The sequence below is a fragment of the Geodermatophilus sp. SYSU D01105 genome, from assembly GCF_054050095.1.
In genome coordinates this window covers 1-50,033 of sequence record NZ_JBJGYR010000030.1, presented here as the reverse complement: position 1 = coordinate 50,033, position 50,033 = coordinate 1, and the positions used below count along the sequence as shown (strand labels likewise).

Sequence of the window (50,033 nt, the reverse complement as noted above, 5' to 3'; positions counted from 1 at the left end):
CCCCCGCCCCCCCCCCCCCCCCCCCCCCCCCCCCCCCCCCCCCCCCCCCCCCCCCCCCCCCCCCCCCCCCCCCCCCCCCCCCCCCCCCCCCCCCCCCCCCCCCCCCCCCCCCCCCCCCCCGCGACCGGATCGGGTGGGGGTCGTCGCCCCCGGCGGGGGAGGACCCCGAGGTCACGCCTTGTCCTCCAGCTGGGTGCGCACCGACTCGGTGAGCTCGTCCCAGGAGTCGACGAACTTCTGCACGCCCTCCTCCTCGAGGACCCGGAAGACGTCGTCGAGGTCGACCCCGGCGTCGGCGATCGCCGCCATGGTCGCGGCGGCGTCGTCGTAGGTCTTCTGCACCGGGGTGCCGGGGCTGCCGTGGTCGGCGTAGGCCTTGAGGGTCTTCTCCGGCATCGTGTTCACGGTCCCGGGGGCGATCAGCTCGCTGACGTAGAGCGTGTCCGGGTAGTCGGGGTTCTTCACGCCGGTCGAGGCCCACAGCGGCCGCTGCGGGCGGGCACCCTTGGCCTCCAGCGCCTTCCAGCGGTCGGAGGAGAACACCTCCTCGTAGGCCTGGTAGGCCAGCTGGGCGTTGGCCAGGGCCGCCTTGCCCTTGAGCGAGGCGTCGGCCCCCGCCGCGTCCAGCCGCTTGTCGATCTCGCTGTCCACGCGGGACACGAAGAACGACGCCACGGACGCGATGCCGTCGAGCGATCCGCCGTCGGCCGCCCGCTGCTCCAGGCCGGACAGGTAGGCGTCCATGACCGCCCGGTAGCGCTCGAGGCTGAAGATCAGCGTGACGTTGACGCTGATGCCGCGGGCGATGGACGTCGTGATCGCCGGCAGGCCGGCCTGGGTCGCCGGGATCTTGATGTACAGGTTGGGCCGGTCGACCAGCCACCACAGGTGCGCCGCCTCGGCCGCGGTGGCGTCGGTGTCGTGGGCCAGGCCGGGCGCCACCTCGAGGGAGACCCGGCCGTCGCCGGGCCGGCTCGCCGCCACCGGGGCGAGGAGGTCACAGGCGTCCCGGACGTCGGCGGCGGTGATGGTCCGCAGCCCCTCCTCGACGCTCACCCGGCGGACGGCGAGGGCGTGCAGCTGGTCGTCGTAGGACTCCGACCCGCTGATCGCCGCGGCGAAGATCGTCGGGTTGGTGGTGACGCCGACGACGGAGTACTCGTCGACCAGCGACTGCAGGTTCCCGCTGCGGATCCGGTCGCGGGACAGGTCGTCGAGCCAGACGGCGACCCCGGCCGACGACAGCTCGGCCAGCTTCTCGTTCTGTGCCATGTCAGGCCCCTTTCGGGCTGGTGTGGTGGTGGCCCCGTCCCGGGTCCCGCCCCGAGCGTGCCGAGGTGGGTGGGACGGGGTCCTTCATCGGTCGCCGGTGGGGTGCGGCAGCCCGCCGGTGGCCGGCACCGGGCCGGCCGGGACGGCGGCGCCCGACCGCGCCGCCTCGATGCTCTCCCGGGCCGCGGTCACGACGGCCTCGTCGGTGAGGCCGAACTCCTCGTAGAGGACGCTGTAGGCGGCGCTGGCCCCGTAGTGGGTCAGGCCGACGATCCGGCCGGCGTCACCCACGAACTCCCGCCAGCCCATCGGCACGCCCGCCTCGACGCTCACGCGGGCGCGGACCGACGGCGGGAGCACCGCGTCCTTGTAGGCCTGGTCCTGGTCGGCGAACCACTCGACGCAGGGCACCGAGACCACGCGGGTCGGGACCCCGTCGGCCTCCAGGCGCTCCCGGGCGGCCACCGCGATCTGCACCTCGGAGCCGGTGCCCAGCAGGATCACCTCGGGGGTGCCGTTCGACGCCTCGGCCAGGACGTAGGCCCCGCGGGCCACGCCGTCCGCGGCGCCGAACTCCGTCCGGTCGAACACGGGCAGGTTCTGCCGGGACAGCAGCAGGCCGGCCGGGCGGTCGTTGTGCTCGAGGATCGTCCGCCAGGCGACGGCGACCTCGTTGGCGTCCGCGGGCCGGACGACGTCGAGCCCCGGCATGGCCCGCAGCGCCGCGAAGTGCTCGATCGGCTGGTGCGTCGGGCCGTCCTCACCCAGGCCGATCGAGTCGTGGGTCCAGACGTAGATGACGGGCAGCTGCATGAGCGCGGCCAGTCGCACCGCCCCGCGCATGTAGTCGGAGAAGGTGAGGAAGGTGCCGCCGTAGACGCGGGTCCCGCCGTGCAGGGCGATGCCGTTCATGATCGCGCCCATCGCGTGCTCCCGGACGCCGAAGTGCAGCGAGCGGCCGTAGGGACCACCCGACCACATCTTCGTCTGCCGGTCGGCGGGCAGGAACGAGGGCTCACCCTTGACCGCGGTGTTGTTGCTCTCCGCCAGGTCGGCCGACCCGCCCCACAGCTCCGGCAGCGCCGGGTAGAGCTTCGCGAGCACCTCGCCGGAGGCCTTGCGGGTGGCCACGCCCTTCGGGTCGGCGTCCCAGCTCGGCAGCTCCGCGGCGAAGCCCTCCGGCAGGCTCCGGGTGGTCATCCGCTCCAGCAGGGCGGCCCGCTCCGGGTCCTGCTGCGCCCAGGCGTCGAAGCGCTCCTGCCAGGTGGCGTGCTCCTCGCGGCCCCGGTCGACGACCGAGCGGGCGTGCGCGAGCACCTCGTCGTCCACCTGGAAGGTCCGCTCGGGGTCGAAGCCGAGGATCTCCTTGGTGGCCCGCACCTCGTCCTCGCCGAGGGCGGAGCCGTGCGCGGCGCCGGTGTTCTGCTTGTTCGGCGCGGGCCAGGCGATGATCGTCCGCAGCACGATGATCGACGGCCGGCTCGTCTCGGCCTTGGCGGCGGCGAAGGCGGCGTCGACGGCGGCGAGGTCCTCACCGTCGTCGACGTGCTGCACGTGCCAGCCGTAGGCCTCGTACCGCTTGCCGACGTCCTCGGTGAAGGCGACGTTCGTGTCGTCCTCGATGGAGATCCGGTTGTCGTCGTAGACCAGGACGAGGTTGCCCAGCCGCTGCGTCCCGGCCAGCGACGACGCCTCGCCGCTGACACCCTCCTCCAGATCGCCGTCGGAGGCGAAGCACCAGATGGTGTGGTCGAAGAGGCTCTGGCCCTCGGGGGCGTCGGGGTCGAGCATGCCGCGCTCGCGCCGGGCGGCCATCGCCATGCCCACCGCGTTGCCGACACCCTGGCCCAGCGGCCCGGTGGTGGTCTCCACGCCCGGGGTGTGGTTGACCTCGGGGTGGCCCGGGGTCTTCGAGCCCCAGGTGCGCAGCGCCTCGAGGTCGGCGAGCTCCAGGCCGTAGCCGGAGAGGTAGAGCTGGATGTACAGCGTCAGGCTCGAGTGGCCCATCGACAGGATGAAGCGGTCGCGGGCCACCCAGTTCGGGTCGCTGGGGTCGTGCCGCAGCCACTTGTGGAACAGCAGGTAGGCGGTCGGGGCCATGCTCATCGCCGTCCCGGGGTGGCCGTTGCCGACCTTCTGGACGGCGTCCATCGCCAGGACGCGCACGGTGTCGATCGCGCGGCGGTCGAGGTCGCCGAAGCCCTCGGGCAGCGTCGGGTGCGGCTGGCGCGGATCGCCGGTCGGGGCGTCGGTCGCGGCCTCGGCCGGAGCCTCGGACTCAGTGCTTCGGGTTCCCATGTCTCGCGTGCTCCTCGGGGGTCGACCGGTTGCGGGACCGCCCGGGACGGTGTGGACCGACCGACCGCGGGCGGACGACGGTGCGCGGCTCCAGCGACCGGCCTCCCGCGCACCGGACCCGGGGCGCCGGACCTGGACGCACCGTCGTCGTCGACGTCGGCCCTACCCGCTGCGTGCGCAGCACCAACGTGGTCGACCCTAGTCCGCTCGCGGGGAACGAGACGCTGGTCATGCCCACCGGCCCGCGTCCGGGGCGGGGGATACAGTGAACGCGTTCTGCTGTCCCCGCTCGGAAGGGACCCCGTGCTGTCCTGGTGCCCGGTGGTGCCCTGCCCACGTTCCCGCGCGACCGGAGCCTCGCGGTGACGGCGCTGTCCGAGCGGCCGGCCGTCCAGGCCCGCCGCCTCTCCGGCACGGTCAAGGCCTACGTGGCGCTGACCAAGCCGCGGATCATCGAGTTGCTGCTCGTGACGACGGTCCCGGCCATGATGCTCGCCGCGCGCGGCTGGCCCTCCTGGCGGCTGCTGCTGGCCACGATGGTCGGCGGCACGCTCGCCGCGGGCGCGGCCAACGTCTTCAACTGCTGGTACGACCGCGACATCGACCGGCTGATGCACCGCACCGAGCGCCGGCCGCTGCCGATGGGCGAGGTGAGCCCGCGGGGTGCGCTGCTGTTCGGGCTGGTGCTGACCGTGCTGTCGGTCGCCCTGCTGGCGGCCACCACCACGACGCTGGCCGCGGTCCTGGCGCTGGGCGCGATCGTCTACTACGCGGTCCTCTACACGATGGTGCTCAAGCGGCACACCCGGCACTCGACCCTGTTCGGCGGCGTGCCCGGGGCGGCGCCGGTGCTCATCGGCTGGGCCGCGGTGACCGGGTCGCTGGCGTGGCCGGCGGTGGTCTTCTTCGGCGTCGTCTTCTGCTGGCAGCTGCCGCACTTCTGGGCGCTGGCGATGCGCTTCCGGTCCGACTACGCCCGCGCCGAGGTCCCGATGCTGCCGGTGGTTGCCGCCCCGCTGTCGGTGGGCCGGCAGACCGTCGTCTGGACCTGGCTGACCGTCGCGGTCTCGCTGCTGCTGTGGCCGGTCGGTGCCGCGGTCGGCATCGGCTGGATCTACACCGTGGCCGCGGCGGGCCTGGGCCTGTGGTTCGCGATCGAGGCGCACCGGCTGCTCGACCGGATCCGCTCGGGCGCCGAGACCCGCCCCATGAAGCTGTTCCACATCTCGATCTCGTACATGGCGCTGCTGTCGGTCGCGATCATCGTGGACGTCCTGGTCTGAGCCGGTCCCGCGGGGACGTCGTGCTCTCCCGCGGTGGGCGGCACCCTCCCGCCCGCCGGACGCGGCTCGTGGTCGCCGACGTCGCGGTGTACGGCGTGGTCGGCGACGACGCGGTGGGTCCGGCGACGACACGGTGGGTCCGGCGGCGACACGGTGGGTCCGGCGGTGTACGGCGTGGTCGGCGACGACACGGTGGTCCGGCGACGACACGGTGGGCCCGGCCGGCGACCACGGGTGGCGCCTGCCGGCCGAGCCGGCCCCGCGCCTCAGCGGGTGGCGGGCGCGGGGACGGAGGAGGCCGCCAGCGGCAGCTCGGACGCCGGGCCGCGGACCGACCAGGCCAGCCGGGCGGTGAACGCCGTGACCAGCACCGCGCCGAGCATGTGCAGGAGCACCAGGACCACGGGCAGGTGCGTGAAGTACTGCACGTAACCGACGACGCCCTGCAGTACCTGCACCACCAGCAGGTCCCGGGCGGCCTGCTTCACGCGGCCGGGGGAGTCGGTGGCGTGGAGGGCGACCAGCAGCGCCACGGTCAGGCCCAGGAGCAGGAAGACGACGTCGGCGTGCAGCTGGCTGACCAGCTCGGGGTCGAAGCCGGTGCGGCCGGCCTCGGGGTCGCCGCTGTGCGGACCGCTGCCGGTCACCACCGTCCCGAGCACCAGGACGGCGGCCGTGGCCACGCCGATGCCGTTGACCAGCAGCGCGAACGGGCGGCGCACCAGCAGCTGGCCGACCCCCGGCTCGCGGGAGCGCAGCCACAGCACCGTCGTCAGGGCCACCAGGACCGACGAGAGCAGGAAGTGCGCCGCCACCGTCCACGGGTTCAGCCCGGTCAGCACGGTGACGCCGCCGAGCAGCGCCTGGGCGGGGATGCCGAGGAACGAGACGACGGCGAGGCCGCGCAGGTCCCGCCGCGTCGAGCGGAACACCGCGACCACGGTGGCGATCGCCACGGCGGCCAGGACGAAGGTCAGCAGCCGGTTGCCGAACTCGATGGCGCCGTGCCCGGCCAGCTCGGGGGTGGCCATGAAGCTCTCGTCGGTGCACCGCGGCCAGGTGGGGCAGCCCAGCCCGGACCCGGTCAGCCGGACGGCCCCGCCGGTGAGGACGATCGCGCCGTTGGCGACGGCGTTGGCGAGGGCGAGGCGCGAGAGGACGGCAGGGGAGACCGGCACGTCCCGATGCTAGGCGGTCGGCCGCCTCGCTCCGGCGGTGCCCGATGGTGATCCGGGACCATCACGGGTAGGGGAGCGGCGACCGTGCAGCGCGCGAGGAGACGCGTGCGGTGCACACCCCCGACACGGACGGACGTCATGACGAGCGGTTTCTTCCCCGGCCCCTACGGCAGCCCCTTCGACGACTTCTTCGCCCGCTACCTCGGCGGGGGTCAGCCTCCGCAGCGGCAGCGCGTCGACATCACCCAGTTCCTCAGCCAGCAGGCCCGGGAGTTGGTGAACGCCGCCGCGCGGCAGGCGGCCGCCGCGGGCAGCGCCGACCTGGACACCGAGCACCTGCTGTGGGCCATGGCCGGGGAGGAGACCACCCGTCAGTTCCTCGCCCGGGCCGGCGCCGACCCCGACCAGCTGCGCGCCCAGCTCGACGGTCAGCTGCGGCGGGGCGAGCCCCGCCAGGAGCCGCCGTCGCTCACCCCGGCCGCCAAGCGCGCGCTGCTCGACGCGCACCGCATCTCCCGGGCGCTGGGCTCCACCTACATCGGGCCCGAGCACCTGCTGTTCGCCCTCGCCGTCAACCCCGACTCCCCGGGCGGCCGGGTGCTGCGGGACCGCGGCGTCACCCCCGAGGCGCTCCAGCAGGCCGCCATGGGCGGGGTCCAGCCCGGGGCCGGGCGTCCCGGCGGCGGGGGGCAGCCGCCGTCGAACACCCCGACGCTGGACGAGTACGGCCGCGACCTCACCGAGATGGCCCGCAACGGCCAGATCGACCCGGTGATCGGCCGGGAGCCGGAGATCGAGCAGACCGTCGAGGTGCTCTCCCGGCGGCGGAAGAACAACCCCGTGCTCATCGGTGAGGCCGGCGTGGGCAAGACGGCGATCGTCGAGGGCATCGCCGCGCAGATCGTCGACGGCGACGTCCCCGAGACCCTGCGCGGACGGCGGCTGGTGGAGCTCGACCTCACCGGGCTGGTGGCCGGCACCCGCTACCGCGGTGACTTCGAGGAACGGATCAAGAAGATCATCGACGAGATCCGCGAGCACAGCGACGAGGTCATCGTCTTCATCGACGAGCTGCACACCGTCGTCGGCGCCGGGGCCTCGGAGGGCTCCGGTGGTGCGGGGAACATGCTCAAGCCGGCGCTGGCCCGCGGCGAGCTGCACATCATCGGCGCCACCACGCTCGACGAGTACCGCCGCAACATCGAGAAGGACGCGGCCCTGGAGCGCCGCTTCCAGCCGATCCTGGTGCCCGAGCCGAGCGTCGAGGACACCGTGCAGATCCTCTGCGGCCTGCGCGACCGCTACGAGGCCCACCACGAGGTCCGGTTCACCGACGACGCCATCCGTGCCGCGGTGGAGCTCTCCGACCGGTACATCACCGACCGGCACCTGCCGGACAAGGCGATCGACCTCATCGACCAGGCCGGGGCGCGGGTGCGCCGGCGGGTCCGGATGCCACCGACCGACCTGCGCGGGCTCGAGCAGGAGGTGGAACAGCTGCAGCGCGAGAAGGACCAGGCGGTCGCCGCGGAACAGTACGAGCGCGCCTCGGAGCTGCGCGACCAGCTGGCCGAGGCGCAGTCGCGGCTGGAGCAGGCCCGCGGTGGCGGGACCCGTCCCGCCGGCATCCCCGAGGTCGGCGTGGAGGACATCGCCGAGGTCGTCTCCCGGGCCACCGGCATCCCGGTCAACCAGCTGACCCAGGAGGAGGTGCAACGCCTGCTGCGGCTGGAGGAGCACCTGCACGAGCGCGTCGTCGGCCAGGAGGACGCGGTGCGCGTGGTGGCCGAGGCCGTGCGCCGCTCCCGCGTCGGTCTCGGGGACCCGGACCGGCCGATCGGCAGCTTCCTGTTCCTCGGTCCGACCGGCGTCGGCAAGACCGAGCTGGCCCGGGCGCTGGCCGAGGCGCTGTTCGGCGACGAGGACCGGATGATCCGCCTGGACATGAGCGAGTTCCAGGAGCGGCACACGGTGAGCCGGCTGGTCGGCTCACCGCCCGGGTACGTGGGCTACGAGGACGCCGGGCAGCTCACCGAGGCGGTGCGGCGCCGGCCCTACTCGGTGGTGCTGCTCGACGAGATCGAGAAGGCCCACCCCGACGTCTTCAACACCCTGCTGCAGGTCCTGGACGACGGCCGGCTGACCGACTCGCAGGGCCGGACGGTGGACTTCAAGAACACCGTGCTGATCATGACGAGCAACCTGGGGTCGGAGCTCATCCAGGGCCGCAACGCCCCGCTGGGCTTCGGGGCCGGCGACGGCGCGTCGTCGGACGCGGGGCTCCGCGACCGGCTCATGCGGCGGCTGCGCGAGTCGTTCCGGCCGGAGTTCCTCAACCGGATCGACGAGATCGTCGTCTTCTCCCAGCTGGAGGAGGCCCAGCTGGCGCAGATCACCCGGCTGCTGCTCGAGGAGACCCGCCGCCGGCTGTCGGCCCAGGACATCGAGGTGACCTTCAGCGACGAGGCGGTGGCCTGGATCGCCCAGCACGGCTTCGAGCCGCAGTTCGGCGCCCGGCCGCTGCGCCGCACCATCCAGCGGGAGGTCGACAACCCGCTCGCCCGGCTGCTGCTCGACGGGCGGCTGGCGTCGGGCGGCCGGGTGACGGTCGGCGTCCGGGACGGCGCCCTCGACTTCGCCGTGGGCGCGCCCGCCGGGGCCGCGTCGGCCCCGGCCGGGTGAGGTCCTCGTCACAGGTCGGCCGCGGGTCGCCGCGGCCGGCCATCGCCGCAGGTCCCGGGTGCACCGGGACTTAGGTCATCCTTGCTTGCGGAGCCCCGGAAATAGGCAACACTTGTGTTGTGGAAAGCGACGGGGTGCAGGGGGGCGGCGCGCCCCGGTCGTCGGCGACCGCCGACGACCGGCGCACGCGCCACCGCGTGACCGCGCTCCTGCTCGAGCACGGGCCGCAGACCGCGACCGAGCTCGCCGGCCGGCTCGGCGTCTCGCCGACCGCCGTCCGGCGGCACCTCGACGCCCTGGTGGCCACCGGCCGCGTCGAGGAGCGGCAGGCGCCGGGCGCTCCGCGCGGCCGCGGCCGGCCCGCCCGGCTGTTCCACCTGACCGACGCCGGCCGGTCGGCCTTCCCGCACGCCTACGACGACCTCGCGCTCACCGCGCTGCGCTTCGTCGCCGCCCAGGGCGGGCCCGACGCGGTCCGGGCGGTGGCCGAGCAGCAGCTGTCGGGCCTGGAGCAGCGCTGCTCGTCCCCGGTCGCGCTGGCCGCCGGCTCCGGTGCCCCCGTCGACCGGGCCCAGGTGCTCGCCGCGGCGCTGACGGCCGAGGGCTACGCTGCCTCGGCCTCGGCGATCTCCAGCGGCGGGCAGCTCTGCCAGCACCACTGCCCGGTGGCGCACGTGGCGGCGGAGTTCCCGCAGCTGTGCGAGGCCGAGACGGCGGTGATCGGCCGGCTGGTGGGTACGCACGTACAGCGCCTGGCCACGATCGCCCACGGCGACGGCGTCTGCACCACCCACATCCCCGGCCCGCTGAGGATGGGGGCGAGCGGCCGGGACCACACCCGCGCGGGGAACAGATCGGCCCCCGCGCGCCCTGTACCAGGTGAGCGGGGAGCGCGGCCGGCACCGGCCACCCAGCGCACCGCACCGTCCACCAGCTCCACTCACACGTTCGACCGGGAGAGGACGCCCGCATGACCAGCACCCAGCAGCCGGTGACCAGCACGCCGCTGACGCAGGACGAGCAGATCGAGCAGCTCGGCCGCTACCAGTACGGCTGGGCTGACGCCGACGTCGCCGGGGCCTCCGCCCGCCGTGGCCTGGACGAGGAGGTCGTCCGGGACATCTCGCGCCGCAAGAACGAGCCGGAGTGGATGCTCGAGCGGCGGCTCAAGGCCCTCAAGCTGTTCGACCGGAAGCCGATGCCCGACTGGGGCTCGGACCTGTCCGGGATCGACTTCCAGAACATCAAGTACTTCGTCCGCTCCACCGAGCAGCAGGCGACCTCGTGGGACGAGCTGCCCGAGGACATCAAGAACACCTACGACCGGCTGGGCATCCCGGAGGCCGAGAAGCAGCGGCTGATCGCCGGTGTCGCCGCCCAGTACGAGTCCGAGGTCGTCTACCACAAGATCCGCGAGGACCTCGAGGAGCAGGGCGTCGTCTTCCTCGACACCGACACGGCGCTCAAGGAGCACGAGGACCTCTTCAAGGAGTACTTCGGCTCGGTCATCCCCTCCGGGGACAACAAGTTCGCTGCGCTGAACACCGCGGTGTGGTCGGGTGGCTCGTTCATCTACGTGCCGAAGGGCGTGCACGTGGAGATCCCGCTGCAGGCCTACTTCCGGATCAACACCGAGAACATGGGCCAGTTCGAGCGGACGCTGATCATCGTCGACGAGGGCGCCTACGTGCACTACGTCGAGGGCTGCACCGCGCCGATCTACAAGTCGGACTCGCTGCACTCGGCGGTCGTCGAGATCATCGTCAAGAAGAACGCCCGCTGCCGGTACACGACCATCCAGAACTGGTCGAACAACGTCTACAACCTGGTCACCAAGCGGGCGATCGCCCACGAGGGCGCGACCATGGAGTGGGTCGACGGCAACCTGGGCTCCAAGGTCACCATGAAGTACCCGGCGGTCTGGATGACCGGCGAGCACGCCAAGGGCGAGGTGCTCTCCATCGCCTTCGCCGGCGAGGGCCAGCACCAGGATGCCGGCGCCAAGATGGTGCACGCGGCGCCCAACACCTCCTCGACGATCGTGTCGAAGTCGGTGGCCCGCGGCGGCGGCCGGACCTCCTACCGCGGTCTGGTCCAGATCGACGAGGGCGCCCACGGCTCGAGGTCCACGGTCAAGTGCGACGCCCTGCTCGTCGACACGATCAGCCGGTCGGACACCTACCCCTACGTCGACGTCCGCGAGGACGACGTCGCGATGGGCCACGAGGCGACGGTCTCCCGGGTCAGCGACGACCAGCTGTTCTACCTGATGAGCCGGGGCCTGTCCGAGGACGAGGCGATGGCGATGGTGGTGCGCGGGTTCGTGGAGCCGATCGCCCGCGAGCTGCCCATGGAGTACGCCCTCGAGCTGAACCGCCTGATCGAGCTGCAGATGGAAGGTGCCGTCGGCTGATGTCAGCCCCCGAGACCCCCAGCACCACCGAGGACGTCGCGGTCGCGCCCGCCACCCTCGCCGGCGAGCTGTTCGCCCCCGGCGTGGGTGCGCAGGCCGGTCCGCCGACCACCCCGGCCTCGGAGACGGCCACGGCCGGCCGGGCCACCCCGGGCGCGCACTCGCACGGTGGCCCCGTGCCCACCGGCTCCCCGGCCGAGCGGTTCACCTCCACCGACCCGGACGCCTTCGGCGAGCCGACCGGCCGCGAGGAGGAGTGGCGCTTCACCCCGATGCGCCGGATCCGGCCGCTGCTGCAGGGGGCGCCGTCCGACGCGCACCTGCAGTGGGACACCGACCTGCCCGAGGGCGTCGAGCTGAGCAGCGTCGAGGCCGACGACCCGCTGATCAAGGGGCTGCCCGAGCCGGTCGACCGGCTGGCCGCCCTCACCCGGCAGCGCAGCGGCGGCGCCGCCGTCGTCCGCGTGCCGGCCGAGGCCCAGCTCGACCGCCCGGTCACGCTGCGGCTGTCGGGCACCGGCTCCGACGACGTCGTGTGGGGCCAACTGGTGGTCGAGGTCGGCGCCTTCGCCAAGGCCACGGTCGTCCTCGACCACGCCGGACTGGCGCGGTACTCCGGGGGCGTCGCCGTCCTCGTCGGGGACGGCGCGCAGGTGACCGTCGTCTCCGTGCAGGACTGGGCGCCGGGCACGGTCCACGGCGGCCAGTTCGACGCCGTCGTCGGCCGCGACGCCACGCTCACGCAGGTCGTGGTCACCCTCGGCGGCGACCTCGTCCGACTGGTCAGCAACGTCCAGTACGCCGGCCCCGGCGGGACGGCGGAGCTCTACGGCGTCTACTTCGCCGACGAGACCCAGCACCAGGAGCACCGGCTGTGGGTCGACCACGCCGTGCCCAACTGCACCAGCAACGTCCTCTACAAGGGCGCGCTGCAGGGCGAGAAGGCGCGCACGGTGTGGATCGGCGACGTCCGGATCCGCCCGGCGGCCACCGGCACCGACACCTACGAGCTCAACCGCAACCTGGTGCTCACCGACGGCGCCCGCGCCGACTCGGTGCCGAACCTGGAGATCGAGACCGGCGAGATCGTCGGCGCCGGCCACGCCAGCGCCACCGGCCGGTTCGACGACGAGCAGCTGTTCTACCTCTGCTCGCGGGGCATCGACGCCGAGACCGCGCGTCGCCTGGTCGTCCGGGGCTTCTTCGCCGACGTCGTCCAGCGCATCGGCCTGCCCGAGCTGCAGGACCGCCTGATGGGCTCCATCGAGGCCCGCCTCGGCGCCCTCCCCGGGCTGGAGGACCAGCCGGTGGAGGTCCAGGCGTGAGCTTCGAGCGGGTGTGCGCGCTGTCCGAGGTGCCCGAGAACGGCTCGCTGCGGGTCGAGCTCGCCGACGTGGACGTCGCCGTCGTCCGCTTCGAGGGCGAGGTCTACGCGATCGAGGACCTCTGCTCGCACGCCGAGGTCCCGCTGACCGACGGCGACGTCGAGGAGTTCGACGGCGCCCCCACCATCGAGTGCTACCTGCACGGGTCGTGCTTCGACCTGCGCACCGGCGAGCCCACCAACCTGCCGGCCACCGAGCCGGTGCCCGTCTACCCGGTCCGGGTCGAGGGAGAGGACGTCTACGTCGATGTGACCGCCGACGTCGTCGATCTTCCCTCTACCGCGGCCCGCAACTGAGGAGCGAGAAGAAGAGTGTCCGTGCTGGAGATCCGCGATCTGCACGTCACCGTGGGCGAGGGCGACGACGCCAAGGAGATCCTCCGCGGCGTCGACCTGACCGTCCGCTCCGGTGAGACGCACGCGATCATGGGGCCGAACGGGTCGGGCAAGTCGACCCTGGCCTACTCGATCGCCGGTCACCCCAAGTACACGATCACCGGTGGCACGGTGACCCTCGACGGCGAGGACGTCCTCGCCATGAGCGTCGACGAGCGCGCCCGGGCCGGCCTGTTCCTGGCCATGCAGTACCCGGTCGAGGTCCCCGGCGTCTCGGTGTCGAACTTCCTGCGCACCGCCGCCACCGCGATCAAGGGCGAGGCGCCCAAGCTGCGCACCTGGGTCAAGGACGTCAAGACCGAGATGGCGGCCCTGGAGATGGACCCGGCGTTCGCCGAGCGCAACGTCAACGAGGGCTTCTCCGGCGGTGAGAAGAAGCGCCACGAGATCCTGCAGATGCGCCTGCTCAAGCCGGCGATCGCGATCCTCGACGAGACCGACTCCGGCCTCGACGTCGACGCGCTGCGGATCGTCTCCGAGGGCGTCAACCGCACCCGCGAGGAGGGCGACGTCGGCGTCCTGCTGATCACGCACTACACGCGGATCCTGCGCTACATCAAGCCCGACTTCGTGCACGTCTTCGTGAACGGCCGGGTCGTCGAGGAGGGCGGCCCCGAGCTGGCGGAGAAGCTGGAGAACGAGGGCTACGCGGCCTACGTGAAGGGCTCGACGGAGGTGGCATCGGCGTGACCCAGACCGTCTCGCGTCCCGGTACAGGGGCGCAGAAGGCGCCCCTGCCTCTGGACGTCGAGGCGATCCGGGCGGACTTCCCGATCCTGTCGCGCACCGTCCGCGACGGGAAGCGGCTGGTCTACCTCGACTCCGGGGCCACCTCGCAGAAGCCGTACCGCGTCCTGGACGCCGAGCGGGACTTCTACGAGACCTGCAACGCGGCCCCCCACCGCGGCGCGCACCAGCTGGCGGAGGAGGCGACCGGCCGCTACGAGGCGGCGCGGGCCACGATCGGCGCGTTCATCGGCGCGCCGGCCGAGGAGGTCGTCTTCACGCGCAACAGCACCGAGGGGATCAACCTCGTCGCCTACGCGCTGTCCAACGCGGCCACGGCCCGGGACGAGCGGTTCCGCCGGTACGCCGTCGGCCAGGGCGACGAGATCGTCGTGACCGAGATGGAGCACCACGCCAACCTGGTGCCCTGGCAGCAGCTGTGCGAGCGCACCGGCGCCACCCTGCGCTGGCTCGGCCTGACCGACGACGGCCGGCTGGACCTCGCCGACCTGGGCACCGTGGTCAACGAGCGGACCAAGCTGGTCGCGGTCACCCAGCAGTCGAACATCCTGGGCACGATCAACCCACTGGAGGAGATCGTCGCCCGGGCGCGCGAGGTCGGTGCCCTGGTGCTGGTCGACGGCGCGCAGTCGGTGCCGCACCAGCCGGTCGACGTGACCGCCTTGGGCGCGGACTTCCTCGTGTTCTCCGGCCACAAGATGCTCGGGCCCACCGGCGTCGGCGTCCTGTGGGGCCGGTACGAGGTGCTCGACGCGCTGCCGCCGTTCCTCACCGGCGGTTCGATGATCGAGGTCGTGCGCATGGAGGGCAGCACCTTCATGCCGCCGCCGCAGCGGTTCGAGGCCGGCGTGCCGATGACCGCGCAGGTGATCGGGCTGGCCGCCGCGGTCGAGTACCTCCAGGGCCTGGGCATGGCGAACGTGCAGGCGCACGAGGAGGCGCTCACCGCCTACGCGCTGGCGAAGCTGGCCGAGATCCCCGGCGTGACCGTGGTCGGCCCGCCCGACACGGTGGCCCGGGGCGGGGCCATCTCCTTCACCGTCGAGGGCATCCACCCGCACGACGTCGGGCAGGTCCTCGACGACCTCGGCGTCGAGGTGCGGGTCGGGCACCACTGCGCCTGGCCGGTCGTGCGGCGCTACGGCGTCCCGGCGACGACCCGCGCGACGTTCTACGTGCACACCGGGTACGACGACATCGACGCGCTCGCGGAGGGCATCCGGAAGGCGCAGGAGTTCTTCGGCGTTCCCCCGGTGGAGGTTGGTGCCTGATGCAGTTGGAGTCGATGTACCAGGAGATCATCCTGGACCACTACCGGAACCCGCACGGCCGCGGACTGCGTGAGCCGTTCGAGGCCGAGGTGCACCACGTCAACCCCACCTGCGGCGACGAGGTCACCCTGCGGGTGCACCTGGACGGCGACCGCCTCGCCGACATCTCCTACGAGGGGATGGGCTGCTCGATCAGCCAGGCGTCGGTGTCGGCCATGTACGACCTGGTCATCGGCAAGTCGGTGCCGGAGGCGCTGGAGACCGGTGAGCACTTCATGACGCTGATGCAGAGCAAGGGCGACCCCGCGGTCGCCGAGAAGCTCGAGGACGAGCTGGAGGACGCCGTGGCGTTCGCCGGGGTGTCCAAGTACCCCGCGCGCATCAAGTGCGCGCTGATGAGCTGGATGGCCCTCAAGGACGCATCCGCGCGGGCCCTGGCCGTCGCCGATCCCACGGGAGGCAAGTCATGAGCGAGACCACCGAGAACGCCACCCCGGCGACCGACGGAGCGCCCGGGGACCTGCCGGCCTACAAGTCGGCGCTGCTGGAGGACGTCGAGGAGGCCATGCGCGACGTCGTCGACCCCGAGCTCGGCGTCAACGTCGTCGACCTCGGCCTGGTCTACGGCATCGACGTGGTGGACGACGTCGCGGTCATCGACATGACGCTGACCTCGGCGGCCTGCCCGCTGACCGACGTCATCGAGGACCAGGCGCGGCAGGCGCTCACCGGCGGCCCCGGGCCCGGCCTGGTCGACGACATCCGCATCAACTGGGTCTGGATGCCGCCGTGGGGTCCCGACAAGATCACCGACGACGGCCGCGAGCAGCTGCGCGCCCTCGGCTTCCGCGTCTGAGAGGCCCCCGCAGCAGGGCCGCTCCAGCACGTCACCTCGGCCCGCGTCCCTCCCGGGGACGCGGGCCGTCGTCGTCCGCGGACCGATCAGCGCATGTCGGCCAGCCGGCGGGTCCACCAGCCGGCCGGGAGCCGCTCGCGCCAGGCGCCGAGCGCGGCCAGTGCGGACCCCACGACGAGGGCGGTGCTCACCGGCCAGGGCAGGGCGATGAGCCCGAGCCCGCCGGCCATCGCCAGCTCGGTGCCGGCCCCGGCCACCAGCGGAGCCCGGGCTCCGGTGTGGACGCCGTAGAGCATGGCCAGGGCGGCGACGACGACCACGAGCACCGGTCGCGGGCTGTCGGGCACCACGACCGACCACACCACCGACGGGACGGCGGCCACGAGCAGCGCCGGACCCCACGCCGGCCAGGAGGGCCCGGCGGTGAGTCGCGGCCCGGCGGCGAGCAGGAGGCCCGCGGCCAGGGGCAGGGTGTAGCTCTCGAGCACCGACCACTCGGCCAGCCCCACGGCCGTCCACGCCGCGACCACGAGCTGGGCGGCCCCGGCCCGCCAGGCGGGGGCGGAGACCGGTGGGTCCGGCCGCGGCGTCGTCGTCCGCCAGGCGTGCCACGCCCACGCGCAGGTGAGCACCCCCTGCACGGTCAGCAGGACCGCCAGCGGCCCCCGCTCCCGCGTCCCCACCAGCAGCACGACCGCACCCGCCGCACACACCGCGCCGGCGACCAGCGTCGCCCGCCGCGAGTCCGCGTCGAGGACGTACCCGATCACCAGCGAGGCGGCGTAGAGCCCGCTGAGCACCACCGCCGCGGCCACCGGGGTCAGCGCCCCGGCGGCGATCGCGAAGACCGCGGCTCCGGCCAGGCAGCCGACCGTCGTGGGCGCCGCCGCCGGCCGCTCGTCCCGCCGCCGTGTCGCGACCAGCGCGCTGGGCACCGCGGTGAGGAGCAGCAGGAGCGACAGCTCCAGCCACCGGGCACCGGCGACGAGTTGCACCACGCTGACCAGGACCAGCGTGCCGCCGGCCGCGACCGCCAGCGGCAGCAGCATGCCCCGCGGCCAGCCGGTCAGGAGCGCCGCGGCCACCGAGGCCACGACCACGCCGGTGTACCCCGCGAGCATCACCCCGCCAGGGCCGGGGAAGGCCAGCGGGCCGCCGACGGCGGCGCCCACCGCCACCCCGGCCAGCACCGGGACGGCGACCGGCGGGCCGAGCAGCGGTTCGAGGTCCGGCTCCAGCCGGGCGACGAGCAGGACCGCCGCCGCGACGGCCGTCAGCACCGCGGAGGCCCACCGATCGGCGGCGTCGCCGCTCCAGGCGGTGACGACGGCGCCGACGACACCGGCGACCCACCACGGAGCGGTGCTGACCAGCGCCACCCGGGCCGCCAGCCGGCGCCCGCCCAGGGCCACGAGGAGGCCCACGACGGCGACCCCGAGCACCCACGCCGTCCGCGCCACCCCCGCCTCCATGCCCTGCAGCCCGCGGAGCACGGCGAGCTGCCCGGCCGCCCAGGCAGCCAGGGGCCACGTCGCCGGGCGCCGCAACAGCAGCGCGAGCGCGAGGAAGACCCCGGTCAGGACGGCGAGCGGGACGACGGAGCCGCTGAACACCGGCGCGCCGGCAGCCCCGGCCCCCAGGACGGCGAGCACGACCGCGGCGACGGCGGCCGTCTCCTCGGTGCCCCGCAGCCGGTGGGCCGAGCCCCAGGCCGACCCGGCCGCCGCCATCCCGGCCAGCCCGAGCAGCAGCACCCTCGCGGGGCCGGCGCCGAAGACCGCGGCCGCCGTGCCGCCACCGCTGACGAGCAGTGCCGCCCCGACGACGAGGAAGACCAGCGGCGTCCGTGCGCGGTAGGGGAGCGGTGGCGTGGTGCCCATGGCCGTCCCCTCCCGTGCACCCGGCGACGGGTTCCACGGTAGGGCCGGGGGAGCGGACCCACCCGCCGGCGGTCAGCCGCGAGCGCTCAGACGCTGTGGAGCAGTGACCCCGCCAGGGCGAGGCCGACGACCACGGCAGCGCCGCCCGCGAGGACCGAGCCGGACGGGAGCCGTGCCGCCAGCCTCGGACACCGCGGCAGGAGGACGGCCACCGCGCCGGCCGCGGCGAGCAGGCCCGTGGTCGTCCACGAGCCGACCGGCATCGCCACCCAGGCCAGGAACGGGCCGAGGAACACCCCCGACGCCACACCCAGCCGCACCAGGACCTCCGCCACGTCGACGAGGGGTCCACGGGACCGCGCGAGCACGAGCACGTCGAGCAGCACGGTCGCCAGCAGCCCGAGCACGAAGCCGGCGACGGTCGGGACCAACGGTGGGACCAGCAGCACCGGCACCGGCTGCGCTGCGAGCAGGGCCATTCCCGGCCAGGCCCGGGTGCTGCCGGTCAGCCGGCCCGCGACGATCGCGACCGCCGTCACGACCAGGCCCGCGACGCCCGTCCGCACCTCCAGCGGCACCCGGCCCGCGGACCCGGGACCGTCCAGCGCCACGGTGACGAGCGCGGTCGCCCCGATGACCACCCCCAGGGCGCCGACGGCCAACAGCGCGTCCCGCAGAGCCGCCCACGGGGACGCAGGCGGGGCCGGTGGGCCGGAGTGGGGGCCGCCGGACGTGGGGGAGCCGCCGCGCCGCGCGGCATCCCGCGGACCGGGCAGGGCCGTCCCCACCGGTCGCCGTTCCCCGAGGTCATGCCGGGGATGCTGGCCCCCCGGCGGGCCGGGTGGGGCGGGGGCGCCGTACCTGTGGACGGACGTCACCCCGGAATGCGGTCGGAAGCCGGCCGCCGAGCGCCTACCCTGGGATCAGTGATCACGACGACCGGTCTCGAGTTGCGCGCCGGCGCCCGCATCCTCATCAGCGAGGCCACCCTCCGCGTGCAGCCCGGCGACCGCATCGGGCTGGTCGGCCGCAACGGTGCCGGCAAGACCACCACCCTCACCACGCTGGCCGGGGAACGGCTGCCGCACGCGGGCAAGGTGGAGGTCACCGGGGAGATCGGCTACCTGCCGCAGGACCCGCGCAGCGGCGACCTGGACACCACCGCCAGCGACCGGGTGCTCTCCGGCCGCGGGCTGGACGTGTTGCGCGCGCAGATGACCAAGGCCCAGATCGCGATGGCCGAGCCCGCCGACGACGCCGAGCGCGACCGCGCGGTGCGCCGCTACGGCCGGCTCGAGGACCAGTTCGCCGCCCTGGGCGGGTACGCCGCCGAGAGCGAGGCGGCGCGCATCTGCACCGCCCTGGGCCTGCCCGACCGCGTCCTCGCCCAGCCGCTGCGCACCCTCTCCGGCGGTCAGCGCCGCCGCGTCGAGCTCGCCCGCATCCTCTTCTCCGACGCCGAGACGCTGCTGCTCGACGAGCCGACCAACCACCTCGACGCCGACTCGATCACCTGGCTGAAGGGCTTCCTGTCCGCGCACAAGGGCGGGCTGATCGTCATCAGCCACGACGTCGAGCTGCTCGACGCCGTCGTCAACAAGGTGTGGCACCTCGACGCCAACCGCGCCGCCGTCGACGTCTACAACCTGGGCTGGAAGCCCTACCTCGCCCAGCGCGAGACCGACGAGCGCCGCCGGAGGCAGGAGCGCGCCAACACCGAGCGCAAGATCGACGCGCTCACGGCCCAGGCCGACAAGATGCGCGCCAAGGCGACCAAGGCCAGGGCCGCGCAGAGCATGGACAAGCGCGCGCAACGGCTGGCCGCCGGGCTCGAGGAGGTCCGCGTCCAGGACCGGGTGGCCAAGCTGCGCTTCCCGACCCCCGCCGCGTGCGGCAGGACGCCGCTCACCGCCGAGGGGCTGTCCAAGAGCTACGGCTCGCTGGAGGTCTTCACCGACGTCGACCTGGCCGTCGACCGGGGTGCGCGGGTCGTGGTCCTCGGGCTCAACGGCGCGGGCAAGACGACGCTGCTGCGCATGCTGGCCGGCACCGAGGTGCCCGACACGGGCGAGGTCCGGCCCGGGCACGGCCTGCGCGTCGGCTACTACGCCCAGGAGCACGAGACCCTGGACCACGACCGCTCGTTGCTGGAGAACATGCGGGCGGCCGCGCCGCAGAGCACGGACACCGAGCTGCGCAGGATCCTCGGCGCCTTCCTCTTCTCCGGGGACGCCGCCGACCAGCGGGCCGGCACGCTCTCCGGCGGCGAGAAGACCCGGCTGGCGATGGCCACCCTGGTCGTCTCGGGTGCCAACGTGCTCCTGCTCGACGAGCCGACCAACAACCTCGACCCGGCCAGCCGGGAGCAGGTGCTCGAGGCACTGCGCACCTACACCGGCGCGATCGTCCTGGTCACCCACGACGAGGGTGCCGTGCGGGCCCTCGACCCCGACAAGGTGATCCTGCTGCCCGACGGCACGGAGGACGCCTGGAGCGAGGACCTCGCCGACCTGGTGGAGCTGGCGTAGCCCCAGCGCGGCGGGGGACGGCACCTGGTCGCGGTGTCGTGAGGAGTGGGGGCCCGGAGGGTCTCCGCGAGGAACGACGGTCCGGCTCGGTGCCGCGGGGGACGGCACCTGGTCGCGGTGTCGTGAGGAGTGGGGGCCCGGAGGGTCTCCGCGAGGAACGACGGTCCGGCTCAGTGCGGCGGGGGACGGCACCTGGTCGCGGTGTCGTGAGACGTGGGGGCCCGGAGGGTCTCCGCGAGGAACGACGGTTCGGCTCAGTGCAGCGGGGGACGGCACCTGGTCGCGGTGTCGGCCGGAGGCCGACGGCGTCATCGGGTGATCGCCTCGCGTCGCGCGCTCGGGGGTGCTGGGTGATCATGGGTCGCGGGATGCCGCGGTCATGGGGACCCGGCGCCAAGGGGACGAGCAGCCGTGCGGGCCGTGCGGGTCCGCCGCCGGTTGCTGACGGAGGGGAGTCATGGCCGACTCGAGCACTGCGGACCTCGGCAAGGGCAAGCGGATCACCGGGGACGACCGGTCGTCGCTCGCCGACGACCTGCGCAAGCGGTACGACGGCGGGGAGAGCATCCGGTCGCTGGCCACGTCGACCAACCGCTCCTACGGCTTCGTCCACCGCCTCCTCTCGGAGTCCGGCGCCACCCTCCGCAGTCGCGGCGGGGCCAACCGGAACAGCAAGAAGAGTTGAGCGAGCCCGCGGGCTCGACCGACGACGGAGCTCCTCCGCGCACGCGCTCGACGAGCGCCCGCGGGGAGGGCGCGTGACCGACGGGGACCCCGACGGCTGGGTGCGGACGGCGCGGGACGGCGCCGTCCTCACCGTCACGCTGGACCGCCCCGACCAGCTGAACGCGCAGACCCCCGCCACCTGGGCCGCGTTGGCCGCCGTGGGGGAGTCGCTGGACGACGACGTCCGCGTGGTCGTGGTGCGCGGGGCCGGCCGCGCGTTCTCCGCGGGCCTGGACCGCACCCTGTTCAGCACCGATCCCGGGACCGCCGGCGGCCTGGGGGAGCTGGCGCGGCTGCCGGCCGAGGAGACCCAGGAGCGGATCCGCCGCTACCAGGCCGGTTTCCGTTGGCTGCGGGCGCCGGGGATCGTCTCGGTGGCCGCGGTGCAGGGGCACGCCATCGGTGCCGGCGCGCAGCTGGCCCTCGCGTGCGACCTGCGCGTCCTCACCGAGGACGCCGCGCTGCGGTTGCCGGAGGCGACGCTCGGACTGGTCCCCGACCTCACCGGCACCAGCACCCTGGTGGAGCTGGTCGGCTACTCGCGGGCGCTGGAGATCTGCCTGACCGGCCGTCCGGTGCGGGCGGAGGAGGCCCGCGCGATCGGGCTGGCCAACGCCGTCGTCCCGGCGGAGGACCTGGACACCGCCGTCGCGGCGCTGGTCGCCGCACTCACCGCGCCACCGGCGGGGGCCAGCCGGGAGACCGCCGCACTGGTCCGGGCCGCCGTCCGGAACGACCCGGCGACGCAGGACGCCGCCGAGCGGGCGGCGCAGACCCGCCGGCTGAGGGACCTGGCCGCGGGGCGCTGATCCGTCGGAGGGCGCTGGGACACTCGGCTCCGGAACAGGCCGTCCGACAGGGGTGTTGGCCGGTCGGGAAGGAGGTGGCGTGGACATGAGCGGTCCCATGACCTCCATGGCGGCGATGCGGTCGTTCCGCCGCGACCCGTCGGTGACCACCCGTGAGCTGCCCCCGGGGACGGTGCGCCGGATCCTGGGCGTGGCCCGGCCCTACCGGCGGGACCTCACGTTCTTCGTGCTGCTGGTGGTCGGCTCCTCGGTGATCGGGGTGCTGACCCCGCTGCTGGCGGGGCGGATCATCAACCGGATCGCCGGGCTGGAGGGCACCGCGGCCGACATCGTCCGCATCGCCCTGATCATCGCCGGGCTGGCGGTCCTCGACGCCGGGATCTCGCTGGCCACGCGCTGGTTCTCCGCCCGCATCGGCGAGGGCGTCATCTACGACCTGCGCAGCCGGGTCTTCGAGCACGTGCAGCGGATGCCGGTCGCGTTCTTCACCCGGACGCAGACCGGCGCGCTGGTCAGCCGGCTCAACAACGACGTCATCGGCGCCCAGCAGGCGTTCACCTCGACGCTGTCGGGGGTGCTGTCCAACGTGATCGGGCTGGTGCTCACGGCCGGGGTGATGTTCAGCCTCTCCTGGCAGATCACCGCGCTGTCGCTGGTGCTCGTCCCGGTGTTCGTCCTCCCCGCCCGCCGGATCGGGCGCCGGCTGCAGGAGATCACCCGGGAGTCCTACGGCCTCAACGCGTCGATGAACGCGATCATGACCGAGCGGTTCAACGTCGCGGGCGCGCTGCTGGTCAAGCTGTTCGGCCGGCCCGACGCCGAGGCCGAGGGGTTCCGCGGCCGGGCGGCGCGGGTCCGCGACATCGGCGTGCTGTCGGCCATGTACGGGCGCACCTTCTTCACCGCGCTGACCCTCGTCGCGGCGCTGGCGACCGCGCTGGTCTACGGCCTCGGCGGCTCGCTGGCCTTCACCGGTTCGCTCAGCCCCGGGGACGTCGTCGCGCTGGCCCTGCTGCTGTCCCGGCTGTACGGGCCGCTGACCGCGCTGTCCAACGTCCGGGTCGACGTCATGAGCGCGATGGTGAGCTTCGACCGGGTCTTCGAGGTGCTCGACCTGCAGCCGATGATCCGCGAGGAGCCCGACGCCGTCCCCGTGCCGGCCGGCGACCGCTCGATCGAGTTCGAGCACGTGTCGTTCAGCTACCCCTCGGCCGCGGAGGTCTCGCTGCCGTCACTGGAGGACGTGTCGCTCCCCGAGCACGGCGGGCCGACAGCGGTCCTGCACGACGTCACCTTCCGTGTGGAGCCGGGGCAGCTGGTGGCCCTGGTCGGCCACTCCGGGGCGGGGAAGTCGACGATCGCCAACCTCGTGCCGCGGCTGTACGACGCGACGAGCGGAACGGTGCGGGTCGGCGGCGTCGACGTCCGGTCGGTGACCCTGGCCTCGCTGCGCGACGCGATCGGCGTGGTCAGCCAGGACGCGCACCTGTTCCACGACACGATCCGCGCCAACCTCCTCTACGCCCGGCCCGACGCGACCGAGCAGGAGCTCGAGGCCGCCCTGGCCGGGGCGCGCATCGCGGCGCTGGTCCGGTCGCTGCCCGACGGCCTGGACACCGTGGTGGGCGACCGCGGCTACCGGCTCTCCGGTGGAGAGAAGCAGCGGCTGGCGATCGCCCGCGTGCTGCTCAAGGCGCCCGGCATCGTGATCCTCGACGAGGCGACCGCGCACCTCGACAGCGAGTCAGAGGTGGCGGTGCAGCACGCGCTGGACACCGCGCTGACCGGTCGGACGTCGCTGGTGATCGCCCACCGGCTGTCCACCATCCGCAGCGCCGACCAGATCCTCGTCGTGGACGACGGTCGCATCGTGGAGTCGGGCACACACGACGAGTTGCTGGCGCTCGGCGGCCGGTACGCCGACCTGTACCGGACCCAGTTCGCCGTCGGCGAGGGGCGGACGGTCGGTGCGGCGTGACCACTACCGTCACGCCTGTCCCAGCAACGCAGGAGGAGCCAGCGTGACGTCCGCGCACCCGAACGACGCCCAGATCCGTGCGCTCTACGCCCAGTTCCTCGACGGTTGGAACCGGCGCAGCGGCGCCGCGGTCGCGGCCGCCTTCGCCGACGACGGCGACATCATCGGGTACGACGGCACCCACCACCACGGCCGTCTGGCCATCGCCGCCGACTTCCGGCAGATCTTCGGCCACCACCCGACCGCTGCCTACACCGCCGTGGTCCGCTCCGTGCGGCCGATGGCCCCGGGCGTCGCGGTGCTGCTGGCGCACGCCGGGATGATCCCGCCCGGGGACAACGACGTCGACCCGCGCTACCACACGGTCCACACGGTGGTCGCCGTCGACGAGGGCGGCGGCCGCTGGCGGATCTCGCTGCTGCAGGCCACGCCGGCCGCCTGGTACCAGCACCCCGAGGCCCGCGAGGCGCTCACCCAGGAGCTGCGCGGGCTGCTGGCCCCGCAGTGACCCGGCCGGTGGGCCCGCCGGTGCTGGTCCCCGCCGGCGAGCTGCTCCGCCGGCGCGCCCGGGCGGTCCTGCTCGACGTCCGCTGGGCGCTGGGGTACGACGCCGCGCGGTCCCGGGCGGAGTACCTGACCGGTCACCTGCCCGGCGCGGTTCTCGTCGACCTGGACGCCGAGCTGGCCGATCCGCCGTCGTCCGCGGCCGGCCGCCACCCCCTGCCGTCGTTACAGCGGCTGCAAGCAGCTGCTCGCCGGTGGGGGATCCGCGCAGGTGACCTGGTCGTGGCCTACGACGACAGCGGCGGTCTCGCGGCCGCGCGGGCGTGGTGGCTGCTGCGCTGGGGCGGGCTGACCGACGTGCGGCTGCTCGACGGCGGTCTCGCGGCGTGGCGCCGCGCCGGCGGCCCGCTGGAGACCGGCGACGTCGTCCCCGAGCCCGGCGACGTGATCCTGACCCCGGGCGGGATGCCGGTGCTCACGATCGACGAGGCGGCGGCCCTGCCCCGAGCCGGCGGCCTGCTCCTGGACGCCCGCGCCGGCGAGCGCTACCGCGGTGAGACCGAGCCGGTCGACCCGGTTGCCGGCCACGTGCCCGGGGCGGTGAGCGCGCCCACCGCCGAGAACCTGGCCGAGGACGGCACATTCCTGACAGCGGCTGTACTGGGGGAGCGGTTCGGCCGGCTGGGCGCCACGCCGGGCCGGCCGGTCGCCGCCTACTGCGGCTCGGGCGTCACCGCGGCGCACGAGGTCGCGGCGCTGGCCGTGGCCGGCGTCGACGCGGCGCTGTGGCCCGGGTCGTGGTCACAGTGGTCGGCCGACCCGGCGCGGCCGGCGGCCACCGGGCCCGAGCCAGGCTGAGGGCGGCCGGTGGGCACCGGGCCCGAGCCCGGCTGGGCGCGAGGGCGGCCACCGGGTGGGCGGCCGGCCGCCGTCACGGCACCGGCAGGTCCTGCGGCGGCGCGGAGAACGGGTCGTTCTCGGGCGTGTCCGCCCCCACCCGGAACTGGTGCATCATGTCGTGGTCCTCGTGGCTGGTGTTGTGGCAGTGGATCATGTACCGGCCGGTGCGGCGGATCGGCTGCCCGGCCGGGTCGGTGCCGATGACCCCGCCGAAGCGGGCGAGGATCCGGATGACGTCGTTCTCGCCCTGGTAGACGACGTCCTTGGGTCCGCGCTCGTGGGGCTCCGGCGGCTTGCCGTTGCGGCTGAGGATCTTGAAGTCCACGAGGTGCACGTGGATCGGGTGGAACCAGCCCCCGGCGTTGTTCTGCAACTCCCAGACCTCGACGTCCCCCGGCTGCGGGTCGGCGATGACGTCCTGGAACTCGGACGCCTCGACGTCGGCCCACGTCTTCTGGTCGATCGTCCAGTTGCTGTTGTGCCGCCGGAAGCGCAGCGCGCGGGTGCGGACCGCATCCGCCTCGGTCAGGTCCATCAGCGGCTTCTCCGCGGGGGCGGCCAGGGGCATCGGCGGCATGGTGATCGGGGTGTCCGGGACGGTGATCCGGTCGGTCACCTGGAAGGCCATCACCTTGTCGGTGTTGTCGTAGTCGATCGCGTTCTTGATCCCGAGGTTGCGCAGTTCGACCCGCTGGCCGGCGCGGAAGGCGCTGAAGTCGATGACGACCTCGTACCGCTCGGCCATGGTGGCGGTCAGCGTGGTCACGGTCACGGGAGCCGGCATCACGCCCCCGTCGGTGGCCACCACCGTGAACGGCGCCTCGGGGGAGAGCCTGAGCCGGTAACCGCGGCCGAGTGAGGCGATCAGGATGCGGAACCGGTACCGGCGTCGCTCCACCGGCATGACCGGCCACGGCACGCCGTTGACCAGGATGACGTCGCCGTTGATCCCCGACTGGCTGTTGTCGTCGAAGAGGAGCTGGCCCTTCTCGGTGAAGGCCACGTCGTTGATGACCAGCGGCACGTCGTACTGGCCGGTCGGGAGCTGCCCGTCGACGGGGTTGCGCACGATGTACATGCCGGCCAGGCCCATGTAGACGTTCTCCGTCGTCCGCATGACCGCGTGGTCGTGGTACCAGATCGTGCGCTCCTCCTCGATGTTGTCGTAGAGGTAGTCCTTGAACTGGCCCGGCATGGTGAGGTCGTTGGCGTAGCCGTCGTACTGCGGCCGGGACGGCGACCCGTGCAGGTGCGTCGACGTCGCGGGCACGTAGCCGAGCGTGGGGTGCTTCTCGGGCAACCGGTTGGCCTGGCGGACGACGATCGGGACGCCGCGGGTCGTGCGGATGGTCGGCCCGGGGAACTGACCGTTGTAGCCCCACATCGTGGTCGTGAAGCCGGGCAGGATCCGCGCCTGGAACGGGCGCTGCTCGATCTCGTAGAGCGGGCGCTGCACCCCGTCGACCGTGACCACCCGCGAGGGCAGCAGGTCGGCCGGCTGCCGGAAGGGCAGCGTGTAGGGCCGGGGCAGGTTCCTCAGCTCCGAGGCGCGCTTGGCGCTCAACGCGCCCACGGAGAACGGCAGGGCGAGTGTGGCGGCGCCGAAGGCCCCGATCTTCAGGGCGTCGCGGCGGGTGAGGGTGTTCTCGTGCATGGCGCTGCTCCAGCTGTCGGCGTCCCCGGATGGAGACGTTCCCCCCCGCGAGCACCAGCGTCGCGGGGATCCGGAACGGCCCCGAGCCGTCGCTGGGGGGTACTAGGACCCCCGCCTTGGGGGACCCCGCCTCAGTGCAGGAGCTTGAGCCCGACCACGCAGCCGACGATGCCGGCCACCAGGAGCAGCTTGACCGCCGAGGCCGGTTCCTCACCGGTGAGCATCGCGACCCCGACGGTCAGGGCGGCGCCGATGCCGACCCAGACGGCGTAGGAGGTGCCGACCGGCAGCTCCCGCATGGCGAAGGCCAGGCCGACCATGCTCAGCACCAGGGCGACGGCGAAGACGATGGAGGGGACCAGTCGGGTGAACCCCTCGGAACGGCCGAGGGCGGTGGCCCAGACGGCCTCCAGCACACCGGACAGCACGAGCACGAGCCAGGACACGATGACCCTCCGGGAGCCGTCTTGTCGCTGTCCGGGTACGGCACCGCTCGTCCGGGGGCCCGGGAGGAGGGCCCACCCCAGGCTCTCACGCCGGGTCCGCGTCGTCCTCCAGAGCGCGGGCGATCCCGGTCACCACGACGTCGTGGTCCAGCGCGGCGTCCTCCCGCCGGTGCAGGCCGAGCTCGACGACCCGGCCGTCGTCTGGGTCGTCCGGGCGGTCGTCGCCGGCCGCGCCGAGCAGCGGCGCCAGCCCGTCGAGCGTCGGCTGCCACAGGCCCGGCCAGTTGCTGCCGGGCGGCACGGCGAAGGCCAGCTGCAGTGCGAGCGGACCGGGCGCGAGCGGCGGCTCCCCGCCGAGCTGCTCCCGGACCTGCCCGGTGTACTGCGGCGAGCCCGCCGACGTGGTGGTCCGCACGGTGAACCGGCGGTCGCCCTCCGGCTGGGGCACCGGGCGCGCGTCGTCCACGCGGAGCAGCGAGTCCACGCCGCGGCCCTTGGTCCCCCAGACGCTGGCCAGCCGCTCCGCGCCGTGCGACGCCAGCCACTCGGCCAGCGGAGCCAGGTACTGGACGAGCCGGTACTGGTCGAGCAGCCGGACGTCGTCGGGCAGGCCGACGTCGAGCCGCAGTGCCGCGGGCCCGGGCGGGGGCGCCCCCAGGACGGACCGGGCGTGGGTGACGAACGCGCGCACGTGCACCTGGTCGGGGTGACCGGTCGCCATCCAGCCGGCCAGGCGCGGGTCGATGCCCAGCCGGTGCGGCTCGCTCTCCGGCCGGGCGTAGAAGGCGACGCCGGCATCCATGACGGCAGCCTCGCCCGCCGCGGTCCGGCGGACAACCGGACTCGCGGTCAGGCCGGCACGGCCTCGCGGGGGACGGCGCTCCCGGCCCGGCCGGGGCGACGGCGTGCGGCCGCGACCGCGCACAGGACGAGGCCGGCGACCAGCCACCCGCTCAGCACCAGCAGCGGCCGCCCCGCACCGGCGCCGTCGAACCAGGACACCGACCGCAGCAGGGACCCCGTGGCGCCCGGCGGCAGCAGCTGCCCGAGGGTCCCCCAGCCGGCCGGCAGCATCTCCGGCGCGGTGGTCAGCCCGGACAGCGGGTTGCCCAGCAGCACGACGGTGGCCGCGCCGACGGCGAAGCCCGCCGTCCCGGCGAGGGCCTCCAGGCCCAGCAGGACCAGGGCGGTCGCGGCGATGCCGAGGGCCACCCCGGCGGTCACCGACCACCAGCCGCCGGACAGTGACCCCAGCCAGGTGCCGAGCACGGTCGCGGCCACCATGCCGCCGCCGACGGCCATGGCCAGCGCGGCGGCGACGCGCAGCCGCAGGCGGGGCAGCAGGCGCGAGCCGAGCACGGCGATCAGGATGCCGCCGATCGCCAGGGGCAGGGCGCCGGCCGCCAGCCCCGCGCCGCGCGGGTCGGCCTCCGGCAGGGGGACGACGTCCTCCACCGGCACCTGGGTCCCCGTGGCGGCGCCGAGACCGGCGGCCACCTGCTGCAGCGCCTGGGCGACCACCGGCCCGGCGGCGGAGGCGACGAGCACCCGCGGCGGGGCCCCGGGGGTCGCCACGACGGCCCCGTAGACCTCCCGGTCGCGGATCGCCGCCTCTGCCGCGGCCTCGTCGGGCACCTCCCGCACGCTGAGCGCGCCGGGACCGGCGCCGGTCAGCCCGGCGGTGAGCGAGGCGGTCGCCGCGGGCGGCCCGGCGACGGCGACGGGCAGGTCCCGCGGCGCCGACCGCACAGCCGGCCACGCGAAGGCGGTCAGCAGTCCGGCCATCAGGACGGCGAAGAGGGCGACCAGGGCCGGCACGAGCCGGGTGCCGGGGAGCCGGGGGGAGGTGGCCACGGCGGATCCTCCGATGCAGTAAAACGAACGACCGTTCTTTGTTATCCCAGCATGCTCCGCGCCGCCGACCCCCGTCAAGAACGAACGTCCGTTCTAAGATCCGGCGCGTGCCACGCGTCTCCGAGGAGCACCTGACCGCCCGCCGCGAGCAGATCGTCGACGCGGCGATCGTCCGGTTCGCGGCCAACGGCTTCCAGGCCACCGGCATGGCCGACGTCATCGCCGAGTCGGGGCTCTCGGCCGGCGCGGTGTACCGCTACTTCGCCAGCAAGGACGAGCTGGTCCGGGCCATCGTCGACCGGGTCCTCGCCGAGGCCGTCACCCGGTTCGGCCGGTGGCGCGCCGAGCAGCCCGACCCCGACCCCGCCGAGGCGGTCGCGACCGCGGTGGAGGTGGTGGCCTCGGTCGCCGAGCGGGGTCCGGTCGACGTCACGCGGGTCGCCGTCCAGGCGTGGGCGGAGGCGCTGCGCAACCCCGCGGTCCACGACGTGGCGCGCGAGGCCTACACGACGATCCGCGCGCACCTGCACGACGTCGCCGTCGCGGCGCAGGAGGCGGGACGGCTGCCGCGGGACGCCGACCCCCGGCAGCTCGCCGCGGCGCTGTTCTCCCTGGTCCTCGGGTTCCTGCTGCAGCGGCTGCTGCTCGGCGACGTGCCGGCCGCGGCGTACGGGGACGCCGTGCGTGCGCTCCTCGGCGGTCAGGCGGGGACGGCGGCGTCGTAGCGGTCCAGGAGCACGGCGGCGATGCGGTCGTCGGGCAGCAGCGGAGCGGTGACCGCGTCCGCGCCGGCCGAGGCCAGCTTGTCGTGGAAGTGCCCCGGCGCCAGGAGGTAGGCCGCGAGCACGACCCGCCGGGCGCCGGCCCGGCGCGCAGCGGCGACCGCCTCGGGCACCGGCGGCGAGGCCGCCGACCCGAACCCGGTGGTCACCGGACCGCCCCAGCGCTCCTGGAGGAGGGCGGCGGTGTGCTCCACGTCGGCGCGGGACCTCGGGTCGCTGGAGCCGGCGGCGGCCAGCACCACGGCGGTGCGGGGGTCCTGCGGGTCGGCGCCCGCGGCCGCCAGTCGGTCGGCGAGGACGGCGACCAGCCGGGGATCGGGGCCCAGCGGGCGGGCGGCGCGCGCGGTGTCGGAGGCCTGCACCGCGCGGGCGATGTCGACGTGCACGTGGTAGCCGCCCGACAGCAGCAGGGGGACGACGACCGCCGCGCGGCCCTGCCCGCTCAGCCCGCGGACGACGTCGGCCACGGTGGGCGGCTGGACGTCGACGAAGGCAGCGGTGGTCTCCAGGCCGGGCCGCGACCGGCGGGCGGCCAGGGCCAGCTCGGCGATCAGCCGGCGGCCCGTGGGGTTGCGCGTCCCGTGCGCGCAGGCGACCAGGACCGGCGCGCTCGCGGGGACCTCGGCGCTCACGCGTCGGCCGTCAGAGCGCCCGCAGGACGCCGCCGTCGACGGGGACCATCGTGCCGGTCACGAACGAGGCGGCGGGGGAGAGGAGGAAGGCCGCCACCCGGCCGAACTCGTCGGGCCGGCCGACGCGGCGCAGCGGGATGCCGGCCTCGGTGCGCGCCCGCATCGCGGCCGCGTCGCCGGAGGCCTCCTCGATCTCGGTGATCCGGTCGGTGGCGATGGTGCCCGGCATGAGCCCGACCACCCGGATGCCGCGAGGGCCCAGCTCGTCGGCGAGCGCCTTCGCCGTCATCGCCAGGCCGGGCCGCAGCCCGTTGGAGATGGCCAGGTGGCCGATCGGCTGGCGGACGGACGTGGACAGCACGAAGCCGATGACCGCGCCCTCGCCCAGGTGCGGCACCAGGGTCCTGACCAGGCGCAGCGGGCCGAGCAGCACGTTCTCCACGCCGTCGCGCCAGTGCTCCTCGGCGGTCTCGAGGACGGTGCCCGGCGTGGGGCCGCCCACCGACAGCAGGGCCCCGTCGACCCCGCCGAGCCGCTCCACGGCCGCCCCGACCAACTGCTCGGCGGCGGCGGGGTCGGCCAGGTCGGCGGCCAACCCGTGCGCCGCCGGCGCCCCGCCCAGCGAGGCGACGGCGGCGTCCACGGAGCCGGGGGAGCGGGAGCTGAGCAGCACCCGCGCCCCGTCGTCGACCAGGGCCCGGGCGGCCGCGAGCCCCAGCCCCCGGCTCGCGCCGGTCAGCAGGTAGCGGCGGCCAGCCAGGCCCAGGTCCATGCCTGTCGACCCGGATCAGGCCGACGCGGCGCGCAGGGAACGCAGCACGTACTGCATGATCCCGCCGTTGCGGTAGTAGTTCGCCTCACCGGGGGTGTCGATCCGGACGGTGGCGTCGAACTCCACGTCGCCGGCCCGGACCTTCACCGTGCGCGGCGTCTCGCCGTCGTTGAGCGCGGTGATCCCGGTGATGGTGAACTCCTCGTCGCCGGTCAGGCCGAGCGACTCCCGGTTCTGGCCCTCGGGGAACTGCAGCGGCAGCACGCCCATGCCGATGAGGTTGGAGCGGTGGATCCGCTCGTAGCTCTCGGCGATGACCGCCTTGACGCCCAGCAGCGCCGTCCCCTTGGCCGCCCAGTCGCGCGAGGACCCGGAGCCGTACTCCTTGCCGGCCAGCACGACCAGCGGGATGCCCTGCTCCTGGTAGGCGACCGACGCGTCGTAGATCGTCGTCGTCTCGCCGGTGAGGTGGTCCTTGGTGACGCCGCCCTCGGTGCCGGGCACGAGCAGGTTGCGCAGCCGGATGTTGGCGAAGGTGCCGCGGATCATGACCTCGTGGTTCCCGCGGCGGGAGCCGTAGGAGTTGAAGTCGCGCCGCTCCACCCCGTGCTCCCGCAGGTACCTGCCGGCCGGGCTGTCGGGCTTGATCGACCCGGCAGGGGAGATGTGGTCGGTGGTCACCGAGTCGCCGAGCACGGCGAGGGTGCGGGCGCCGGTGATGTCCTGCACCGGGGCCGGCTCGGCGGGCATGCCCTCGAAGTACGGGGGCTTGCGGACGTAGGTGCTCTCGGGGTCCCAGGCGAAGGTGTCACCGGTCGGCGTGGGCAGGTTCTGCCACTGCTCGGTGCCGGCGAAGACGTCCTCGTAGCTGCGGCCGAACTGCTCGGCCGAGACGGCCTCGTCGATGACCCGCTGGACCTCCTGCGGCGAGGGCCAGATGTCGCGCAGGTAGACGTCCTGGCCGTCCTTGCCCTGGCCGAGGGGCTCGGTGGCGATGTCGACGTCCATCGACCCGGCCAGGGCGTAGGCGATCACCAGCGGCGGGCTGGCCAGGTAGTTCATCTTGACGTCGGGGTTGATCCGGCCCTCGAAGTTGCGGTTGCCCGAGAGCACCGAGACGACGGCGAGGTCGGCCTCGTTGACCGCGGCCGACACCGGCTCCGGCAGCGGGCCGGAGTTGCCGATGCAGGTGGTGCAGCCGTAGCCGACCAGGTAGAAGCCCAGCTTCTCCAGGTACGGGGTGAGGTGCGCCTTCTCGTAGTAGTCGGTGACGACCTTCGACCCGGGAGCCAGGGTCGTCTTGACCCAGGGCTTGGTCTCCAGCCCCGCCTCGACGGCCTTCTTGGCCAGCAGCGCCGCGCCGATCATGACCTGCGGGTTGGACGTGTTGGTGCAGGAGGTGATCGCCGCGATCACCACGTGCCCGTGGTCGACGTAGGTCTCCCGGCCGTCCTCGAGCACCACCCGGGTGGGCTTGGAGGGGCGGTCTGGAACCCGGTCGGGGACGACGTGGTGGGGCTTGCCGGCCTCCCCGTTGCCGTGCGCAAAGGGACTCACCGGGTCCGAGGCGGGGAAGGACTCCTCCGAGGCCTCGTCGGCGGCCGACTCGGTGTCGCGCGGGGCGTCGTCGTCGTCCTCCTGCATCTCGTCGATCGGCGCGTAGGTGGGCAGCGCCTGCCGGAAGGAGGCCTTCGCGTCCGAGAGTGCGACCCGGTCCTGCGGGCGCTTCGGCCCGGCGATCGACGGGACGACGGTGGAGAGGTCCAGCTCCAGGTACTCCGAGAAGGCCGGCTCGCGGGACGGGTCGTGCCAGAGGCCCTGCTCCTTGGCGTAGGCCTCGACCAGCGCGACCTGCTCGTCGCTGCGCCCGGTCAGGCGCAGGTAGCCGATGGTCTCCTCGTCGATCGGGAACATCGCCGCGGTCGAGCCGAACTCCGGGCTCATGTTGCCGATCGTGGCGCGGTTGGCCAGCGGCACCGCCGAGACGCCCTCGCCGTAGAACTCGACGAACTTCCCGACCACGCCGTGCTCGCGCAGCATCTCGGTGATGGTGAGGACGAGGTCGGTGGCGGTGGAGCCGTCGGGGAGCTGGCCGGTCAACTTGAAGCCGACGACGCGCGGGATGAGCATCGAGACCGGCTGGCCGAGCATCGCGGCCTCGGCCTCGATGCCGCCGACGCCCCAGCCCAGCACGCCCAGGCCGTTGACCATCGTGGTGTGCGAGTCGGTGCCGACGCAGGTGTCGGGGTAGGCGACGACGCGGTCGCCCTCCGGGCGCGGGAAGACCACGCGGGCCAGGTGCTCGATGTTGACCTGGTGGACGATGCCCATGCCCGGGGGGACGACCTTGAAGTCGTTGAACGCGCCCTGGCCCCAGCGCAGGAACTGGTAGCGCTCGCCGTTGCGCTGGTACTCGATCTCGACGTTGCGCTCGAACGAGTCCGGGGTGCCGAAGACGTCGGCGATCACGGAGTGGTCGATGACCAGCTCGGCCGGCGCGAGCGGGTTGATCTTCTGCGGGTCGCCGCCGATCTCGGCCATGGCCTCGCGCATGGTGGCCAGGTCGACGATGCAGGGGACCCCGGTGAAGTCCTGCATCACCACGCGCGCCGGGGTGAACTGGATCTCCTGGTCCGGCTCCGCGTTCGGGTCCCAGTTCGCCAGCGCACGGATGTGGTCGGCGGTGATGTCCGCGCCGTCCTCGGTGCGGAGCAGGTTCTCGAGCAGCACCTTCAGGCTGAAGGGCAGCTTCTCGGAGCCCTCGACCGCGTCGAGCCGGTAGATGTCGTAGTCGGTGCCGTCGACGGTGAGCGTCGACCGTGCCCCGAAGCTGTCCTTGCTGGCTGCCACTTCTCTGCGCCTACCCCTCGCTGGTCGATCGCGCCGATTGCCACCCCCGATCATCCCAGCCGCCTCCGCAGCCGCGCAGGTGAGGCGACCCTTGCCTACCCCGTGAGCTCGCGCACCCGCCGCGCCGGCTCCCTACCGTGGACGCCGTGACGACCGGTGCCGTGCCCGACCCGCTGCCCGCCTGGCTGTCCGACGCCGGGCGGGTCACCGTCCTGACCGGCGCCGGCATCTCCACCGACAGCGGCATCCCCGACTACCGGGGGCCGAACGGCGTGTGGACGAGGGACCCGGATGCCGAGAAGCTCGTCACGCTGTCCTACTACGTCGCCGACCCCGACATCCGCCGCCGCGCCTGGCTCATGCGCCGCGACCTGCGGGCGCGCGACGTCCGCCCCAACGCCGGGCACGCCGCGCTGGTCGACCTGGAGCGGCAGGGCCGGCTGCGGGCGCTGCTCACCCAGAACATCGACGGGCTGCACCAGGCGGCCGGCTCCTCGGCGGACCTGGTGCTGGAACTGCACGGCACGGTGCACGAGGTCGAGTGCCTGGCCTGCCGGGACCGGACGACGATGGCCGAGGCGCTGGCCCGCATCGACGCCGGTGAGCCCGACCCCGCCTGCCGGCGCTGCGGCGGCATCCTCAAGTCGGCCACGATCAGCTTCGGCCAGGCCCTGGACGCCGCGGTGATCGAGGCCGCCGCGGAGGCCGCCACCGACTGCGACGTCTTCCTCGCCGTCGGCACGTCGCTCACCGTGCACCCGGCCGCGGGGTTGACCGACCTCGCGGCGGGTTCGGGCGCGCGGGTCGTCGTCGTCAACGCCCAGTCCACCCCCTACGACGGCCTCGCCGACCTCGTCGTCCGCGAGCCGATCGGCACGGCCCTGCCGCGACTGGTCGCCCGCTGACGGCGCCGCCGACCGCCTCCGCACCGGCACGGCTGCGGGACCCTGCCTGACCGCGGAGGTCCGGCGCTAGCGTGACGGGCACCACGTCGAGCGGCTGCCGGGCACCTGCGGGCACGGCGGCCCGACCACCGGGAGCCGGACATGCGCGTGCCTCTGACCACCCGAGACTTCCTCGACCGCGCCGAGCTGGTGTACGGCGACCGGATCGGCATCGTCGACGAGCCCGACCAGCCGGCGTCGTCCATGGGTGAGGTGACCTACCGCGAGGTCGCCCGCCGCGCCCGTGCCATGCAGGCCGCGCTGGACGAGCTCGGCATCGGCGAGGGCGAGCGGGTCGCCGTCGTCAGCCACAACTCCGGCCGGCTGTTGGAGATGCTGCTCGGCGTCCCGTCGTCGGGCCGGGTCCTCGTGCCGATCAACTTCCGGCTGGCCCAGGAGGAGGTCGCCTACATCGTCGGCCACAGCGGTGCCCGCGCGCTGTTCGTCGACCCGGAGCTGGAGGCGGCGCTCAAGGGGATCGAGGTCGAGCACCGCTTCGGCACGGGGGAGGAGTACGAGCAGCTGCTGCGCTTCGACGTCGAGCCGCGGCCGTGGTCCGAGCCCGACGAGGACGCGACCGCCACGATCAACTACACCAGCGGCACCACCGCGCGGCCCAAGGGCGTGCAGATGACCCACCGCAACGAGTGGGTCAACGCCGTGACCTTCGGGATGCACATGCAGGTCAGCGACCGCGACGTCTACCTGCACACGCTGCCGCTGTTCCACTGCAACGGGTGGGGGATGCCCTACGCGCTGGCCGGTCTGGGCGCCCGCCAGGTGGCGCTGCGCAAGGTCGACGGCGCGGAGATCCTGCGCCGCGTGGAGCAGCACGGCGTGACGCTGATGTGCGGGGCGCCGGCGGTGTGGAACGCGGTGCTCGACGCCGCGTCCCGCTGGGACGGCGAGGTCCCCGGGCGCGACCGGGTGCGCATCGTGGTCGCCGGCGCGCCGCCGCCGTCGCGGACCATCGCGCGCATCGAGTCCGAGCTGGGCTGGCAGTTCAACCAGATCTACGGCCTCACCGAGACCGCGCCGCTGGTCACCGTCAACCGGCCGCGCGCGGAGTTCGACGACCTCTCGCCCGAGGAGCGCGCCAAGAAGCTGTCGCGGGCCGGGGTCCCGGCGCTGGGCACCCGGATCCGGACCAGCGAGTCCGGCGAGGTGCTCGTGCAGAGCAACACGGTGCTGGCGGGCTACTGGCAGAACCCCGACGCCTCGGCCGAGGCGCTCGAGGGCGGCTGGTTCCACACCGGCGACGGCGGCTCCATCGACGAGGACGGGTACCTCACGATCTCCGACCGCAAGAAGGACGTGATCATCACCGGCGGCGAGAACGTCTCCTCGATCGAGGTGGAGGACGTCGTGTTCAGCCACCCCGCCGTCGCCGAGGTCGCCGTCATCGGGGTCCCCGACGACAAGTGGGGGGAGCTGGTGACCGCGATCGTCGTCCGTGCCGAGGGCCAGGACGTCGGCGCCGAGGAGATCATCGCCCACTGCCGCGGCAAGATCGCCGGGTACAAGATCCCCAAGCGGGTGGAGTTCCGCGACGCGCTGGCCCGCACCGCCACCGGGAAGATCCAGAAGTTCAAGCTGCGCGAGGCCTTCTGGTCCACCTCGGAGCGTCAGGTGAACTGAGGAAGGACTCCCTCGCCCCCCGCCACTCGCGAGCTCGTGGCGGGACCCTGCACGAGGCCGCCGTCCTCCCCGCAGGCCCAGGGGCCCCTCACCCGACCGGGTGAGGGGCCCCTCAACCGTCCTGCCGATCCCGTCGATCCCCGCACCAGGAAGCGCCCTCCGGGGCGCCGTCGGTGTCGGGTCGCGCGGGCGACGTCCCCTCCGGGACGTCGCCCGTGCGCCGGGGAGAGGTCGGGACAGTGGACAGCGGGACGCGCAGGACGGGTTCCCACACCGGGGTGTCCCGGTGGCTCCTCCGGGGGATCGGCACGGCGGTCGCCGCCCTCGTGGCCGTGGGCGCGACCCCGGGCGCGGCGCTGGCCGCACCCGGGGACGCCGAGGTCGCCGACGCGCAGGCCGCCCGGGACGCCGCGGCCGCCCAGGTCGGGCAGGTCAGCGCCCAGCTCGCCGAGGCCGAGGCCGCGGCGGCCGCCGCGCACCAGGCCGCGCAGATCGCGCTGCAGGAGTACGAGGAGCGCCTCGCGGCCCAGCAGGAGGCGCAGGCCGCCGCCGACGAGGCCGCCGCGGCCGCCGAGCGGGCGAGGGCCGCGCTGACCCGCGGCCGCGAGCAGGTCGCCGAGTTCGCCCGGTCGACCTACATGCAGGGCAGCACGGCACCCGGCGCCGCTGCGCTGATGAGCGCCGAGGGCCCGACCCAGCTGCTGGAGCGGGCGGCGCTGCTCGACGCCGCCGGTGAGCACCGGGTCGACGTCGTCGACCAGCTGACCGTCCTCGAGCAGCAGGCCACCGACGCCGACCGGGCCGCCGCGCAGGCGGCCGAGGAGGCCGACGCCCTGGAGGACCAGGCCGCGGAGTCGCTGGCCTCGGCCCAGGCTCAGGAGGTCTCGGCGCGCGCCCAGACGGCGGCGCTGGCCGAGCAGCGGGAGGCGTGGGAGGCCGAGCTCGCCGCTGCCCAGGAGGAGCTCTACGGCGCCCAGGGCGCCCGGGAGGCGGCGGCCGCCGCCGAGGCGGCGCAGGAGGCGACCCGCACCAGCCCGCCGGCTCCCGTGCCGTCCTCCTCGGGCGGGTCCTCCGGCGGCTCGTCCTCCGGCGGCTCGTCGTCGGGCGGCACGCCGGCTCCCGTGCCCACGCTGGCCGACGCGCCGTCGGGCTCGGCGGTGGAGACGGCGATCGCCGCCGCGAGGTCCCAGCGCGGCCTGCCCTACAGCTGGGGTGGGGGCAACAGCCACGGCCCGACCTACGGCATCCCGCCGGACACGTCCGTCTACGGCTTCGACTGCTCGGGGCTGACCGAGTACGCCTACGCGCAGGCCGGGATCGCCATCGGCGGCACCAGCCGCGAGCAGTACTGGCGGCTCCGGGACCGCACCGTGGCCGCCTCCGACCTGCAGGCCGGGGACCTGGTGTTCTGGGGCTCGGGGTCGGCCTACACCTCGGTCTACCACGTGGCGCTCTACATCGGCGGCGGCCAGGTCATCCAGGCGCCGCAGAGCGGGGACGTGGTGCGGGTCTCCGCGATGTGGTTCGGGAGCGACTACTTCGGCGCCGTCCGCCCCACGGGCTGAGACGCGACCGCGGGACGCCGAGGCGGGGCCGGGAGATGGGGCGTCGGGCAGCCACGGGGGGAGCTGCCCGACGCACCGCCGAGGCTAGCAGTCAGCCGCCTGCGCGGGCAGGGGTGTGCACACGCCTTGCCGACGGCCGGCGTGCCGGACCCGGAGGGCGACTCCTCCGCGCCCGCCAGCGGGGACGGCTGCCGTCCAGGAACGTGTAGGACACTGGCCGGGGACGGGCACGCAGCCCCGTCGCCGGCCTCCTCGAGGCCGCGGACCCGCACGACCAGGGAGTCACGTGAGCGAGCTCGCGAGCGAACCGACGAGCGCAGCAGCCTTGCGAACGCAGCCGACGAGCGCCAGCGAGGAGGCCGCGTGAGCAGCGCCGCCAGCACCCCCCTCCAGCAGCCCGTCGGCCAGCCGGTGCCGCCGTCGGCCGACGCGGCGCAGCTGGAGCGCGTGCTGTTCGAGATCAAGCGGGTGATCGTCGGGCAGGACCGCCTCGTCGAGCGGATGCTCGTGTCGCTGCTCGCCCGTGGCCACGTCCTGCTAGAGGGTGTGCCCGGGGTGGCCAAGACCCTGGCCGTGGAGACGCTGGCCACCGTCGTCGGCGGCTCGTTCGCCCGGCTGCAGTTCACCCCCGACCTCGTCCCGGCCGACATCATCGGGACGCGCATCTACAAGGCCGGCCAGGACGCCTTCGACACCGAGCTCGGCCCGGTGTTCGCCAACTTCGTGCTCACCGACGAGATCAACCGCGCGCCGGCCAAGGTGCAGTCCGCGCTGCTGGAGGTCATGGCCGAGCGGCAGGTCTCCATCGGCGGGGTCACCCACCCGCTGCCCGACCCGTTCCTGGTGCTGGCCACGCAGAACCCGATCGAGTCCGAGGGCGTGTACCCGCTGCCCGAGGCGCAGCGCGACCGCTTCCTCATGAAGGTGCTCGTCGACTACCCGAGCCCCGAGGAGGAGCGGGAGATCATCTACCGGATGGGCTCCACCCCGCCGGTGGCCGAGACGGTGCTCGGCCCCGGGGACCTGCTCCGCATGCAGCGCACCGCCTCGCAGGTGTTCGTGCACCACGCGCTGGTCGACTACGTCGTCCGGCTGGTGGTGGCCACCCGCGCGCCGCGCGAGCACGGCATGGAGGACGTCGCCTCCTGGGTCTCCTACGGTGCGAGCCCGCGCGCCTCGCTGGGCCTGATCGCCGCCAGCCGCGCGCTGGCGCTGGTGCGCGGCCGGGACTACGTGCTGCCGCAGGACGTCCTCGACGTCACCGCCGACGTGCTCCGCCACCGGCTGGTGCTCTCCTACGACGCGCTGGCCGACGGCGTGCCCGCCGACCACGTGGTCAAGCGGATCCTCCAGACCGTCCCGCTGCCGCAGGTGACCCCGCGGCAGCGCTCCGGTGGCTTCGGCCCGGCCGCTCCGGGCGGGCCGGCGGTGCCCTCCTTCGGCCCGCCGCAGGCCCTCGCGCCGCAGGGTGCCCCCCCGTTCGGGCCGCCGGGCCCGCAGTTCGGCCCCGGACCCCAGGGCCCGGCGCCGCAGGGTCCCTTCCCGGGCACGCCGGCCGCCGAAGGTCAGCCGGGCGGGGTCCCGCAGGGGCACCCGGGCCCGGCCGGCAACGGCTACGGCCCCGGGTCCGCACCGGCGTGATCCTCCGTCGTCGCTCGGGAGGCTCCGGCACCGCGACGCCGGAGCCCCCACGGCCCGCGCCCACCCCCGGCTCGGGGATCGACCCCGGGCGCGGCGACGGCGCACCGCCGCACTTCGCCGAGGGCCCGGCCGACGTGCTGCTGCAGCGGCTCGAGCTCACCGTCCGCCGCCGGCTCGACGGCCTGCTCCAGGGCGACCACCTCGGGCTGGTCCCCGGCTCGGGCAGCGAGGCGGGGGACTCCCGCACCTACCACCCCGGGGACGACGTCCGGAGGATGGACTGGCCGGTCACCGCGCGCACGCAGGTCCCGCACGTCCGCGAGACGATCGCCGACCGCGAGCTGGAGACCTGGGCCGTCGTCGACCTCTCGGCCAGCCTGGACTTCGGCACCGCGCAGTGCGAGAAGCGTGACCTCGCGATCGCCGGTCTGGCCGCGGTCAGCCACCTCACCGTCCGTGGCGGCAACCGGTTGGGCGCGGTGGTCACCACCGGCGAGCGGGTCGACCGCTACCCGGCCGCGGCCGGGCGGCTGGCCGCCGACCGGCTGCTGCGGGCGGTGGTGGCCACGCCGCGGGCCGCCGGGGGACGGCGGGGCGACCTCGCGGCCGCGCTGGAGTCGCTGCGCCGTCCGCCGCGCCGGCGCGGCCTGGTCGTCGTGGTCTCGGACTTCCTCGGCGACAGCGACTGGGAGCGGCCGCTGCGCGGGCTGGCGGGGCGGCACGAGCTGCTCGCCATCGAGGTCGTCGACCCGCGCGAGCTGGAGCTGCCCGACGTCGGGCTGCTCACCGTCGTCGACCCCGAGAACGGTCAGACCCTCGAGGTCCCGACCGGCGACGCGGAGTTCCGCGCCCGGTACGCCGCCGGGGCCGCCGCCCAGCGGCAGGCCATCGCCGCGGCCCTGCGCCGGGCCGGGGCCGGTCACCTGCAGCTGCGCACGGACCGGGACTGGCTCATGGACGTCGTCCGTTTCGTCGCCGAACGACGGCGGGCCGGCTCCGGAGGGGCGTCGCGATGACGTCCCGGAGCTCGGGCAGCCGTCGCGAACGCCGGCGTGCCGGCAGCGGAGGAGTCCCCCGATGACCTTCCAGGCCCCGCTGTGGCTGCTCGGCCTGCTCGCCGTCGTGGCGCTGGTCGCGCTGTACGTGGTCCTGCAGCTGCGCCGCAAGGCCTACGCCGCGCGGTTCACCAACGTCGCCCTGCTGGGCAGCCTGGTGCCCAAGCGGCCGGGCTGGCGCCGGCACCTGGCCTTCGGGCTGGTGGCCCTCGCCCTGGCCGCGCTCGTCGTCTCCCTGGCCGTGCCCAGCACCGAGGTGCGGGTGCCCCGGGAACGGGCGACGGTGATCATGGCCGTCGACGTCTCGCTGTCGATGCAGGCCACCGACATCGAGCCCAGCCGGTTCGAGGCCATGCAGAAGGCGGCCAAGGAGTTCGTCGACGTCCTGCCCTCGCGGATCAACCTGGGCCTGGTGTCCTTCGCCGGCACCGCGACCACCCTGGTCACCCCGACGACCGACCGCGGCCAGGTCCGCAGCTCCATCGACAACCTGGAGCTGGCCGAGTCGACGGCGATCGGCGAGGCGGTGTTCACCTCGCTCACCGCGATCCAGAACTACCAGGCCTCGCTGGAGGCCACCGAGGACGAGCTGCCGCCGGCCCGCATCGTGCTGCTCTCCGACGGCTACAACACGGTCGGCCGCGACGACACCCAGGCCATCGACGCCGCCGTCGACGCCGGGATCCCGGTCTCCACGATCGCGTTCGGCACCGACTACGGCACCCTCGACCTCGACGGTGAGCGGGTGCCGGTGCCGGTCGACCGGGAGACCCTCGAGCACATCGCCGACCAGACCGGCGGCAGCTACAGCGAGGCGGCCAGCGCCGCGGAGCTCGAGCAGGTCTACGAGGACCTGGGCAGCCAGATCGGTTACACGACCGAGCCCCGCGACGTCAGCTACTGGTTCGTCCGCGGCGGGGTGCTGCTGGCCCTGCTCGGCGTCGTCCTCAGCCTGGTCTGGACCAACCGCCTCCTGTGAGTGGAGGAGGAGGGCGCGCGTGCCGCGCCCCCCACTCCGCAGGACTCAGCGGGACGGGTCGAGGGAGAGCTTGCCGGTGGTGCGGCGGGCGAGCAGGCCCTGGTGCGCCTCGCGGACGGCGGTCAGCGGGTAGCGGCCCCCGGCGATCGGCGTGAGCGCGCCCTCGGCCACGAGCGGCAGCAGCTCGGTCATCGCGTCGTCCATCATGTGCGGCCGGGTCATGCAGTGGGCCAGCCAGAAGCCGATGACTGCGCGGCTCTTCTGCATCAGTGCTCCGGGGTGCACCGCGGACGCCGGCGTCCGGGCGGCCATGCCATAGGTGACCAGCCGGCCGAAGGGCGCCAGCGCCGACAGCGACCCGTCGAAGACGTGCCCGCCGGTCATCTCCAGCACCACGTCGACCGGCTTCCCGCCGTTGGCCTCGCGCAGCGCCGCGGCGAAGGCCTTCGGGTCGTCGGCGGCCAGCGCGGGGTCGACCGAGGCGTCGGCACCGAGCTCCTCCGTCAGCGCCCGCTTCTCCGGGCTGGAGGCGGTGGCGATCACCCGGCCGGCGCCCCAGCGCCGGGCGAGCTGGACGGCCAGCGACCCGACCCCGCCGGCGCCGGCGATGACGACGACGGTCTCGCCGGGGGCCAGGTGGGCGCTGGTCTGCAGCAGGTGCCAGGCGGTGGCGCCCTGGAGGACGACGGCCAGCGCCGCGTCGTCGGAGACCCCGTCGGGCACCTCCCACGTCAGCCGCGGGTGCGCGGCCACCTTCTCGGCGTAGCCGCCGCCGTCGAGCAGGCCGACGACCCGCGGCCCGCCGCCGGCCGGCGTCCCGACGAACTCCGCGCCCGGGACCAGTGGCAGCTGCTGGGGCGCGAGGTAGCTGTCCTCGATCTGGTGGGTGTCGGCGAAGTTGACGCCTGCGGAGCTCACCTCGTAGAGCTGCTGGCCCTCGCCGGGGGTGGGGTCGGGCAGGTCGACGACGTCGAGGACCTCGGGCCCGCCGAAGCGGGTGATCTGGACGGCACGCATGGCGGCGAGGCTACGGCCGCGGCCGAAGGCCGCGTCGGGCGCTCGCCGGCGAGGCGCGTCGTCGGACCTCCCTGCGCCACGACGCTCGAGGCCACCCGAACGCGGCGTGGGCCACCTCCTCCCCGCGGAGCGGTTCAGCAGACGGGCAGTGCCGCGAGCCGGGCGGCCAGTTCCGCGTTGCGACGCAGGAAGGGCACCCATCCGGTCGGCGCCCGGGTGCCGGGCGCCGACCTGGTGCAGGTCTCCTGCTCCCAGGCACGGAGTCGGCCGTCCCGGATCCGGAGCCGGACCAGGACGTCGTCCGCCCAGGCGGTGACGTCCTCGTCGCCTCCCTCGGCGGGCGCGGTGACCCGCTGCGGCGCGACCACCCACTCGACCGCCTCGATCTCCTCCTGGAGCCGGGCCGCGGCCTCGTAGGCCTGCGCCCCGGCCGCGGCGTCGCGCCGGGCGGTGAGCGCCGCCAGTGCGCCGGCGACCGCCGTCGGCTCGCGGTCGAGTACGGACGCCACGGCGCGCGCCAGCTGCGCGACGGGGGTGTCCTGCCCGCCGCGCAGGCGCGCCAGCTCCCGCTCGCCGGCGGTGCGGGTCGGGCCGGCGTGGCCGAGCGGGTACAGCCGCTCCAGTCCGGACACGGCCAGCCGCACCTTGCGGGCTCCGAGGTAGGGCCCGAAGAAGCGGACACCCGGTGCCGGCCGGTGCGCGGAGGCGAGGCCGAGACGCGGCGCCTCCGGCGAGGGGTCCAGGCGGATGCTGACGGGCACCTCCAGGCCGCCGACGATCCGGTTCCACGGGGGCAGCGACGGCTCGAGCAGGTTGCGTTCGGCCCAGGCGGCCTCGTGCACGGAGTCGCAGACCAGCGCCTCGATCCGGGCGACCCGGGGCACCATCCGCCGCAGGTGGCGGCGGTCCCGCAGGTCGCCCCAGTAGGAGCTGACCCGGCGGCGCAGCTCTCCGGCCCGCCCGACGTACAGCACGCGGCCGCCGTCGTCCCGGAAGCGGTACACGCCCGGAGCGGCCGGCAGCGCGGCGACGGCGGCCGGTCGGGCGGGCATGCCCCATCGTGCGCACGGCCGCTGCGCTGGTGGTGGCACCGCGCCCCACGGCTCCCACGCGTCCCACCGGTCACGTCCGGGCGCGGCGCGGCGGGTGGGGCCATCGTGCCCCGCGCCGGGTGGTCTCGCCGCATGCGGGCCAGGTGTCCCCGGCTCCGGCAGGAGAGACGTCGAGGGGGACGCCCCCTCGCAGGGACGTCCCCCTCGACGTCGTCGCACCGATGGCCTCGACGGGCGTCCCGGCTCGATCGTCCGGGACGCGCCGATCGGGACCTCAGGTCATCGGGTGGTCTGCGCCTCGCGACGCGGGAGCACCCAGTCGGGCCGCACGTAGTGGCAGGTGTAGCCGTAGGGGATCTTCTGCAGGTAGTCCTGGTGCTCCTCCTCGGCCTCCCAGAACGGGCCGGCCGGTGTCACCTCGGTGACGACCTTCCCCGGCCACAGGCCCGAGGCGTCGACGTCGGCGATCGTGTCGAGCGCGACGCGCCGCTGCTCGTCGCTGGTGTAGAAGATCGCCGAGCGGTAGCTCCGGCCCACGTCGTTGCCCTGCCGGTCCTTCGTCGACGGGTCGTGGATCTGGAAGAAGAACTCCAGCAGCTCCCGGAACGAGATCTTCTCGGGGTCGAAGACGATCTCGACCGCCTCGGCGTGGTCACCGTGGTTCCGGTACGTGGCGTTGGGTGTGTCGCCGCCGGAGTACCCGACGCGGGTGGAGAGCACCCCCGGGCGCTTGCGCAGCAGCTCCTGGGCGCCCCAGAAGCAGCCGCCGGCGAGGATCGCGGTCTCAGTGGTCACGTGTGCCTCCCTCTGTGTCCAGCACGACGGGTGAACACCGCGACCCGGGCCGGTGTTTCCTCCTCGGCGCACACGCGACGACTTCCCCGAACTGCGCCCGGAACACGGCTGCACCAGGGGCTCTTGACGCCGCACTTGCTCTTCGCAAGTGTGACGCCGCCCACATGACGACCCCAGGACAGGGAGTGCCCGATGACCGCGGTGTTCGTCAACCTGCCGGTGACCGACCTCGAGCGCGCGAAGGCCTTCTACTCGGCGATCGGGTTCACCATCAACCCGCTCTTCACCGATCACAACGCGGCCTGCGTCGTCGTCGAGGACGGCCACAGCTACTTCATGCTCCTGGTCCGCGAGTACTTCCAGACCTTCACCGACCTGCCGATCGGCGACCCGGCGGTGAGCCCGTCGTCAGCGACCGCGATCTTCCTCGACAGCCGGGAGCAGGTCGACGCGACCGTCGCCGACGGCCTCGCCGCGGGTGGCTCGGAGGCCCGCCCCGCCTCGGACTACGGGTTCATGTACCAGCGTCAGCTCACCGATCCCGACGGCAACGTCCTCGAGTTCGGCTGGATGGACCCGGTCGCCGCCGAGCAGGGCCCCGAGGTGTCCGTGGACCAGCAGGCCTGAGGTCGATGGCCGCGCGCGAGTACGGGCAGCTGGCAGCGGGTCTTCCCCGCATCCCCAGCAACATCCTGGCGGCGCGGCTCAAGGAGTTGCAGGAGGCCGGCGTCCTGCGGCGGGCGCCGCGCTCCCGGGTCGTCGTCTACGAGCTGACGCCCTACGGCCGCGAGCTCGAGCCCGCCGTGCTCGCGCTCGGCGCCTGGGGTTTCAAGGCGCTGGGCGATCCGCGGGAGGAGCAGGTCATCACCCCCGACTCGATGACCATGTCCCTGCGCACCGCCTTCCGCCCGCAGGTGGCGGCGACCCTGCCGGCGACCGCCTACGGGGCCCGCCTGGGCCTCGCCGAGCTGCTCATCCACGTGGACGGCGCCACCCTGGACGTGACACGCGGGGACGGACCGGTCGACCTCGCCTTCGCCGCGGGTCCGGGCATCCGCCGGCTCATCTCCGGCGAGCTCGCCCCGGAGCGCGCGATCGCGACCGGCGTCGTCGAGGTGCTGCGCGGGCGCGGCGACCTCCTCGACCGCTTCGCGCGCACGTTCCACCTGGCCGCCTGATCGAACCGGGACGGCGCGGTGACGCGCGACGGCGGTCGAGGGTGCGTCCCGTCGAGGCCAGGGACTGGTCGTCGCACCCGGACAGACGCCGACGGCCCGCCGACCGGGGGTCGGCGGGCCGTCGGCGCAGGCTCGTGCGCGGGTCGTCAGGCGACGTCGGTGCGGGCGTCGGACAGGTACTCGCGCACCGCCGGCTCGGGGACCCGGAAGGACCGACCGACGCGGACGGCGGACAGCTCCCCGCCGTGCACGAGGCGGTAGACGGTCATCTTGGACACGCGCATGATCGCCGCCACCTCGGCCACCGTGAGGAAGCTGACCGCAGCGCGCGGAGCGGGCCGCTCCATCGCCGGGCGCGCAGCCGGCGCGGGACCGGCCGCCGGCCGCACGGCCATGGGGCGCTGGCCCATCGGGGCGAGGCCGGGCTGCGGGCGGACGTGGGCCGGCGCCGGGCGCATCGCGAACTGCGGGCCGGCCACGGCGGGCCGGGCGGGCGGGCGCGTGCCGTGGGCGGCGGAGCGGGGGAGAACCGGAGCGGGGGAGCGCTGGGGAAGGGACACGTCGTTCCTCTCGGTGGCGGTCCACGGGACGCGGGGCCGACTCGCTGCCGGCGACGCTCCGCGTCCGTGCTGGCACCGACAGTAGGGGGACGGTGGAGGCCGATGCGAGAGCGGGAGGAACGAGACGAACCGGTCCGCTTCGTCAGTTGTTGACCGTGCGCCGGACGGGTCCGGTGCGGTGCGCGTGGTGACCTGCGCGAGGCGCGCCGCAGGGGACCCGGGTGACCGCCGGCGGGGCGGCTCGACCGCCCCGCCGACGCGCCCGACGGTCAGATCGGCTGGTTCGTCGGCAGGAGGACCAGGTCGCGCACGGTGAGGTGCCGGGGCCGGCCGAGCATGAAGGAGACGGCGTCCGCGACGTCCTCGGACCGCATGCCGGTGCCCGCGGCCACCCCCTCGGCGACCTGGTCCTCGTCGGCGACCGCCCACAGGTCGTTGAGCACCACGCCCGGCGCGATCGACATGATCCGCACGCCCGTGCCGACCAGCTGCTGGCGGACGCCGTGCACGAACGACTGCAGCGCGTGCTTGGACGCCGAGTAGACCGGCTCCCAGGGGATGGCCTGGTGCCCGGAGACCGAGCTCGTGACGACGACGTCCCCGGACCCCCGCCCGATCATCGCCGGCAGCGCGGCGTGCACCGCACCGATCACCCCGGTGACGTTCGTGCCGACCAGCTGGGCGAGCTGCGCGGCGTCGTTCTCCCAGACGTTGCCCTGGACGTAGACGCCGGCGTTGGCCACCAGCACGTCGAGCCGGCCGTGCTCGTCGAGGGTGACGTCGACGATCCGCCTGCCGGCGCCGGCCTCGCTGACGTCGGCCGGCAGGACCGTGCTGGGCCCGGGCAGCTGCGCGGCCGCGGCCTCGAGCCGGTCCGCCGAGCGAGCCGTCAGGACGACGTGCGCACCCTCGGCGGACAGCGACCGGGCGATCGCCAGGCCGATGCCCGAGCTGGCACCGGTGACCAGGGCGACGCGGGCGGGAGGCGCTGCCTCGGCTGCGGTGGCGGTCATGTCTCTCCTCGTTCGTCGGCGGGCGGGGTCAGGGACGGAGGGACGCCGTCGCGAGGGCCGCGCGCCGGACCTGCTCGTCCTGCCGGCTGTCGATCCGCACGGCGTCCTCCTCCGTCATCGGGACGACGGTGCCCAGGCTCAGCGCCCGGCCGAGCACGCGGGCGGTCTTGTCGGCCATCTCGGTCACCTGCAGGGCCTGGGCGGCGCTGCTGCCGAGGGCGAACATGCCGTGGTTGGCGAGGTAGATCGCCCGCGGCAGGCCGTGGTGGGGCACGTAGCCGGCCAGCCGGCGGCGGACCTCCCGGGCGAGGACCACGCCGGGGTCGGTGTAGGGGACCAGCAGCGCCCGGCGGCCCAGGACGACGACCTGGTCGGGGAAGAGCGGTTGCTCGGCGAGCACCGCGGCCCGGTCGGTGCACAGCAGCGCGTTGACCGACTCCGGGTGGGTGTGGGCGGCGGTGGTCGCGCCGGCGTCGAGGACGCAGACGACGTGCAGCAGCGCCTCCACCGAGGGGCGGGCGCCCTGCTCGGCCTCGACCTCGTCGAAGTACGCGGCGACGTCGGCGTCCCCGGCGTCGGGCTCGTCGACGAGCGCCGAGAGCCGCTGCAGGCTGACCAGTACGAAGTCCTCGGCGCGCGCGTCGCGCAGCGACCGGCCCGTCACCTTGACCGCCAGGAGGTCCTCGCCGACCCGCTGCGAGGTGTTGCCCTCGGCGAGGACCACGAAGCGACGCCCCGGCTCGCCCAGCGTGCCGGACAGCTGCACCAGCTCGGTGAGGTCGGTCGTGGACGGGCCGGCGGCGGTGGTCACGCGGATCTCCCGGGGAGTGGTGGGGTACGGGGTCGGGTCACGGTCCGGTCCAGCTGGTGGCCGGCACGAGGCCGTCCAGTCGGCGCCAGGACCGGCGGACGCCCTCGTCGACGGGCGGGGGCTCGACGCCGACGTCCGTGCTGCGGGCCAGCACGGCCTGCATCTCGGCGAGGTCGGTGACCGAGCCGCGGGCGAGGGCCTGCGTGGCGATGCTGCCCAGCGCCGTGCCCTCCACCGGCCCGTACCGGACCGGCCGGCCGCAGGCCTCGGCGGTCAGCCGGCGCAGCAGCGCGTTGCGGGAACCGCCGCCGGTCATGTGCACCGCCTCCACCGGTTCCCCGGTCAGCACCTCGCACAGGTCGACCGTCCGCCGGTAGCTGAGCGCGAGGCTCTGCAGCAGGCAGCGGGTCACCTCGCCCGGGGTGACCGGCGGGGGCATCCCGGCGTCAGTGCACAGCGCGGTGATGGTCTGCAGGACGTCTCCGGCCGAGACGAGGTCGGGGGCGCCGACGTCGACCGCGGCGTCGGTCGGCCCGACGGCCGCCGCCTCGTCGAGCAGCGCCGGGACGGTCACGTCCAGGTCCTGCGCGCGCCAGGCGCGGAGAGCCTGCTCGAGCAGCCAGAGGCCGGTCAGGTTGCGCATGCACAGCGTCGTGCCGGCCAGCCCCGCCTCGTTGGTGAACCCGGCGTCGAGCGCCGCGGCGGAGGTCACCGGCGCGGCGGTCTCGACGCCGACGAGGGACCAGGTGCCCGAGGAGAGGAACGCCGTCCGCGGGCGCCCGGAGACCGCCGCCACCGCCGACGCCGTGTCGTGCGAGGCGACCCGGACGAACTCCCAGGGGCGGGCGGCCCCGATCCGGTCGGCGACGTCGGGCCGCAGGGGGCCCGCCGGTGTCGCGTTGTCCACGACCTCCGGCAGCAGGGCGCCGTCCACCCCGGTCGCCCGGACGAGCTCCGCGTCCCAGTCGCCGGTCGCCGCCGACAGCAGGCCGGTCGTGCTGGCGATGGAGCGTTCGGCCGCGCGGCTGCCGGTCAGCAGTGCGCACCACAGGTCGGGCACCAGCAGCGCGGTCGCGCCGTCCAGGACGTCCGCACCCGAGCCGGTCGCCGCCGCGTCGACGGCGGCGCGGAGCCGGAACAGCGTGTTGATGCGCTGGGGGAGGACGCCGGTGCGCCGGAAGAGCCCGTCGCCGCCGAACCGCTCGAGCAGCGCCCGTCCGGCCCGGGGGTCGGCGGCCCGGTAGTGCTGCACGGGTGCCAGCAGGCCCCCGTCGGCACCCAGCACGCCCACGTCGACGCCCCAGGCCGTGACCCCCACGCTGGGGTCGACGTCGGCCGGGAGGAGTGCGGCGGCCCTCCGCAGTCCGGCGAGGGTCTGGTCGAGCAGGTCGTCGACGTCCCAGTGCTGCTGCCGGCCCGAGCCCGCCGGCTCGTTCGGGAACCGGTGGGCCTCGGCGAGGGCGATCCGGCCGTCGCGCAGCTCCCCCACCATGACCCGGCCGCTGGTGGCGCCGAGGTCCACGGCGACGTGCGTGCTCACCAGCCGGTCAGCGCAGGAACGCGGCCGCGACGCCGGAGTCGACGGGGATGTGCAGGCCGGTGGTGCGGGACAGGTCGCCGGCGGTGAGGGCGTGGACGGCGTCGGCGACGTGGTCGGGCAGCACCTCGCGCTTGAGCAGGGTGCGCTGGG

General features: G+C 74.5%; 44 protein-coding genes and 1 riboswitch. Of the genes, 25 read left to right on the top strand and 19 right to left on the bottom strand.

What is annotated here, in order from left to right:
- Positions 1-171: 171 nt before the first annotated feature.
- Both tal and tkt read right to left on the bottom strand, forming a co-directional pair.
- A complete protein-coding gene (tal, locus tag ACI79I_RS21995) occupies positions 172-1,272 on the bottom strand; it encodes a transaldolase (protein WP_456994454.1) in 1,101 nt (366 codons plus the stop codon).
- 84 nt (positions 1,273-1,356) lie between these two features.
- A complete protein-coding gene (tkt, locus tag ACI79I_RS21990; protein WP_456994453.1) occupies positions 1,357-3,570 on the bottom strand; it encodes a transketolase in 2,214 nt (737 codons plus the stop codon).
- Positions 3,571-3,932: 362 nt separating this feature from the next.
- Between tkt and ACI79I_RS21985 the strand changes: the two genes are divergently transcribed.
- A complete protein-coding gene (locus ACI79I_RS21985) occupies positions 3,933-4,853 on the top strand; it encodes a heme o synthase (protein ID WP_456994452.1) in 921 nt (306 codons plus the stop codon).
- 266 nt (positions 4,854-5,119) lie between these two features.
- On the opposite strand, the gene ACI79I_RS21980 is transcribed toward ACI79I_RS21985, so the two are convergent.
- On the bottom strand, positions 5,120-6,031 hold the full coding sequence (locus tag ACI79I_RS21980; protein WP_456994451.1) for a COX15/CtaA family protein: 912 nt from the start codon (positions 6,029-6,031) through the stop codon (positions 5,120-5,122).
- 138 nt (positions 6,032-6,169) lie between these two features.
- On the opposite strand from ACI79I_RS21980, the gene ACI79I_RS21975 reads away from it, so the two are divergent.
- The 9 genes from ACI79I_RS21975 (at position 6,170) to ACI79I_RS21935 (ending at position 15,780) form a co-directional block, all read left to right on the top strand.
- Positions 6,170-8,713, top strand: coding sequence for an ATP-dependent Clp protease ATP-binding subunit (locus ACI79I_RS21975; RefSeq protein WP_456994450.1), 2,544 nt, complete (start codon positions 6,170-6,172; stop codon positions 8,711-8,713).
- A 119-nt stretch (positions 8,714-8,832) separates the two neighbouring features.
- On the top strand, positions 8,833-9,687 hold the full coding sequence (locus ACI79I_RS21970) for a helix-turn-helix transcriptional regulator (RefSeq protein WP_456994449.1): 855 nt from the start codon (positions 8,833-8,835) through the stop codon (positions 9,685-9,687).
- Positions 9,684-11,126, top strand: coding sequence for a Fe-S cluster assembly protein SufB (sufB, locus tag ACI79I_RS21965; RefSeq protein ID WP_456994448.1), 1,443 nt, complete (start codon positions 9,684-9,686; stop codon positions 11,124-11,126). Before ACI79I_RS21970 ends, sufB begins: the two co-directional genes overlap by 4 nt.
- Positions 11,126-12,451, top strand: coding sequence for a Fe-S cluster assembly protein SufD (gene sufD / locus ACI79I_RS21960; protein ID WP_456994447.1), 1,326 nt, complete (start codon positions 11,126-11,128; stop codon positions 12,449-12,451). Before sufB ends, sufD begins: the two co-directional genes overlap by 1 nt.
- A complete protein-coding gene (locus tag ACI79I_RS21955) occupies positions 12,448-12,807 on the top strand; it encodes a non-heme iron oxygenase ferredoxin subunit (RefSeq protein WP_456994446.1) in 360 nt (119 codons plus the stop codon). Before sufD ends, ACI79I_RS21955 begins: the two co-directional genes overlap by 4 nt.
- A 15-nt stretch (positions 12,808-12,822) precedes the next feature.
- The gene (sufC, locus tag ACI79I_RS21950; RefSeq protein WP_456994445.1) at positions 12,823-13,596 is read left to right on the top strand and encodes a Fe-S cluster assembly ATPase SufC; all 774 of its coding nucleotides are present in this window, start codon (positions 12,823-12,825) and stop codon (positions 13,594-13,596) included.
- Positions 13,593-14,924, top strand: coding sequence for a cysteine desulfurase (locus ACI79I_RS21945; protein ID WP_456994444.1), 1,332 nt, complete (start codon positions 13,593-13,595; stop codon positions 14,922-14,924). The genes sufC and ACI79I_RS21945 overlap by 4 nt, the downstream gene beginning before the upstream one ends.
- Positions 14,924-15,394: a Fe-S cluster assembly sulfur transfer protein SufU gene (gene sufU, locus ACI79I_RS21940; protein WP_456994443.1), complete on the top strand. Its 471-nt coding sequence runs from the start codon at positions 14,924-14,926 to the stop codon at positions 15,392-15,394. The genes ACI79I_RS21945 and sufU overlap by 1 nt, the downstream gene beginning before the upstream one ends.
- Positions 15,391-15,780 carry a metal-sulfur cluster assembly factor gene (locus tag ACI79I_RS21935; protein WP_456947570.1) on the top strand — a complete coding sequence of 130 codons (390 nt, stop codon included), beginning with the start codon at positions 15,391-15,393 and terminating at the stop codon, positions 15,778-15,780. The genes sufU and ACI79I_RS21935 overlap by 4 nt, the downstream gene beginning before the upstream one ends.
- Before the next feature lie 86 nt (positions 15,781-15,866).
- On the opposite strand, the gene ACI79I_RS21930 is transcribed toward ACI79I_RS21935, so the two are convergent.
- Both ACI79I_RS21930 and ACI79I_RS21925 read right to left on the bottom strand, forming a co-directional pair.
- On the bottom strand, positions 15,867-17,660 hold the full coding sequence (locus tag ACI79I_RS21930) for an SCO7613 C-terminal domain-containing membrane protein (RefSeq protein ID WP_456994442.1): 1,794 nt from the start codon (positions 17,658-17,660) through the stop codon (positions 15,867-15,869).
- A gap of 86 nt (positions 17,661-17,746) precedes the next feature.
- A complete protein-coding gene (locus ACI79I_RS21925) occupies positions 17,747-18,322 on the bottom strand; it encodes a hypothetical protein (protein ID WP_456994441.1) in 576 nt (191 codons plus the stop codon).
- Between the two features lie 264 nt (positions 18,323-18,586).
- Here ACI79I_RS21925 and ACI79I_RS21920 point away from each other — a divergent pair, with 264 nt between their 5' ends.
- The 6 genes from ACI79I_RS21920 (at position 18,587) to ACI79I_RS21895 (ending at position 25,063) form a co-directional block, all read left to right on the top strand.
- A complete protein-coding gene (locus tag ACI79I_RS21920; protein WP_456994440.1) occupies positions 18,587-20,188 on the top strand; it encodes an ABC-F family ATP-binding cassette domain-containing protein in 1,602 nt (533 codons plus the stop codon).
- A gap of 457 nt (positions 20,189-20,645) precedes the next feature.
- The gene (locus ACI79I_RS21915; protein WP_456948136.1) at positions 20,646-20,873 is read left to right on the top strand and encodes a helix-turn-helix domain-containing protein; all 228 of its coding nucleotides are present in this window, start codon (positions 20,646-20,648) and stop codon (positions 20,871-20,873) included.
- 73 nt (positions 20,874-20,946) lie between these two features.
- The gene (locus tag ACI79I_RS21910; RefSeq protein WP_456994439.1) at positions 20,947-21,723 is read left to right on the top strand and encodes an enoyl-CoA hydratase/isomerase family protein; all 777 of its coding nucleotides are present in this window, start codon (positions 20,947-20,949) and stop codon (positions 21,721-21,723) included.
- 85 nt (positions 21,724-21,808) lie between these two features.
- On the top strand, positions 21,809-23,701 hold the full coding sequence (locus ACI79I_RS21905) for an ABC transporter ATP-binding protein (RefSeq protein ID WP_456994438.1): 1,893 nt from the start codon (positions 21,809-21,811) through the stop codon (positions 23,699-23,701).
- A 43-nt stretch (positions 23,702-23,744) separates the two neighbouring features.
- Positions 23,745-24,209 carry an SgcJ/EcaC family oxidoreductase gene (locus ACI79I_RS21900; protein WP_456994437.1) on the top strand — a complete coding sequence of 155 codons (465 nt, stop codon included), beginning with the start codon at positions 23,745-23,747 and terminating at the stop codon, positions 24,207-24,209.
- Positions 24,206-25,063 (top strand): sulfurtransferase, encoded by an 858-nt coding sequence (locus ACI79I_RS21895; protein WP_456994436.1) that lies wholly within the window; start codon positions 24,206-24,208, stop codon positions 25,061-25,063. The genes ACI79I_RS21900 and ACI79I_RS21895 overlap by 4 nt, the downstream gene beginning before the upstream one ends.
- A 73-nt stretch (positions 25,064-25,136) precedes the next feature.
- Here the strand turns inward: ACI79I_RS21895 and ACI79I_RS21890 are convergent, their stop codons facing one another.
- The 4 genes from ACI79I_RS21890 to ACI79I_RS21875 form a co-directional block, all read right to left on the bottom strand.
- Positions 25,137-26,759: a multicopper oxidase family protein gene (locus ACI79I_RS21890; RefSeq protein ID WP_456994435.1), complete on the bottom strand. Its 1,623-nt coding sequence runs from the start codon at positions 26,757-26,759 to the stop codon at positions 25,137-25,139.
- A 131-nt stretch (positions 26,760-26,890) separates the two neighbouring features.
- A complete protein-coding gene (locus ACI79I_RS21885; protein ID WP_456994434.1) occupies positions 26,891-27,205 on the bottom strand; it encodes a DMT family transporter in 315 nt (104 codons plus the stop codon).
- A 10-nt stretch (positions 27,206-27,215) separates the two neighbouring features.
- Positions 27,216-27,282, bottom strand: a riboswitch (guanidine-III (ykkC-III) riboswitch).
- An 8-nt stretch (positions 27,283-27,290) separates the two neighbouring features.
- A complete protein-coding gene (locus ACI79I_RS21880; protein WP_456994433.1) occupies positions 27,291-28,007 on the bottom strand; it encodes a hypothetical protein in 717 nt (238 codons plus the stop codon).
- Positions 28,008-28,054: 47 nt separating this feature from the next.
- On the bottom strand, positions 28,055-29,059 hold the full coding sequence (locus ACI79I_RS21875; RefSeq protein WP_456994432.1) for a hypothetical protein: 1,005 nt from the start codon (positions 29,057-29,059) through the stop codon (positions 28,055-28,057).
- Between the two features lie 107 nt (positions 29,060-29,166).
- Between ACI79I_RS21875 and ACI79I_RS21870 the strand changes: the two genes are divergently transcribed.
- Entirely contained in the window at positions 29,167-29,784 is a 618-nt protein-coding gene (locus tag ACI79I_RS21870; RefSeq protein WP_456994431.1) for a TetR/AcrR family transcriptional regulator, read from the top strand.
- Here the strand turns inward: ACI79I_RS21870 and ACI79I_RS21865 are convergent.
- Genes ACI79I_RS21865 through ACI79I_RS21855 form a run of 3 tightly spaced genes read right to left on the bottom strand, consistent with a single transcriptional unit; the run spans position 29,760 to position 34,095 of the window.
- Positions 29,760-30,473, bottom strand: coding sequence for a sirohydrochlorin chelatase (locus tag ACI79I_RS21865; protein WP_456994430.1), 714 nt, complete (start codon positions 30,471-30,473; stop codon positions 29,760-29,762). The genes ACI79I_RS21870 and ACI79I_RS21865 overlap by 25 nt on opposite strands.
- A 10-nt stretch (positions 30,474-30,483) precedes the next feature.
- Positions 30,484-31,245, bottom strand: a complete 762-nt coding sequence (locus ACI79I_RS21860) for an SDR family oxidoreductase (RefSeq protein ID WP_456994429.1) — start codon at positions 31,243-31,245, stop codon at positions 30,484-30,486.
- A gap of 15 nt (positions 31,246-31,260) precedes the next feature.
- Complete coding sequence (locus tag ACI79I_RS21855; RefSeq protein ID WP_456994428.1) at positions 31,261-34,095, bottom strand: aconitate hydratase; 2,835 nt, start codon at positions 34,093-34,095, stop codon at positions 31,261-31,263.
- Positions 34,096-34,241: 146 nt separating this feature from the next.
- Here ACI79I_RS21855 and ACI79I_RS21850 point away from each other — a divergent pair, with 146 nt between their 5' ends.
- From ACI79I_RS21850 to ACI79I_RS21825, 6 genes are all read left to right on the top strand, one after another.
- A complete protein-coding gene (locus ACI79I_RS21850; protein ID WP_456994427.1) occupies positions 34,242-35,000 on the top strand; it encodes an SIR2 family NAD-dependent protein deacylase in 759 nt (252 codons plus the stop codon).
- A 141-nt stretch (positions 35,001-35,141) separates the two neighbouring features.
- On the top strand, positions 35,142-36,677 hold the full coding sequence (locus ACI79I_RS21845; protein WP_456994426.1) for an AMP-binding protein: 1,536 nt from the start codon (positions 35,142-35,144) through the stop codon (positions 36,675-36,677).
- Between the two features lie 278 nt (positions 36,678-36,955).
- Positions 36,956-38,242 carry a C40 family peptidase gene (locus ACI79I_RS21840; protein ID WP_456994425.1) on the top strand — a complete coding sequence of 429 codons (1,287 nt, stop codon included), beginning with the start codon at positions 36,956-36,958 and terminating at the stop codon, positions 38,240-38,242.
- Positions 38,243-38,605: 363 nt separating this feature from the next.
- A complete protein-coding gene (locus tag ACI79I_RS21835) occupies positions 38,606-39,883 on the top strand; it encodes an AAA family ATPase (RefSeq protein WP_456994424.1) in 1,278 nt (425 codons plus the stop codon).
- Positions 39,880-40,899, top strand: coding sequence for a DUF58 domain-containing protein (locus ACI79I_RS21830; protein ID WP_456994423.1), 1,020 nt, complete (start codon positions 39,880-39,882; stop codon positions 40,897-40,899). The genes ACI79I_RS21835 and ACI79I_RS21830 overlap by 4 nt, the downstream gene beginning before the upstream one ends.
- A 61-nt stretch (positions 40,900-40,960) precedes the next feature.
- A complete protein-coding gene (locus tag ACI79I_RS21825) occupies positions 40,961-41,917 on the top strand; it encodes a VWA domain-containing protein (RefSeq protein WP_456994422.1) in 957 nt (318 codons plus the stop codon).
- A 45-nt stretch (positions 41,918-41,962) separates the two neighbouring features.
- Here the strand turns inward: ACI79I_RS21825 and ACI79I_RS21820 are convergent, their stop codons facing one another.
- The 3 genes from ACI79I_RS21820 to msrA form a co-directional block, all read right to left on the bottom strand.
- Positions 41,963-42,934, bottom strand: a complete 972-nt coding sequence (locus ACI79I_RS21820) for a quinone oxidoreductase family protein (RefSeq protein WP_456994421.1) — start codon at positions 42,932-42,934, stop codon at positions 41,963-41,965.
- Positions 42,935-43,068: 134 nt separating this feature from the next.
- The gene (locus tag ACI79I_RS21815; RefSeq protein ID WP_456994420.1) at positions 43,069-43,986 is read right to left on the bottom strand and encodes a hypothetical protein; all 918 of its coding nucleotides are present in this window, start codon (positions 43,984-43,986) and stop codon (positions 43,069-43,071) included.
- Between the two features lie 279 nt (positions 43,987-44,265).
- Entirely contained in the window at positions 44,266-44,781 is a 516-nt protein-coding gene (msrA, locus tag ACI79I_RS21810; RefSeq protein WP_456994419.1) for a peptide-methionine (S)-S-oxide reductase MsrA, read from the bottom strand.
- Between the two features lie 192 nt (positions 44,782-44,973).
- On the opposite strand from msrA, the gene ACI79I_RS21805 reads away from it, so the two are divergent.
- Together ACI79I_RS21805 and ACI79I_RS21800 are read left to right on the top strand one after the other, a co-directional pair.
- Complete coding sequence (locus ACI79I_RS21805) at positions 44,974-45,408, top strand: VOC family protein (protein ID WP_456994418.1); 435 nt, start codon at positions 44,974-44,976, stop codon at positions 45,406-45,408.
- A 5-nt stretch (positions 45,409-45,413) separates the two neighbouring features.
- Complete coding sequence (locus tag ACI79I_RS21800) at positions 45,414-45,959, top strand: winged helix-turn-helix transcriptional regulator (protein ID WP_456994417.1); 546 nt, start codon at positions 45,414-45,416, stop codon at positions 45,957-45,959.
- Positions 45,960-46,105: 146 nt separating this feature from the next.
- Here ACI79I_RS21800 and ACI79I_RS21795 read toward each other — a convergent pair whose 3' ends face one another.
- The 4 genes from ACI79I_RS21795 to ACI79I_RS21780 form a co-directional block, all read right to left on the bottom strand.
- Positions 46,106-46,519, bottom strand: coding sequence for a helix-turn-helix domain-containing protein (locus ACI79I_RS21795; protein ID WP_456994416.1), 414 nt, complete (start codon positions 46,517-46,519; stop codon positions 46,106-46,108).
- A gap of 269 nt (positions 46,520-46,788) precedes the next feature.
- A complete protein-coding gene (locus ACI79I_RS21790; protein WP_456994415.1) occupies positions 46,789-47,532 on the bottom strand; it encodes an SDR family oxidoreductase in 744 nt (247 codons plus the stop codon).
- Between the two features lie 28 nt (positions 47,533-47,560).
- The gene (locus ACI79I_RS21785; RefSeq protein ID WP_456994414.1) at positions 47,561-48,343 is read right to left on the bottom strand and encodes a class II aldolase/adducin family protein; all 783 of its coding nucleotides are present in this window, start codon (positions 48,341-48,343) and stop codon (positions 47,561-47,563) included.
- A gap of 37 nt (positions 48,344-48,380) precedes the next feature.
- Positions 48,381-49,883 carry a rhamnulokinase gene (locus ACI79I_RS21780; RefSeq protein WP_456994413.1) on the bottom strand — a complete coding sequence of 501 codons (1,503 nt, stop codon included), beginning with the start codon at positions 49,881-49,883 and terminating at the stop codon, positions 48,381-48,383.
- Between the last annotated feature and the right edge of the window lie 150 nt (positions 49,884-50,033).

Bases quoted from the DNA above. Each gene is read 5' to 3' on its own strand.
- ACI79I_RS21800 (WP_456994417.1), top strand. From the start codon at position 45,414: ATGGCCGCGCGCGAGTACGGGCAGCTGGCAGCGGGTCTTCCCCGCATC.
- ACI79I_RS21845 (WP_456994426.1), top strand. From the start codon at position 35,142: ATGCGCGTGCCTCTGACCACCCGAGACTTCCTCGACCGCGCCGAGCTG.
- ACI79I_RS21935 (WP_456947570.1), top strand. From the start codon at position 15,391: ATGAGCGAGACCACCGAGAACGCCACCCCGGCGACCGACGGAGCGCCC.
- ACI79I_RS21915 (WP_456948136.1), top strand. From the start codon at position 20,646: ATGGCCGACTCGAGCACTGCGGACCTCGGCAAGGGCAAGCGGATCACC.
- tkt (WP_456994453.1), bottom strand. From the start codon at position 3,570: ATGGGAACCCGAAGCACTGAGTCCGAGGCTCCGGCCGAGGCCGCGACC.
- ACI79I_RS21815 (WP_456994420.1), bottom strand. From the start codon at position 43,986: ATGCCCGCCCGACCGGCCGCCGTCGCCGCGCTGCCGGCCGCTCCGGGC.
- ACI79I_RS21880 (WP_456994433.1), bottom strand. From the start codon at position 28,007: ATGGATGCCGGCGTCGCCTTCTACGCCCGGCCGGAGAGCGAGCCGCAC.
- sufU (WP_456994443.1), top strand. From the start codon at position 14,924: ATGCAGTTGGAGTCGATGTACCAGGAGATCATCCTGGACCACTACCGG.
- ACI79I_RS21825 (WP_456994422.1), top strand. From the start codon at position 40,961: ATGACCTTCCAGGCCCCGCTGTGGCTGCTCGGCCTGCTCGCCGTCGTG.
- ACI79I_RS21890 (WP_456994435.1), bottom strand. From the start codon at position 26,759: ATGCACGAGAACACCCTCACCCGCCGCGACGCCCTGAAGATCGGGGCC.
- sufD (WP_456994447.1), top strand. From the start codon at position 11,126: ATGTCAGCCCCCGAGACCCCCAGCACCACCGAGGACGTCGCGGTCGCG.
- ACI79I_RS21975 (WP_456994450.1), top strand. From the start codon at position 6,170: ATGACGAGCGGTTTCTTCCCCGGCCCCTACGGCAGCCCCTTCGACGAC.
- ACI79I_RS21820 (WP_456994421.1), bottom strand. From the start codon at position 42,934: ATGCGTGCCGTCCAGATCACCCGCTTCGGCGGGCCCGAGGTCCTCGAC.
- ACI79I_RS21805 (WP_456994418.1), top strand. From the start codon at position 44,974: ATGACCGCGGTGTTCGTCAACCTGCCGGTGACCGACCTCGAGCGCGCG.
- ACI79I_RS21790 (WP_456994415.1), bottom strand. From the start codon at position 47,532: ATGACCGCCACCGCAGCCGAGGCAGCGCCTCCCGCCCGCGTCGCCCTG.
- ACI79I_RS21905 (WP_456994438.1), top strand. From the start codon at position 21,809: ATGAGCGGTCCCATGACCTCCATGGCGGCGATGCGGTCGTTCCGCCGC.
- tal (WP_456994454.1), bottom strand. From the start codon at position 1,272: ATGGCACAGAACGAGAAGCTGGCCGAGCTGTCGTCGGCCGGGGTCGCC.
- ACI79I_RS21860 (WP_456994429.1), bottom strand. From the start codon at position 31,245: ATGGACCTGGGCCTGGCTGGCCGCCGCTACCTGCTGACCGGCGCGAGC.
- ACI79I_RS21930 (WP_456994442.1), bottom strand. From the start codon at position 17,660: ATGGGCACCACGCCACCGCTCCCCTACCGCGCACGGACGCCGCTGGTC.
- sufB (WP_456994448.1), top strand. From the start codon at position 9,684: ATGACCAGCACCCAGCAGCCGGTGACCAGCACGCCGCTGACGCAGGAC.